The organism is Erwinia sp. 1181_3, assembly GCF_052824965.1.
Window position 1 is genome coordinate 57,672 of the sequence record NZ_VTDE01000012.1, and the last position, 57,515, is coordinate 115,186.

The 57,515-nt window shown below is 55.7% G+C and carries 54 protein-coding genes, 3 tRNA genes and 1 other annotated feature (2 of these 58 cut by a window edge); of the genes, 34 read left to right on the forward strand and 23 right to left on the reverse strand.

Annotation, left to right across the window (positions count from 1 at the left end):
• The 7 genes from FY046_RS20555 to FY046_RS20585 all read left to right on the forward strand — a co-directional run.
• Window positions 1-3,683, forward strand: the 3' end of a protein-coding gene (locus FY046_RS20555) for a two-partner secretion domain-containing protein (protein WP_446186439.1). It extends 4,129 nt beyond the left edge of the window; only the last 3,683 of its 7,812 coding nucleotides appear in the window; its start codon lies off the left edge, out of view; the stop codon is at window positions 3,681-3,683.
• Window positions 3,673-3,960 carry a hypothetical protein gene (locus FY046_RS20560; RefSeq protein ID WP_167863337.1) on the forward strand — a complete coding sequence of 96 codons (288 nt, stop codon included), beginning with the start codon at window positions 3,673-3,675 and terminating at the stop codon, window positions 3,958-3,960. Before FY046_RS20555 ends, FY046_RS20560 begins: the two co-directional genes overlap by 11 nt.
• A 22-nt stretch (window positions 3,961-3,982) precedes the next feature.
• Window positions 3,983-4,564: a hypothetical protein gene (locus tag FY046_RS20565; protein ID WP_446186440.1), complete on the forward strand. Its 582-nt coding sequence runs from the start codon at window positions 3,983-3,985 to the stop codon at window positions 4,562-4,564.
• Window positions 4,561-4,932 (forward strand): DUF596 domain-containing protein, encoded by a 372-nt coding sequence (locus FY046_RS20570; RefSeq protein ID WP_325169034.1) that lies wholly within the window; start codon window positions 4,561-4,563, stop codon window positions 4,930-4,932. Before FY046_RS20565 ends, FY046_RS20570 begins: the two co-directional genes overlap by 4 nt.
• A 17-nt stretch (window positions 4,933-4,949) precedes the next feature.
• On the forward strand, window positions 4,950-5,516 hold the full coding sequence (locus FY046_RS20575) for a hypothetical protein (RefSeq protein WP_446186441.1): 567 nt from the start codon (window positions 4,950-4,952) through the stop codon (window positions 5,514-5,516).
• 142 nt (window positions 5,517-5,658) lie between these two features.
• Window positions 5,659-6,093, forward strand: coding sequence for a VOC family protein (locus FY046_RS20580; protein WP_200641731.1), 435 nt, complete (start codon window positions 5,659-5,661; stop codon window positions 6,091-6,093).
• A 168-nt stretch (window positions 6,094-6,261) separates the two neighbouring features.
• A complete protein-coding gene (locus FY046_RS20585; RefSeq protein WP_200641730.1) occupies window positions 6,262-7,467 on the forward strand; it encodes an MFS transporter in 1,206 nt (401 codons plus the stop codon).
• A 26-nt stretch (window positions 7,468-7,493) separates the two neighbouring features.
• Here the strand turns inward: FY046_RS20585 and FY046_RS20590 are convergent, their stop codons facing one another.
• Window positions 7,494-7,964 (reverse strand): YbaK/EbsC family protein, encoded by a 471-nt coding sequence (locus tag FY046_RS20590; RefSeq protein WP_133842415.1) that lies wholly within the window; start codon window positions 7,962-7,964, stop codon window positions 7,494-7,496.
• A 222-nt stretch (window positions 7,965-8,186) separates the two neighbouring features.
• Window positions 8,187-9,284 carry a GGDEF domain-containing protein gene (locus FY046_RS20595; RefSeq protein ID WP_446186442.1) on the reverse strand — a complete coding sequence of 366 codons (1,098 nt, stop codon included), beginning with the start codon at window positions 9,282-9,284 and terminating at the stop codon, window positions 8,187-8,189.
• A 249-nt stretch (window positions 9,285-9,533) separates the two neighbouring features.
• Between FY046_RS20595 and FY046_RS20600 the strand changes: the two genes are divergently transcribed.
• Window positions 9,534-9,770 (forward strand): DUF1435 domain-containing protein, encoded by a 237-nt coding sequence (locus FY046_RS20600; RefSeq protein WP_133842413.1) that lies wholly within the window; start codon window positions 9,534-9,536, stop codon window positions 9,768-9,770.
• Between the two features lie 137 nt (window positions 9,771-9,907).
• On the opposite strand, the gene FY046_RS20605 is transcribed toward FY046_RS20600, so the two are convergent.
• The 4 genes from FY046_RS20605 to rsmC form a co-directional block, all read right to left on the reverse strand.
• Window positions 9,908-9,994 (reverse strand) — tRNA-Leu (locus tag FY046_RS20605).
• A gap of 34 nt (window positions 9,995-10,028) precedes the next feature.
• Window positions 10,029-10,115, reverse strand: a tRNA-Leu gene (locus FY046_RS20610).
• Window positions 10,116-10,148: 33 nt separating this feature from the next.
• Window positions 10,149-10,235 (reverse strand) — tRNA-Leu (locus FY046_RS20615).
• A gap of 214 nt (window positions 10,236-10,449) precedes the next feature.
• Window positions 10,450-11,478, reverse strand: coding sequence for a 16S rRNA (guanine(1207)-N(2))-methyltransferase RsmC (rsmC, locus tag FY046_RS20620; RefSeq protein WP_446186443.1), 1,029 nt, complete (start codon window positions 11,476-11,478; stop codon window positions 10,450-10,452).
• Between the two features lie 107 nt (window positions 11,479-11,585).
• On the opposite strand from rsmC, the gene FY046_RS20625 reads away from it, so the two are divergent.
• Genes FY046_RS20625 through yjjG form a run of 3 tightly spaced genes read left to right on the forward strand, consistent with a single transcriptional unit; the run spans window position 11,586 to window position 13,101 of the window.
• On the forward strand, window positions 11,586-12,005 hold the full coding sequence (locus FY046_RS20625) for a DNA polymerase III subunit psi (RefSeq protein ID WP_446186444.1): 420 nt from the start codon (window positions 11,586-11,588) through the stop codon (window positions 12,003-12,005).
• On the forward strand, window positions 11,968-12,408 hold the full coding sequence (gene rimI / locus FY046_RS20630; protein WP_446186445.1) for a ribosomal protein S18-alanine N-acetyltransferase: 441 nt from the start codon (window positions 11,968-11,970) through the stop codon (window positions 12,406-12,408). Before FY046_RS20625 ends, rimI begins: the two co-directional genes overlap by 38 nt.
• Window positions 12,409-12,423: 15 nt before the next feature.
• The gene (yjjG, locus tag FY046_RS20635) at window positions 12,424-13,101 is read left to right on the forward strand and encodes a pyrimidine 5'-nucleotidase (RefSeq protein ID WP_167863339.1); all 678 of its coding nucleotides are present in this window, start codon (window positions 12,424-12,426) and stop codon (window positions 13,099-13,101) included.
• A 52-nt stretch (window positions 13,102-13,153) separates the two neighbouring features.
• Here yjjG and yghU read toward each other — a convergent pair whose 3' ends face one another.
• Window positions 13,154-14,005, reverse strand: a complete 852-nt coding sequence (gene yghU / locus FY046_RS20640; RefSeq protein ID WP_200641727.1) for a glutathione-dependent disulfide-bond oxidoreductase — start codon at window positions 14,003-14,005, stop codon at window positions 13,154-13,156.
• A gap of 144 nt (window positions 14,006-14,149) precedes the next feature.
• On the opposite strand from yghU, the gene FY046_RS20645 reads away from it, so the two are divergent.
• The 10 genes from FY046_RS20645 to deoD all read left to right on the forward strand — a co-directional run bounded on the left by FY046_RS20645 (window position 14,150) and on the right by deoD (window position 24,209).
• Entirely contained in the window at window positions 14,150-14,797 is a 648-nt protein-coding gene (locus FY046_RS20645; RefSeq protein WP_446186446.1) for a DNA-3-methyladenine glycosylase I, read from the forward strand.
• Between the two features lie 167 nt (window positions 14,798-14,964).
• A complete protein-coding gene (prfC, locus tag FY046_RS20650; protein WP_133842406.1) occupies window positions 14,965-16,554 on the forward strand; it encodes a peptide chain release factor 3 in 1,590 nt (529 codons plus the stop codon).
• A gap of 283 nt (window positions 16,555-16,837) precedes the next feature.
• Window positions 16,838-17,452 (forward strand): molecular chaperone OsmY, encoded by a 615-nt coding sequence (gene osmY / locus FY046_RS20655; RefSeq protein WP_133842405.1) that lies wholly within the window; start codon window positions 16,838-16,840, stop codon window positions 17,450-17,452.
• Window positions 17,453-17,581: 129 nt separating this feature from the next.
• Complete coding sequence (locus FY046_RS20660) at window positions 17,582-17,743, forward strand: DUF1328 domain-containing protein (protein WP_133842404.1); 162 nt, start codon at window positions 17,582-17,584, stop codon at window positions 17,741-17,743.
• A 95-nt stretch (window positions 17,744-17,838) separates the two neighbouring features.
• Complete coding sequence (locus tag FY046_RS20665) at window positions 17,839-18,888, forward strand: patatin-like phospholipase family protein (RefSeq protein WP_159336854.1); 1,050 nt, start codon at window positions 17,839-17,841, stop codon at window positions 18,886-18,888.
• Window positions 18,885-19,661, forward strand: a complete 777-nt coding sequence (locus FY046_RS20670; protein WP_167863340.1) for a TatD family hydrolase — start codon at window positions 18,885-18,887, stop codon at window positions 19,659-19,661. The genes FY046_RS20665 and FY046_RS20670 overlap by 4 nt, the downstream gene beginning before the upstream one ends.
• A 276-nt stretch (window positions 19,662-19,937) precedes the next feature.
• Window positions 19,938-20,717 carry a deoxyribose-phosphate aldolase gene (gene deoC, locus FY046_RS20675; protein WP_133842401.1) on the forward strand — a complete coding sequence of 260 codons (780 nt, stop codon included), beginning with the start codon at window positions 19,938-19,940 and terminating at the stop codon, window positions 20,715-20,717.
• A gap of 121 nt (window positions 20,718-20,838) precedes the next feature.
• The gene (gene deoA, locus FY046_RS20680) at window positions 20,839-22,158 is read left to right on the forward strand and encodes a thymidine phosphorylase (RefSeq protein ID WP_133842400.1); all 1,320 of its coding nucleotides are present in this window, start codon (window positions 20,839-20,841) and stop codon (window positions 22,156-22,158) included.
• A gap of 66 nt (window positions 22,159-22,224) precedes the next feature.
• Window positions 22,225-23,448 carry a phosphopentomutase gene (deoB, locus tag FY046_RS20685; protein WP_167863341.1) on the forward strand — a complete coding sequence of 408 codons (1,224 nt, stop codon included), beginning with the start codon at window positions 22,225-22,227 and terminating at the stop codon, window positions 23,446-23,448.
• A 41-nt stretch (window positions 23,449-23,489) separates the two neighbouring features.
• On the forward strand, window positions 23,490-24,209 hold the full coding sequence (gene deoD, locus FY046_RS20690) for a purine-nucleoside phosphorylase (protein ID WP_133842398.1): 720 nt from the start codon (window positions 23,490-23,492) through the stop codon (window positions 24,207-24,209).
• A gap of 91 nt (window positions 24,210-24,300) precedes the next feature.
• Here the strand turns inward: deoD and FY046_RS20695 are convergent, their stop codons facing one another.
• The gene (locus FY046_RS20695; RefSeq protein ID WP_159336856.1) at window positions 24,301-24,687 is read right to left on the reverse strand and encodes a DUF4354 family protein; all 387 of its coding nucleotides are present in this window, start codon (window positions 24,685-24,687) and stop codon (window positions 24,301-24,303) included.
• Between the two features lie 115 nt (window positions 24,688-24,802).
• Complete coding sequence (locus FY046_RS20700; protein ID WP_133842396.1) at window positions 24,803-25,519, reverse strand: YtjB family periplasmic protein; 717 nt, start codon at window positions 25,517-25,519, stop codon at window positions 24,803-24,805.
• A 152-nt stretch (window positions 25,520-25,671) separates the two neighbouring features.
• Here FY046_RS20700 and serB point away from each other — a divergent pair, with 152 nt between their 5' ends.
• The 3 genes from serB to nadR are packed head-to-tail and all read left to right on the forward strand — an operon-like array spanning window position 25,672 to window position 29,280.
• Complete coding sequence (gene serB, locus FY046_RS20705) at window positions 25,672-26,649, forward strand: phosphoserine phosphatase (protein WP_133842395.1); 978 nt, start codon at window positions 25,672-25,674, stop codon at window positions 26,647-26,649.
• Between the two features lie 9 nt (window positions 26,650-26,658).
• Window positions 26,659-28,041, forward strand: a complete 1,383-nt coding sequence (gene radA / locus FY046_RS20710; RefSeq protein WP_133842394.1) for a DNA repair protein RadA — start codon at window positions 26,659-26,661, stop codon at window positions 28,039-28,041.
• A 12-nt stretch (window positions 28,042-28,053) separates the two neighbouring features.
• Window positions 28,054-29,280 (forward strand): multifunctional transcriptional regulator/nicotinamide-nucleotide adenylyltransferase/ribosylnicotinamide kinase NadR, encoded by a 1,227-nt coding sequence (gene nadR, locus FY046_RS20715; protein ID WP_133842393.1) that lies wholly within the window; start codon window positions 28,054-28,056, stop codon window positions 29,278-29,280.
• A gap of 60 nt (window positions 29,281-29,340) precedes the next feature.
• Here nadR and FY046_RS20720 read toward each other — a convergent pair whose 3' ends face one another.
• Entirely contained in the window at window positions 29,341-30,342 is a 1,002-nt protein-coding gene (locus tag FY046_RS20720; RefSeq protein WP_167863342.1) for a zinc-binding alcohol dehydrogenase family protein, read from the reverse strand.
• Window positions 30,343-30,446: 104 nt separating this feature from the next.
• Here FY046_RS20720 and FY046_RS20725 point away from each other — a divergent pair, with 104 nt between their 5' ends.
• Window positions 30,447-31,343: a LysR family transcriptional regulator gene (locus tag FY046_RS20725; protein WP_133842391.1), complete on the forward strand. Its 897-nt coding sequence runs from the start codon at window positions 30,447-30,449 to the stop codon at window positions 31,341-31,343.
• Between the two features lie 40 nt (window positions 31,344-31,383).
• Here FY046_RS20725 and ettA read toward each other — a convergent pair whose 3' ends face one another.
• Window positions 31,384-33,051: an energy-dependent translational throttle protein EttA gene (gene ettA / locus FY046_RS20730; RefSeq protein ID WP_133842390.1), complete on the reverse strand. Its 1,668-nt coding sequence runs from the start codon at window positions 33,049-33,051 to the stop codon at window positions 31,384-31,386.
• A 195-nt stretch (window positions 33,052-33,246) separates the two neighbouring features.
• On the opposite strand from ettA, the gene FY046_RS20735 reads away from it, so the two are divergent.
• Window positions 33,247-34,191 carry a 2-hydroxyacid dehydrogenase gene (locus FY046_RS20735; RefSeq protein ID WP_133842389.1) on the forward strand — a complete coding sequence of 315 codons (945 nt, stop codon included), beginning with the start codon at window positions 33,247-33,249 and terminating at the stop codon, window positions 34,189-34,191.
• Between the two features lie 53 nt (window positions 34,192-34,244).
• On the opposite strand, the gene deoR is transcribed toward FY046_RS20735, so the two are convergent.
• The 9 genes from deoR to atzF form a co-directional block, all read right to left on the reverse strand.
• The gene (deoR, locus tag FY046_RS20740) at window positions 34,245-34,988 is read right to left on the reverse strand and encodes a DNA-binding transcriptional repressor DeoR (protein WP_167863343.1); all 744 of its coding nucleotides are present in this window, start codon (window positions 34,986-34,988) and stop codon (window positions 34,245-34,247) included.
• Window positions 34,989-35,155: 167 nt separating this feature from the next.
• Window positions 35,156-35,854, reverse strand: coding sequence for an urea ABC transporter ATP-binding subunit UrtE (gene urtE, locus FY046_RS20745; RefSeq protein ID WP_167863344.1), 699 nt, complete (start codon window positions 35,852-35,854; stop codon window positions 35,156-35,158).
• A gap of 1 nt (window position 35,855) precedes the next feature.
• Window positions 35,856-36,647 carry an urea ABC transporter ATP-binding protein UrtD gene (gene urtD / locus FY046_RS20750; RefSeq protein ID WP_167863345.1) on the reverse strand — a complete coding sequence of 264 codons (792 nt, stop codon included), beginning with the start codon at window positions 36,645-36,647 and terminating at the stop codon, window positions 35,856-35,858.
• Entirely contained in the window at window positions 36,640-37,716 is a 1,077-nt protein-coding gene (urtC, locus tag FY046_RS20755; protein WP_133842384.1) for an urea ABC transporter permease subunit UrtC, read from the reverse strand. Before urtC ends, urtD begins: the two co-directional genes overlap by 8 nt.
• A complete protein-coding gene (gene urtB / locus FY046_RS20760; RefSeq protein ID WP_422718011.1) occupies window positions 37,716-39,275 on the reverse strand; it encodes an urea ABC transporter permease subunit UrtB in 1,560 nt (519 codons plus the stop codon). Before urtB ends, urtC begins: the two co-directional genes overlap by 1 nt.
• A 298-nt stretch (window positions 39,276-39,573) precedes the next feature.
• Window positions 39,574-40,842, reverse strand: a complete 1,269-nt coding sequence (gene urtA / locus FY046_RS20765) for an urea ABC transporter substrate-binding protein (RefSeq protein WP_167863346.1) — start codon at window positions 40,840-40,842, stop codon at window positions 39,574-39,576.
• Between the two features lie 27 nt (window positions 40,843-40,869).
• Window positions 40,870-41,571: a GntR family transcriptional regulator gene (locus FY046_RS20770; protein WP_159336862.1), complete on the reverse strand. Its 702-nt coding sequence runs from the start codon at window positions 41,569-41,571 to the stop codon at window positions 40,870-40,872.
• 2 nt (window positions 41,572-41,573) lie between these two features.
• Window positions 41,574-45,191, reverse strand: coding sequence for an urea carboxylase (uca, locus tag FY046_RS20775; RefSeq protein WP_446186447.1), 3,618 nt, complete (start codon window positions 45,189-45,191; stop codon window positions 41,574-41,576).
• Window positions 45,184-46,983, reverse strand: coding sequence for an allophanate hydrolase (gene atzF / locus FY046_RS20780; protein WP_133842380.1), 1,800 nt, complete (start codon window positions 46,981-46,983; stop codon window positions 45,184-45,186). The genes uca and atzF overlap by 8 nt, the downstream gene beginning before the upstream one ends.
• 405 nt (window positions 46,984-47,388) lie before the next feature.
• Between atzF and sltY the strand changes: the two genes are divergently transcribed.
• Window positions 47,389-49,311, forward strand: a complete 1,923-nt coding sequence (gene sltY / locus FY046_RS20785) for a murein transglycosylase (RefSeq protein ID WP_159336865.1) — start codon at window positions 47,389-47,391, stop codon at window positions 49,309-49,311.
• Window positions 49,312-49,422: 111 nt separating this feature from the next.
• Window positions 49,423-49,755 carry a trp operon repressor gene (gene trpR / locus FY046_RS20790; RefSeq protein WP_133842378.1) on the forward strand — a complete coding sequence of 111 codons (333 nt, stop codon included), beginning with the start codon at window positions 49,423-49,425 and terminating at the stop codon, window positions 49,753-49,755.
• Here the strand turns inward: trpR and yjjX are convergent.
• Entirely contained in the window at window positions 49,741-50,289 is a 549-nt protein-coding gene (yjjX, locus tag FY046_RS20795; protein ID WP_133842377.1) for an inosine/xanthosine triphosphatase, read from the reverse strand. The genes trpR and yjjX overlap by 15 nt on opposite strands.
• A gap of 50 nt (window positions 50,290-50,339) precedes the next feature.
• Between yjjX and gpmB the strand changes: the two genes are divergently transcribed.
• The gene (gpmB, locus tag FY046_RS20800) at window positions 50,340-50,987 is read left to right on the forward strand and encodes a 2,3-diphosphoglycerate-dependent phosphoglycerate mutase GpmB (protein WP_133842376.1); all 648 of its coding nucleotides are present in this window, start codon (window positions 50,340-50,342) and stop codon (window positions 50,985-50,987) included.
• Between the two features lie 48 nt (window positions 50,988-51,035).
• Here the strand turns inward: gpmB and robA are convergent, their stop codons facing one another.
• On the reverse strand, window positions 51,036-51,911 hold the full coding sequence (robA, locus tag FY046_RS20805) for an MDR efflux pump AcrAB transcriptional activator RobA (RefSeq protein ID WP_133842375.1): 876 nt from the start codon (window positions 51,909-51,911) through the stop codon (window positions 51,036-51,038).
• Between the two features lie 204 nt (window positions 51,912-52,115).
• Here robA and creA point away from each other — a divergent pair, with 204 nt between their 5' ends.
• Window positions 52,116-52,592: a protein CreA gene (creA, locus tag FY046_RS20810; protein ID WP_133842374.1), complete on the forward strand. Its 477-nt coding sequence runs from the start codon at window positions 52,116-52,118 to the stop codon at window positions 52,590-52,592.
• A gap of 34 nt (window positions 52,593-52,626) precedes the next feature.
• Here the strand turns inward: creA and arcA are convergent, their stop codons facing one another.
• A complete protein-coding gene (arcA, locus tag FY046_RS20815; RefSeq protein ID WP_133842373.1) occupies window positions 52,627-53,343 on the reverse strand; it encodes a two-component system response regulator ArcA in 717 nt (238 codons plus the stop codon).
• A 649-nt stretch (window positions 53,344-53,992) separates the two neighbouring features.
• On the opposite strand from arcA, the gene FY046_RS20820 reads away from it, so the two are divergent.
• The 4 genes from FY046_RS20820 to thrB form a co-directional block, all read left to right on the forward strand.
• On the forward strand, window positions 53,993-54,673 hold the full coding sequence (locus tag FY046_RS20820) for a tRNA/rRNA methyltransferase (RefSeq protein ID WP_133842729.1): 681 nt from the start codon (window positions 53,993-53,995) through the stop codon (window positions 54,671-54,673).
• Between the two features lie 208 nt (window positions 54,674-54,881).
• The gene (gene thrL, locus FY046_RS20825) at window positions 54,882-54,953 is read left to right on the forward strand and encodes a thr operon leader peptide (protein WP_105594825.1); all 72 of its coding nucleotides are present in this window, start codon (window positions 54,882-54,884) and stop codon (window positions 54,951-54,953) included.
• Window positions 54,889-55,010, forward strand: a sequence feature (Thr leader region). (Overlaps the previous gene by 65 nt.)
• A gap of 25 nt (window positions 55,011-55,035) precedes the next feature.
• Entirely contained in the window at window positions 55,036-57,498 is a 2,463-nt protein-coding gene (gene thrA, locus FY046_RS20830) for a bifunctional aspartate kinase/homoserine dehydrogenase I (RefSeq protein ID WP_133842372.1), read from the forward strand.
• Window positions 57,499-57,500: 2 nt separating this feature from the next.
• Window positions 57,501-57,515: the 5' portion of a homoserine kinase gene (gene thrB / locus FY046_RS20835; RefSeq protein WP_133842371.1), read on the forward strand. Its footprint extends 915 nt past the window's final position; the window shows 15 of its 930 coding nt (coding positions 1-15); its start codon is at window positions 57,501-57,503; the stop codon falls past the right edge of the window.

A 57,515-nucleotide genomic window follows, 5' to 3' on the forward strand; every position in this document is an offset into this window, starting at 1 on the left:
ATGTGCAGCAGGATGACGGCAAACTGGCCTTACAGGCGGTGCGTGACGTCAATCTGCAAGGGGCGAAGGTGGTGAATACGGGCGAAAACAGCCAGACCACCGTGCTGGCCGGGCGTGATGTGAATCTGACAACGGTCAACTCCGGTGCCAGCGACAATGTGGTATGGAATAAAGACAACCACCTGAGCCAGAGCAACACCACGGCGGTGGGCAGTGAAATTACGGGCGCCGGCGATGTGGCGGTGCAGGCGGCAAACAATATTGCAGCGGCAGCGGCCACGCTGAATGCCGGTAGCGGCCTGAGCCTCGCCGCGGGCAATGACATCACCATTGGCACGGCCAGTGAGCAGTCGTCGCTGGATATGGCCTCCAAAGTGAAAGGGTCGGGCTTCCTCTCCAGCAATACCACTACCACGCGAGCCGGATTTGAGGCAGAAAACGCAGCAGCCAGCAGCCTGGGCGGAGAAAATATTACCCTGTCGGCCGGGCACGATCTTGGCATCAGCGGCAGCAATGTGGCTGCCGATAAGAGCCTGACTGCAAAAGCGGGCAACAATCTGACGGTTGATACCGCTGAGGAGAGCCGCGACGGTTGGGCGATGAAGCAGAAAACCAAGTCCGGCCTGATGAGCAGCGGTGGCATTGGCGTCACCATTGGCTCCACCTTCGATAAATCCACCGATGAAACCACCAGTCTGACGGCGCAGGGCAGCCAGCTGGGATCGGTCAACGGCGATACCACGCTGATCGCCGGTAACGATTTGAAAATAAAAGGATCGGAGGTGATCGCCGGTAACGATATTAATCTGATCGGTAAAAACGTTGAAATCGGCTCAGCAGAAAATCGCGCCAGTAAACACAGTACAACAGAGTCGCGTTCCAGCGGGCTGAAGCTGGCATTGTCGGGTGTGGCGGGATCGGCGTTAAATACCGCGAAAACCATTTCTGAGATGGAAACGGATAAGCAGGACAGCCGCATGGCGGAACTGCAAAGGGTTAAAGCCGGGCTGGACGGCTATCAGGCCGCGCAGGCCGTGCGCGGCGCGATCCAGGATCCAACCAACACCGAGTTTGTCGGCATCAGCCTGTCGCTGGGCATGCAGAAATCACGGAGTGAAAGCCAGAGTGATCAGATGACCTCGGCGGGCAGTGCTATTCAGGCAGCCCAGAATCTGAATATCTTTGCTAACGGCACCGACGGTTCAACGCAGGATGGCGATATTCTGGTGCAGGGCAGCAAGGTTCAGGCTGGTAATGAAATGTTGCTGTCAGCGGCGCGCGATATCACGCTGAAATCCGCCGAAAATACGCAGTTGACCAGCAGCAGTAACAGCAGTGGCGGTGGGGAAATTGGCGCCAGCATCGGTGTCGGCAACGATGGAGCGGGTATCAGCATCTTCGCCAATGGCAACAAAGGCAAAGGCAATGAGAAGGGTGATGGCCTGACTCATAACGAAACCACCCTGGATGCCGGTAACAAAGTGACGCTCCTGAGTGGCCGTGATACCACCCTGACTGGTGCGCAAATTAGCGCCGACCGCGTGGTGGCGGATGTCGGGCGTGACCTGACCATCACCAGCGAACAGGACAGTAACCACTACGATTCAAAACAGCAGAACATCAGCGGTGGCCTGAAATTCACCCTGGGCACAATGAATGCCAGCGGCAACTTGTCGATCAGCAAGGATAAGATCGACAGCAACTACGACAGCGTGCAGGAACAAAGCGGCATCTTCGCCGGGGACGGCGGCTACGATGTCACCGTCGGTAATCATACCCAACTTAATGGGGCGGTGATTGGCAGTACCGCTGAGGCGGCGAAAAACCGTCTGGATACCGGCACGTTAGGCTTTAGTAATATTGAGAATAAGGCCGATTACGCGACGTCTGGTGTCAGCGTCGGGCTGTCCAGCCAGTTCAAGCTGGAAAAAGACAGTGGGGCATCTGCTGAAGACAGCAGTAAAGAAAAAAAACCTCTGGCACCGATACTGACTCAGTTGGGCCAGAATGTTGCGCCAACGTCGATGTCAGCGATTCAGGCCTCCGGGGACGACTCCAGCACCACTCACTCGGCGGTCTCTGATGGAACGCTCATCGTGCGTAATGGTGACAGCCAGCAGCAGGATGTCAGCACCCTGAGCCGTGATGTGGAACATGCTAATCAGACGCTCAGCCCGATCTTTGACAAGGCCGCAGAGCAGAAGCGCCTGCAAAAAGTGCAGTTGATCGGGTCTATCGCTGCTTCAACCATGAACACCGTACTCACCGAACGCCAGCTGTATGCTAACCAGCAGGGCATGGATGCGGTAGGTGAAAAACCGGGGGCTAATGCCACATCTCAGGATCGTGCAGATTACTGGACGGCAGTAAAAGAGAGCAGTGCCTATAAAGAAGCGATCAAAGGTTACGAGCCAGATGACACCTGGGTTAAGGCAGGAAATGCGGCTGTCACGGCAGTGGGCGCACTGGCAGGCGGCGACCCGGCGAAAGCGCTGGCGCAGGCCTCGGCGCCTTACCTGGCGGGTGTGATTAAAGATGTCACCTATAAAGATCCTGACCATCCAACGACGCAGGAAATAGCCACTAACGCCTTTGCCCATGCGATCCTCGGCGGTGTCGTCGCCGAAATGAGCGGGCAGAATGCGCTGGCTGGTGCAGTAGGTGCAGGGGGCGGCGAGCTGGCTGCCCGTGCGATCCATCAGGCTCTTTATCCGGATGTCGCGACCGATAAGCTTGATGGTCAGCAAAAAAATACCATTAAAAATCTGGCACTGATCGCGACCAGCCTTACCGGCTCGCTGGTGTCAGGTGATGCGGCGGGGAGCGTTGATGCCTATAAGGCTGGCGATAATGCCATCACCAATAATTACCTGAAACCTGAGCAGATTGATAAGTTTGCTGCGAAAGCTCAGGGATGTAAGGCACGCGGTGACTGCGCCACGGTCAGAAAAGAGATGCAGGAACTCAGCCTGAAACAGCAGGATGAGCTGATTGCGGTCTGTGCCACCGATGCGGCGGCCTGTAAGGCTAACTTTGGCGATGTGACGGCCAATGGCATGCTGGTTCGCGAGGCGATCGATCGTGTGCTGGGCGCCGATGACGTGCCCTGGCAGATGAAGAACGACATGTCGTCACTCTATGCCCAGCAGATTGAGGCGGAAGGGGTGGTGTCCAGCACGGAGTTTGCGAAGCAGTTGCAAAGCCGCTACGGGATGGATTCTGAGCGAGCGCAGCTTCTGGCCGGTGCCGCGCTGGGGGCGTTGAGTGGCGGAATTAAGGGCACACGCACCCCGAGGGTGAGCAGCAGCAAGGGCAGCAGTCCTGTCAGCGGTAGCGGCGGAACGGGCAGCAACGTCACGCCGACGCCGCCGGTAACTGGCAGCGTACGCGAACCGGCACTGCCGCTGGGCAGCAAACAAAACCAGATGAATCAGCCTAAAAACCCGTCTTATCAGCCGGTAAGAAACGAGGTGGGCACGATCAGCAACCGCGAGTATTCAGGTCACGCTTTAGATAGAATGCAGGACCGTGGCATCATGCCGTCGGTGGTGGAAAACACCATTAAAACAGGCAATGCTACCTCAAGCCGGGGTAATACAACGGTCTATTACGATGCCACCAATAATGTCTCGGTGGTCACGAACAGCTCTGGAAAAGTGGTGACGGTCAAATATGGTAAATAAGGCGCAGTTGATTGAACGGGGAGCGCGGGCGTCGGAGGATTTGTTTGCCTGGGCCAGTTTTGTCGCAGAGACCGAGTTTCTGTGGCAGGACAGCGCCCTGGTTAAGGATGCCGATGCCTGGCAGAGCCTGTGGTTTGAGCTGGAAATCGTCAATGGCCTGGCGCTGGCAGAGTGGGAAGAACAGGGGCGCCCCGCTGACTGGTCGGCAGTCTGGTGCGAAAACTACCGCCAGGATGCCCGCGAGCTGGTGGCGGAGCTGCTGGCCCTGACCGCCTGATAGCCCACAAGGAGAAATGCTGATGTTCCGTCAAACCACGCTGTCCCTGCTGCTGGTCGCCGCCAGCGGCTGTAGCCAGTTTCCGCATAATTCGTTCTTTACTCCGCCTGCGCCAGGCCCGGATACGGCATCGGTGCGCATTGTTGGCGGCACCGAGCTGGCGTCAATTCAGCAGGAAAATGAGGGCCAGCTTACGGGGGGGCTGGTGCGCAGTAGTGAATTTATCTTAACTCACACTCAGGACGGCGGGATGCCGGTGGCCAGTGGACAGGATAAAGCGTCCTGGAGCGATTTTTATGAAACCCCGGTGATAGCGGGCAGAAAAACCCGTATTGGCCTGGTGTATCACGGCAGTAATAACCAGTGCAGCAGTTCGATGACGTTTGTACCGCAGAAAGGTCACTACTACCAGTTTGGCCTGCAGGTTGACCTGCGTCTGCGCCAGTGCCGTGGTTTGCCGTATGAGCTGACAAAAAATAACCGGGGAGAGTGGCAGCTTCAGCGTATCAGCGATGTCGTCTGGGGGGGGAAATATGGTCATGAAGATGCAAACTGGCAAAAAATGCCGGATACACAGGTGCCTCCCAAAGTCTTAGCACCTTGAGTGCGCTGAAAAGAGAAGGCATTTATCAGGCCGTGATCGCCAGCGCCCGGGGATTGTCACTCGGCGCCCTCTGGCAGCATCTTGAGGTTGAGTGCCGCAGCATGGCGGATAACAGCGCCGTGAGAAAAGAGCTTTTCTTTGATCTGCTGCAGCAACTGATGAAGAGCGGTCAGGTCCGGCTGGCGTGCGACGGTACCTGGCTGACGGGCACGGTTGAGGAACAGCTTAAGTGTCTGAATGAGGCCTGGCCGCAGCCCGACTCTGACGATGAGTTAGACAATCTTGATGATACCGGCTTCTGGTTTCTGGCAAAAGCGCCCGCCGGGCTGGTGTGGATCACCGCTGACGGGCAGGAAGTCTGGACCTGATAGTGTGGAGTAAGCCGATGCATTGTCAACGGATATTACCGCTGGCGGTGCTGCTGCTCAGCGGCTGTAGCCTGCTGCCACAGCAGGAGTTTTTCACCCCGCCTCCGGCGGGTGCTGAAGTAGCTCAACTGCGCATTATGGGCAGCACGGAAAGTAATGCCCTGTATCAGATAGAGGACGGCAAACTGCGCGGCGGGCTGATCCGTGAAAGTAACTGGGTTCAGCGTAATACGCAGGACCAGGGCATGCCAAAAGTCAGCGGTAAAGAAGCCACTTACACCAGTGATTATTTCGAAACGCCGATTTATGCGGGCCGAAAAACCACGGTATATCACAGCTATACTCGCGGCAGGAACCGCTGCATGAACATCGTCAGTTTTGTTCCAGAAAAGGGCCACTACTATCAGTTGAGCCAGGCGGTTGATCTGAAAATGTATCGGTGCCGTACCTGGCCGAATGAACTGGTCAAAAACGCTGATGGTCAGTGGGTGCTGAAACCTATTGCTAACGTCACTTACGGTAATAAATATCTGCCACAGGATGGTGGCTGGCAGAAGATGGTGCGACTGGTTTCCGAACAGTGATCCTGCCCCCTTGCTGTTGCTTGTTTTCTGCACATATTTAGCGCTTTCCGTGCTCTCCTCGTTTTGTCCCGCACTGACGATCACTTGCTGTGACCGGCACACGCCATGATAACCCATCTGATGATACGAGAAGGAGCGGGCGATGAGTGCTCACGATGTGGGATTCACCCATGTAGCGTTTGAAGTGCAGGACTTACAAAAGAGTATCGATTTCTATCAGCGTTACGCCGGTATGCAGGTGGTGCATCAGCGCCAGCCGGGTGTACCAGAAGCACAAGAGGTTGCCTGGCTTTCTGACCTCTCCCGCCCGTTTGCGTTGGTACTGGTGCAGACGGCGGTCAGAAGAGACACACCACTTGGTCCCTTCGGCCATCTTGGTGTGGCCTGCGCCACGCGTGAAGAGATTGACGCTAAAGTCGTGATGGCGCAGGAAGAAGGGGTACTGCGTAAAGCCCCGGTAGCCTCTCCCGCTCCTGTGGGATACTGGGCGTTTTTTGCCGATCCTGATGGCAACACGCTGGAACTGTCATACGGCCAGCAGGTTGGGCTTCAGGCTATGGTAGCCCGCGATATTTAGTGGAGAAATTCTCGTTAACAGGCTAATTATTAGTCTGTTAACATAATGACATCGCCTTTTACAGTCTGAAGAGAACCCTGACAAAAGCGCCGCAATCTACGTCCTTCTTACATGCTATAAACAAATCATTAACATTGTTTGTGTGCTTTTAAGACAGGACTCTCTCCTATGTTTAACTGGACTTCGACTCAGCGCAACGTGGCGTTCGCCAGCTTTGGCTCTTGGACGCTGGATGCGTTTGACTTCTTTATTCTGGTGTTTGTGCTCAGCGATATTGCGGCGAATTTTCATGTCAGCATTACCGATGTGTCACTGGCGATTATGCTGACGCTGGCCGTGCGGCCTGTGGGGGCGCTACTGTTCGGCCGTCTGGCGGAAAAGTATGGTCGCCGTCCGATTCTGATGGTCAATATCATTGCATTCACTATCTTCGAACTGCTCTCCGCCTGGTCACCTACGCTGGTGTGGTTTCTGGTGTTCCGTGTGGTTTATGGCGTGGCGATGGGCGGCGTGTGGGGCGTGGCTTCCTCGCTGGCGATGGAAACCATTCCTGACCGTTCGCGTGGGCTGATGTCCGGTGTGTTTCAGGCGGGTTATCCCTGCGGGTATTTGCTGGCATCGATCGTCTTTGGATTGTGCTACGGCCTGGTGGGCTGGCGCGGCATGTTTTTGATTGGTGCACTGCCGATTCTGCTGCTGCCGTTTATCTATTTTAAGGTGCCGGAGTCGCCGGTGTGGCTGGCTGCCCGTGAGCGTAAAGAGACGGTGGCGTTGCTGCCGGTGCTGAAAAGTCACTGGAAGCTGTGTATTTATCTGGTGTTACTGATGGCCTGCTTTAACTTTTTCAGCCACGGTACGCAGGACCTCTATCCGACCTACCTGAAAGTGCAGCACGGTTTTGATCCCCACACGGTCAGCATTATTGCCATCTTCTACAACATTGCGGCGATCCTCGGTGGCATTTTATTTGGTTCACTGTCGGAGAAAATTGGCCGTAAGAAAGCCATTATGATCGCGGCCTTCCTTGCACTGCCTGTGCTGCCACTGTGGGCGTTTTCCAGCGGTTCATGGATGGTGGGTATCGGCGCATTTCTGATGCAGTTTATGGTGCAGGGCGCGTGGGGCGTGGTACCGGGTTGGCTCACCGAACTGGTGCCTGCCAGTGCACGAGCGGTGTTGCCGGGGTTTGTCTATCAACTGGGTAATCTGGTGGCGTCGGTGAATGCCACACTGCAATCGAAGATTGCCGTGGCCAACGGCAATGACTACGGAATGGCGATGGCGGTGGTGGCCGGAACGGTAGCGGTGCTGATCTGCGTGATTGTGGCGTTTGGCCGCGAAACGCGTGGGGTTAAGATTTCCAACAGCGCGTAGGGCCAGGCATGCCTGACCCTGCATGCTTACAGGGCAGGAGGCTGGCAAACATCAACCCATTTAGCATCGGTTAGCTGTGCCATATACTCTGGCGAAATGCGTACCGCACTGTGGATAGCGCCTGCGGCGGGCAGGACTTCCTGATAGTCCCTGAGCGAGATATCGCAATACACCGTCAGCGGATTTTCCAGGCCAAACGGGCACACGCCGCCCACCGGGTGCCCGGTGAGGCTTACCACTTCATCGGTGTTCAGCATTCGGGCTTTGGCACCCAGCGCCTCTTTCAGTTTGCGGTTATCCAGCCGGGCATCACCACGGGTCACGATCAATACCACCTGGTCTTTCACTTTGAGTGACAGCGTTTTCGCAATCTGCCCGGGTTCAACCCGGTGAGCGGCGGCGGCGAGGGCGACGGTGGCGGTGCTTTCTGACAGTTCAATGATGTCAATTTCGGGTGCGCGATCGGCAAAAAACTGCCGTACTGACTCCAGACTCATGCTGATCTCCTGCTGTTTAAGGCGATAAAATTGCCATATTGTCAGCGGTCTGTAAAACGGAAAAACACGTCTTCTCCCTTAGAGGATAAACTCAGATATTAATCATTAAAAAACTTAATTCGCGCTAATACCGTAATTCAATGCTGGCTGGCGTGAGTTTGTATTAAAAAAAAGGTTAAGTTTTTAAAATGAATTGGCCCTAAAAAAGGCCAGTTTCATTTTTTAAACAACATCGGCGGGCTGGTTAAGCGGTTTTTTTACCCTATCCTGATGAGAGAGAATGGTATTTCGGCCCTGATTTTTTGCCAGATATAACGCACGGTCAGCATTTGCCAGAGCATTGTCAAAGTCATCTTCAATCAGCGGGGCAATCCCGGCGCTAATGGTGACATGCGTCGCCACCCGATCATTAAAACGATGAGGAATTTCCAGATCCAGTACGTATTGGCGAATACGCTCTGCCAGCTTCATCGCAATCGATTCATTAACATTCGTCAATAATACCAGGAACTCTTCACCGCCGTAGCGTGTGACGATATCGCGTGATCGCACCGCGTCACGGATAGCCACTGAAACGCGAGCCAGCGCCTGATCTCCCATCGCATGGCCATAGTTGTCGTTATAAGCTTTGAAATGATCAATATCCAGCAGCAGGACGAAGTGGCTGCCGGCATGATTATCGAGAATATTTTCCAGACGGTTTTTGAGTCCGCGTCGGTTATACAGCCCGGTGAGCGGGTCCAACATGCTCAGGTCACTGTAGGTCTCTTTCTCTTCATACAACTGGCTGACAAGGCGCCGGGTAAAGTTATCGCGCCGCCGTTGCATCAGATGGTGCAGGGTAAAGCCAAACAGCGGCAGGATGATGGTAAAGAGGATAACCAACGTATTCTGGCCGTGATCCAGCACCAGTACCGCCACAGACGCCGGGAGGGTGTGCAGACAGAAGGCGAACAGGTGATCGCCCAGCGCAATCGCACTGATAAAGAATACGCTGACCAGAGCGATCAGCAGATAGCTGCCATCAAAATAAAAGCTCTGGTGATACTTCAATACGATTTGCCATGCCCAAAGTAATCCTGTCAGCAGTGCGGCAATATTTAATAGCGGAAATTGACCTAAAGGTTTTAAAACCATCCATATTAACAACGTAATGCTCAATATTATGATGGCTGCCGTTGGTACAGTAACCATGGATGTGGCAATGCTATTAACATTAAACAGACAAAAGATGGCGGTAGCTGTGTTTAAAAAAAGAAATAGCATCAGCGATAGCCGATGCTTGCTGTGAAGCAATTCATCGTAGCTTTGTAATTTCATTATAGTTACTCGTGACTGCCCTGAAATATCAAAGTGCTGGCACGCAGACTCGACTGATATCTCGTAATTGGAATAGTTTAGAGCCGTTATTATTAGATTTTTCTGAATGGTAATCGTTGCCAATTTACCACTTAAACCTGGGGCTGTCATCCGCAGGGACAAAGTTTCAACAATGTTGCTGCAAAGTGATAAAAACTATCATATGCTATTGGTAATCATTATCATTTGAGATTGTGTGGGGTTAGCGGGATGATCGGTAAAAGACTGGACAGTGGGTGGGGTGTACTGATTCCTTGCGCCATGATGCCGCTGGTGGCGTTAATGGAGTTGTCATTCAGTGAGTGGCGTGTGCTGATGGTCGTGGCATTTCTGGCAACCGTGGTGATGCTGTTTCACAAGCGTCTGCGCCACTATATGCTGCTGCCTTCCTGCATCGCACTGGCTGGCGGTCTTGCGGCGATTTCAGTGAATTTTACGACGATCTGACCAGCGGAGATCATCCGGGCTGATAAACAAATAGCAAGGAGCGTTTTGGCGTCAGAAGTACGGTATGGATAAAGATAAGGCGGATGAATAATGAAATCAGAAGGGTATCGTGGGAGTCACTGCAGAGGGATTCAACATGGTGCGAAGAGAGGGACTTGAACCCTCACGTCCGTTAAGACACTAACACCTGAAGCTAGCGCGTCTACCAATTCCGCCACCTTCGCGTCCTGTTGAACTTTCTATTCATATCACCGCATTTGGTGCGAAGAGAGGGACTTGAACCCTCACGTCCGTTAAGACACTAACACCTGAAGCTAGCGCGTCTACCAATTCCGCCACCTTCGCGCAGATGCTGCGTAATATGAACAACGTGGTTTTTGGTGCGAAGAGAGGGACTTGAACCCTCACGTCCGTTAGGACACTAACACCTGAAGCTAGCGCGTCTACCAATTCCGCCACCTTCGCATACCCGCAACATAACAACGTTATATCGCAACCACGGAGGCGCATTCTAGAGATTTTATGAAGTACGTCAACAGTTATTTCTTATTGTCGAAACAATCGCCTGGAAAACCAACGGAAGCGGCTCATGCGGCCCTGACCCCTACGGATTCTGAGTTGAAATCCCAGGGGCGAGGCAAGCCTCGCCCGGTGCCATCATCCGACACGTTACAGAGGGTTATTTCTTCGGTGGACGGCCTTTCACGGCACGGTAAACCTTGAAGCGTCCGTTCTGCAACAGCACTTCATGGCTGCCAAAGGTTTCGTCCAGCACCTGCGGGTAAGGCAGGAAGGCGTTCGCCACGATCCTAAGCTCACCGCCGGTGTTAAGGTGAGTGATGGCCCCCCGGATCAGCGTCTGTGCAGCATCCAGACTGGTCTGCACGCCGTCATGGAACGGTGGGTTGGAGAGGATCATGTCAAAGCGGCCCGGGATGTCGGAGTAGACATTACTGGCGAACACTTCCCCTTCCAACTGGTTCGCCGCCAGCGTGGCTTTACTGGCTTCAATCGCCGCCGCATTCACATCGGTCAATGTCAGGCGCACTTTCGGCGAGTGACTGGCCAGCAGGGCAGCAATCACCCCCGCGCCACAGCCCATATCCAGCACTTTGCCTTTGGTGTGCGGCTTGAGGGTGGAGAGCAGCAGCTGGCTGCCAATATCCAGTGCATCGCGGCTGAACACGCCAGGCAACGTTTTAATCGTGAGATCGCCGAGCGGGTATTCATCCCAGAAACTGTCAACGTCGAAGGTCGGTTGCTTGTCCAGGCGGCCATGATAGAGACCACAGCGGCGGGCGCTGTCGATCTTAGTGACCGTTGCCCAGTCTTCCAGCATCTGCTCCGCACTGCGAACGCCGCTGCGGTTTTCGCCGATAACGAAAATATCGCAGCCCACGGGCAGCAGTGACAGCAGATTCTGTAACTGGAACTGTGCTTCTGGTTTGTTCTTTGGCCAGTAATAGACCAGAGTGTCGCAGTCGGCGACCACCTCAGCGGTGGCAACCAGGCCATAATGGGCGCTTTCCCCAAGGGCACGGCTGAGGATCTGCCAGTGATGGTATTGCTGGGTATGTACCCGGCTCAGTGCCGTTTCCAACTGGGCGGGCAGGTCATCCTGCAGGTCACCAGCAAACAGCACGCGGCGTTCAGTAAACTCATCACTATGGCGCAGTATCACTTCACTGGCCGGGGTAAATGCGGACATCGATGGCTCCTTATAAATCAGAGCGGCGATTATAGTCGTTTGTTGGCGCAGTTTCGACGAATTTGCTAGCATGGCGACGCAATCAGGCGACCAGACAGGAAAAAAAGATGTCTTCCAGACGTGACTGGTTATTACAGCAAATGGGCATAACGCAGTATACGCTGCGGCGTCCGCGTGCCTTGCAGGGGGAAATTGCGGTGACCTTGCCCGCAGAAATTCGCCTGGTGATTGTGGCAGAAACGCCCCCGGTGCTGAACGATCCGTTAGTGATGGACGTTCTGCGCGCACTGAACCTGCACGATCCGCAGGTGCAGATATTTACCCCTGACCAACTTATGATGCTGCCGGATGACGCCCGCTGTGCCAGCTGGTGTTTAGGGCTCGATGCTCCGGTGCCACTGGCCGGAACCCAACTGGCTTCGCCTTTGCTGGCGGAGCTTTATCACAATGCCGACGCCAAACGGGCGCTCTGGCTGCAGATTTGCCAACATGAATCAGATTTCTTTACTCACCCCGAACGATCTTGAACAGGCGTTTGCCATTGAGCAGCGCAGCCACGCTTTTCCCTGGTCAGAAAAAACCTTCTCCAGCAATCAGGGCGAACGTTACCTGAACTTCTGCCTGGAGGTAGACGGCGTGCTGGCCGCCTTTGCCATTACGCAGGTCGTGCTGGATGAAGCTACGCTGTTTAACCTGGCCGTTGATCCGGCATTTCAGCGCCGTGGCCTCGGGCGCCAGCTGTTACAGCATCTGATTAGCGCGCTGGAACAGCGCGGCGTACTGACGCTGTGGCTGGAGGTGCGCGCGTCTAACACGGCGGCTATCGCGCTTTATGAGCAGCTGGATTTCAATGAAGTCTCCATACGCCGCAACTATTATCCGACGATAGACGGTAAAGAAGACGCGATCATGATGGCTTTAACTATTTAACAGGGAACCTCACTGATGCTAAAAGACTGGGACTGGATTTTATTCGACGCTGACGACACGTTATTCCACTTCGATGCGTTTGCCGGTTTGCAGCGTCTGTTTCAGCAGTATGACGTGCAGTTTAGCCGTGCCGATTACGATGATTATCAGGCGATTAATAAGCCGCTGTGGGTGGATTATCAGAACGGGGCGATCAGCGCCTTGCAGTTACAGCATCAGCGTTTTGAGAGCTGGGCCGCGAAGCTGGATGTGACCGCTCAGGACCTGAACAGTGGCTTTTTGAGCGCAATGGCTGAGATTTGCACGCCGCTGGTCGGTGCCGTCGACCTGCTGAATGCGCTGAAGGGCAGAGTGAAAATGGGCATCATCACCAACGGCTTTACGGCCCTTCAACAGGCGCGTCTGGAACGTACCGGCTTCCTGGGCGTGTTTGATCTGCTGGTGATTTCTGAGCAGGTGGGCTATGCCAAGCCGCATCCGGCGATCTTTGATTATGCGCTGACCCGCATGGGCAATCCTGCACGTGAGCGGGTGTTGATGGTCGGGGATAACCCGGATTCAGATATTCTGGGGGGGATTAATGCGGGGCTGGCCACCTGCTGGCTGAATGCCGAAGGTCGGGCGCAGCCGGAAGGGATCAACCCGACCTGGCAGGTCACATCGCTGAAAGAACTCCAGGATAAATTAGTGTAACGGGCGGACCGAAAAAGAAGGTCCGCCCCTTCACCTTGCCCGGTCAGGTGTTTTACAGCCCCAGTTTGTCGAAATCTGATGCGTCGTGACGTTCAGGCAACTGCTCTTCCGGCGCGCCCCATGTCCGGTTGACGATGCGGCCACGTTTGACGGCCGGGCGCTGTGCGACTTCTTCGGTCCATCGCACCAGATTTTTGTAAGAGGCGGCATCAATAAACTCTGCGGCTTCATACATCAATCCCTGTACCAGTGCGCCATACCACGGCCAGATCGCGATATCGGCAATGCTGTATTCGTTTCCGGCAATGTAGCGATGCTCTGCCAGTTGCTTATCCAGCAGGTCGAGCTGACGCTTGGCCTCCATCGTGAAGCGGTCAATGGCGTATTCAATTTTGACCGGGGCATAATGATAGAAATGCCCGAAGCCGCCACCAAGATAAGGCGCCGCGCCCTGTAGCCAGAATAACCAGTTCAGCACTTCAGTACGTCCTGCCGCATCCTTGGGCAGGAAATGCCCGAATTTCTCCGCCAGATACAGCAGGATCGCGCCAGATTCAAACACGCGAGTGCCCGGAACCGTGGTGGTGTCGAGCAGCGCCGGGATTTTCGAATTCGGGTTAACCGCAACAAAACCGGACGTGAACTGCTCACTTTCACCAATGCGGATCAGATGCGCGTCATACTCCGCGCCCTGCACGTTCAGCGCCAGCAACTCTTCCAGCAGAATGGTCACTTTCTGGCCGTTTGGTGTGCCCATAGAGTAGAGCTGCAACGGGTGTTTCCCGACGGGCAGGCTGGCTTCAGAACGTGCACCTGCGGTTGGGCGGTTAATGCTGCCCCAGGTGCCACCCAGACCTTTATTCTCGCTCCAGACTTTGGCTGGTTGATAGTCGTTGTTACTCATAGCAGTAATGGTCCTTTCTTAGGGGAACGGGATCGCGATGGTCTGAAAGTATGGACCATGCCGATAAATACAGTTCACATATAGCATTCTCTGCAACCCCAGGTTTATCCTCAATGAGCACTGTTGATCAAAAGGAGAGGAAAAATGGCGGCATCTGACAACGCGTATCTTGAGCAGGAGGGGCTGATAACAACCCAGGATGGACGGCGCTGCTGCGCCTGGCAGGCGACAATGCCTGACTATCATGATCGCGAATGGGGCAGACCTGTAGTGAGCGATCGCCTGCTGTTTGAAAAAGTCTGCCTGGAAAGTTTTCACTCTGGCATGTCGTGGCAGATGATTTATAACAAGCGCGAAAACTTTCGCCGTGCGTTCGACGGTTTCGATTTCTCTCTCGTCGCGCAGTATGACGAGCAGGATGTGACGCGAATGATGGCAGATAAAAGCATTGTCAGAAACCGCGCCAAGATCCTCTCCGCGATTAACAATGCCCGCTGTGCGCAGAGACTGGTGGCAGAAGCCGGGTCACTGGCAGCCTGGTTCTGGCAGTTTGAACCGACAGCAGCCGATCGCCCACAGCGCATTGACCTGCATTACTGGCAAACGCAAAACACCTCACCGGAAGCGACAGCGATGTCGAAAGCATTGAAAAAACGGGGCTGGACGTGGGTGGGACCGGTGACCACTTACTCGCTGATGCAGGCGCTGGGGCTGGTGAACGATCACCTTGAGGGCTGCGGCTGCCGGGCCGAGTGTGAAGCTGAACGTGCGGCATTGCACAGGCCGTACTGAAGAGCAGTAAGCCTGCGCGCACGCTTTCGGTTGAATAAGCGCCGGTCAGTCATTGTGTCTGACGCCGGGATAGGCGAAAATGCCGACCATTATTGATTAATCGGCTGTGAAAACCGTCGCACGCGCTCTGCCGTGCACTGGCACAGCGCCAAACCAGAAGAAGCTTCATGTCAAATGCACCGTTTATGCAAGAGGTGGCTCGTCGCCGCACTTTTGCCATCATTTCTCACCCGGATGCCGGTAAAACCACCATCACTGAAAAAGTGCTGCTGTTCGGACAGGCTATTCAGACCGCCGGTACGGTAAAAGGCCGTGGCTCTAACCAGCATGCAAAATCTGACTGGATGGAGATGGAAAAACAGCGTGGGATCTCGATCACCACCTCGGTGATGCAGTTCCCTTATCGCGGTAGCCTGGTAAACCTGCTGGACACCCCTGGGCACGAAGACTTCTCCGAAGATACCTACCGTACGCTGACGGCGGTTGACTGCTGTCTGATGGTGATTGACACCGCAAAAGGCGTTGAAGATCGTACCCGTAAGCTGATGGAAGTTACCCGTCTGCGTGATACGCCGATCCTGACGTTTATGAACAAACTTGACCGTGACATCCGCGACCCGATGGAAGTGATGGACGAAGTTGAGAGCGAGCTGAAAATCGCCTGTGCGCCAATCACCTGGCCTATCGGCTGTGGCAAACTGTTCAAGGGCGTTTACCACCTGTACAAAGATGAAATCTACCTTTATCAGAGCGGTAAAGGCCATACCATTCAGGAAGTGCGCATCGTCAAAGGGCTGGATAATCCGGAGCTTGACGCGGCGATTGGTGAAGACCTGGCGGCACAGCTGCGTGATGAGCTGGAGCTGGTGCAGGGGGCTTCGCATGAGTTCGACCGCGATGCCTTCCTGGCAGGTAAATTAAGCCCGGTATTCTTTGGTACGGCGCTGGGTAACTTCGGCGTTGACCATATGCTGGACGGGTTGGTGGAGTGGGCACCCTCACCGATGCCGCGTGACACTGACGTACGTACCGTCAGCGCCACGGACGAGAAATTTACCGGCTTCGTGTTTAAGATCCAGGCCAATATGGACCCGAAACACCGTGACCGCGTGGCCTTTATGCGTGTGGTCTCCGGTAAATATGAAAAAGGCATGAAACTGCGTCAGGTCCGTACCGGGAAAGATGTGGTGATCGCCGATGCGCTGACGTTTATGGCGGGTGACCGTTCGCACGTTGAAGAAGCGTATCCGGGCGATATTATCGGCCTGCATAACCACGGTACCATCCAGATTGGCGACACCTTTACCCAGGGTGAGAACATGAAGTTCACCGGTATTCCGAACTTCGCCCCGGAACTTTTCCGTCGTATTCGTCTGCGCGACCCGCTGAAGCAGAAACAGCTGCTGAAAGGGCTGGTACAGCTGTCAGAAGAGGGGGCAGTGCAGGTGTTCCGCCCGGTGCACAACAACGATCTGATCGTTGGCGCTGTTGGGGTGCTGCAGTTCGATGTGGTGGTTGCGCGTCTGAAAAGCGAATACAACGTGGAAGCGATCTACGAAGCGATCAACGTCTCAACCGCCCGCTGGGTGGAGTGCAGTGACGCGAAGAAGTTCGATGAATTCCAGCGTAAAAATGAGGTCAACCTGGCGCTTGATGGCGGTGACAACCTCACTTATATCGCACCGACCATGGTGAACCTGAATATCACCCAGGAGCGTTATCCTGACGTGGTGTTCCGCAAAACCCGCGAGCATTAATCCCGCAGAGGGGCGGACCTTCTTTCCCGGTCCGCCCTGAATCACCTTTACAGACTCCTCCTAAAACCCCTCTTTTTTGCTGCTTTATCCATCAAATCAACCACCATTCCCGGTGAAATCCTCATTACCGACTATATTCATGTCTACAGGACGAAAAATATGCGGCGCGATGGCTGCAACGTTCAATGGCAAAAGCAGCACGAATTGCCGACAACTACAGTCACGCCGTTTGTGACTGAAAAGCTCACCGTTGTGAGTGGTAAAAGACAAAAGGAACGAATCGATGATGAAGACTAAGATGACAAAAACCCTGATGGCGTTAGTGGTAGGTTCTGCTCTGGTAAGCGGTTCTGCTCTGGCAGAAGGCACCTTGATGAACAAAACAGAGTCTACGGCGGATAGCGCGGGTTCGAAAATCGATAGCTCTATGAAAAAAGTCGGTGGCTACATGGATGACAGCGGCGTTACCGCTAAGGTAAAAGCCGCATTGGTGGATAACGATGCGATTAAAAGCACCGATATTTCCGTTGAAACACACAGTGGTGTGGTGACACTTAACGGTTTCGTGACTTCGCAGGAGCAGGCTGAACTGGCCGTGGCCGCTGCGAAGAAAGTGGAAGGTGTGAAATCCGTTAGTGACAAACTGCACGTAAAAGACAGCACAAAACAGACAGTTAGCGGTTATGCCGGTGATGCAGCAACGACCAGCGAAATTAAAGCTAAACTGTTAGCTGATGACATCGTTCCTTCGCGCAATGTGAAAGTGGAAACCACCAATGGTGTGGTACAGCTTTCCGGTACGGTGAAAACCCAGGCGCAGTCTGAACGCGCTGAAGGCATTGCCAAAGCGATTGAAGGTGTTAAGAGCGTTAAAAACGATTTGACCGTTAAATCGTAATAAACCAGCGGCCCTGGTTTACCGGGGCCGCCAGTTGATTCATCTGCACAGAACAAACATTCCCCCTGCCTGGCAGGAGATGTGAATGATAAAAAATAGTTAGACTTCACTACTGGTAAGGAGAGACATATGTTTCGATGGGGTATTATTTTTCTGATTATTGCGCTGATTGCCGCAGTCCTGGGCTTCGGTAATTTAGTGGGTGCGGCTACAGGCGCAGCTAAGATTGTGTTTTTCGTCGGTATTATTATTTTCCTTGTCAGCCTGTTTACCGGGCGTAAAAAACTTTAGTCCCTGGCCTGAGTCGCTGAATAAGCAATAAGCGCCTCACGCACCTGACCAAGAACAGGTATCCTCTTTCTCTTTACCTTGAGAGGATACCTGGCTTGGGCACACGCATTCCGATAACCCTTGGCAATATTGAGCCACTGGCGTTAACACCCTTCCGGCCAGGCAAACTCGCTCTGGTATGCGAAGGCGGTGGGCAGCGCGGTATCTTCACCGCCGGTGTACTGGACGCTTTCCAGCAGGCCCGCTTCAACCCCTTTGATCTGATGCTCGGCACCTCTGCCGGGGCGCAAAATCTCTCTGCTTTTGTCTGCGGCCAACCGGGCTATGCTCGCCGTGTCATCACCCGTTACACCACCCGTAAACAGTTCTTTGATCCGCTGCGTTTTGTGCGTGGAGGGCATTTGATCGATCTCGACTGGCTGATCGATGTGACCCGCAAAGAGTTCCCACTGGCCGTTGATGCCGGGGAGAAACTGTTCTCCAGCGGTCGCGAATTCTATATGTGCGCCTGCAGAAGCGACGATTATACGCCGGATTATTTTTCACCGACCGCCGATACCTGGCATGACATTATCAAGGCTTCCAGCGCCATTCCGGGTTTTTACCGGCCGGGTGTTGATCTCTCCGGCGTCAGCTATCTTGATGGCGGCATCCGCGATGCCATTCCGGTGCGCGAAGCCGCACGGCGCGGCGCGGAAACCATAGTGGTAATCCGCACGGTACCCTCGCAGATGACCTATACTCCTTTGTGGTTGAAACGCGTTGAACGCTGGCTGAGTGAGGGCGCACTGCAACCGCTGATCAACGTTTTGCAGGTGCATGAAGAGAGCTATCGCGAGATCCAGCGCTTTATCGACAACCCGCCGGATTCGCTGCGCATTATTGAAATCTATCCGCCGCGCCCACTGGCCAGCAACGCGCTCGGCAGTCGGATTGCTGCGCTCAATCAGGATTATCACCTTGGCCGCCGCTGTGGGCGTTATTTTCTTGCCACGCTCGGTCAGTGGCTAAACGACGGCAACCGTCTTATCCGGCGGCCGGTGGTGCCATTGCTGCCCGTTGCCAATGAACCGCATCGGCAGGGGATTAACCTGCCATCGTTGCCGGGTAATGATGAAGATTTTGATAAAGGATCGCTGGCATGACGCTGCGCTTTGTAGACACCCACTGCCATTTTGATTTTCCGCCGTTTGTGGGGGATGAAACGGCCAGCCTGCAACGGTCGGCTGCCGCAGGCGTTGAGCGAATTATTGCTGTTGGCGTCTCCGCAGAGCGCTTTGATGGGGTGATTGCGCTGGCTGAGTGCCATGATGCGGTTTATGCCGCGCTCGGCGTGCATCCAATGGCGATTGCAGAGCATCGGCCTGAGGATTTGCAGGTGCTGGAGCAGCATCTGCAACGGCGGCACCCGAAGCTGGTGGCGATTGGGGAAATTGGTCTCGATCTCTACATCGACAATCCGCAGTTCGAACGACAGCAGGCGCTGCTGGATGCGCAGCTTAGGCTGGCGCGTGATTATGACCTGCCGGTGATCCTGCATTCACGCCGCACTCATGACAAGCTGGCGATGCATCTGCGCCGTATCAGCCTGCCACGTTGTGGTGTGGTACATGGTTTTGCCGGCAGCGAACAGCAGGCGCTGGCCTTTATCCGTGCGGGCTATGCGATTGGCGTAGGCGGTACCATTACCTATGAACGCGCCAGTAAAACTCGGCAGACTCTTTCCCGGCTGCCGCTGACTTCGTTGCTGCTGGAAACCGACGCACCCGACATGCCATTACAGGGGTATCAGGGGCAGCCCAACCGTCCGGAGCGGGTCAGGGAAGTCTGGGAAACGTTGTGTGCACTCCGGCCCGAATCCCCGCAACATATTGCTGATACTCTGCGAGAAAACACCCGTACGCTATTTGGCGTGTGAGCTGACTATACTTTTATCCTTCCACATAACGAAAAACAGAATGTTATAATTATAACATTTCCTTATGATGTCGCTGAACGCCGTTATTTGCCTCGGTGGCGCCTTGTTGCGTGATGAACATCAAATTTCTTGCGAAAGTGATGAAACAAGAATCCTTTTATTGTGAAATCACCCACAAAACAGTCTAATGCTGACTGTTATAATTTTAACATTACAGGGCGTCGCGGGTTGAGTATATGTCGACCCCGCCCTCATAAAACCTGTCTGGAGAGAACGATGTCCGATGTGAAAACTCAGGCGCTGCGTGCGCTGCAACTGATGGATTTAACCACGCTCAATGAGGATGATACTGACGCTAAAGTGATCGCGTTATGTCACCAGGCGAAATCTCCGGGTGGTAACACGGCAGCCATCTGTATCTACCCGCGTTTTATTCCGATTGCCCGCAAGACGCTGCGTGAGCAGGGGACCCCAGACATTCGCATCGCTACGGTGACCAACTTCCCGCACGGCAACGATGATATTGATATTGCACTGGCGGAAACCCGTGCAGCGATCGCCTACGGTGCGGATGAAGTGGATGTGGTATTCCCGTATCGCGCATTGATTGCGGGTAACGAAACCGTCGGATTTGAGCTGGTAAAAGCCTGTAAAACTGCGTGTTCAGACGCTAACGTGCTGTTAAAAGTAATTATTGAAACGGGTGAGCTGAAAGAGGAAGCACTGATCCGCAAAGCATCCGAAATTGCCATCGATGCAGGCGCTGACTTTATCAAAACCTCAACGGGCAAAGTGCCGGTTAACGCCACCCCTGCTGTGGCGGAAATCATGATGCGTGTGATTGCCGAAAAAGGGGTCAAGCAGCAGGTCGGCTTTAAGCCTGCCGGTGGCGTGCGCACCGCCGATGATGCTGCACTGTATCTGAAACTGGCAGATGACATTCTGGGCAGCGACTGGGCCGATGCCCGCCATTTCCGTTTTGGCGCTTCCAGCCTGCTGGCCAGTCTGTTAAATGCGGCGGGCTTCTCAGGCGCAACCAGCGACAGCAAATACTAACAGCTGACGGGTCAGGTCTGCCTGACCGCTGTGACGGCGGGTATCACCATCCTGTTTACCCGTAGGGGTAGGGCATGCCCGACCCGTTGAACCATTTTCGCTATTAATACCGGGGGTTACCGTGTTTCTGCCACAAGAAATTATTCGAAAAAAACGTGATGGACAGGCGCTAAGTGAAGAAGAGATCCGTTTCTTTATCAATGGTGTGCGTGATAACACGGTCTCTGAAGGGCAGATTGCTGCACTGGCAATGACGATTTACTTCCACGATATGTCGTTGCCTGAGCGCGTGGCGTTAACCATGGCCATGCGTGACTCCGGTTCGGTACTCAACTGGAAGGCGCTTAATCTCAATGGCCCGGTGGTGGATAAACACTCCACGGGGGGCGTTGGCGATGTGACCTCCCTGATGCTGGGGCCAATGGTCGCGGCCTGCGGCGGCTATGTACCGATGATCTCTGGCCGTGGCCTTGGTCATACCGGCGGCACGCTGGATAAACTTGAGGCGATCCCCGGCTTTGATATTTTTCCGCAGGACGATCGTTTCCGCCAGATCATTAAAGAAGTGGGTGTGGCGATCATTGGCCAGACCAACTCACTGGCACCGGCAGATAAACGTTTCTATGCCACACGTGATATTACCGCCACAGTTGACTCGATTCCGCTGATTACGGCGTCGATCCTCGCCAAAAAACTGGCTGAAGGCCTGGATGCGCTGGTGATGGATGTGAAAGTGGGGTCAGGTGCGTTTATGCCGACGTTTGAAAAATCAGAGGCGCTGGCGCAGGCGATTGTTGGCGTGGCGAACGGCGCGGGATGCAAGACCACCGCGTTGCTGACGGACATGAATCAGGTGCTGGCATCCAGTGCAGGAAATGCGCTGGAAGTGCGCGAAGCGGTGCAGTTCCTCACCGGTGAATACCGCAATCCGCGACTGCTGGAAGTGACGATGGCGCTGTGCAGCGAGATGCTGCTCTCCGGTGGCCTGGCAACGTCGGCAGATGATGCGCGCAGCAAGCTTCAGGCTGTGCTGGATAATGGCCGTGCGGCTGAAATATTTGCCCGTATGGTGGCAGCACAGAAAGGACCGACAGACTTTATTGAACGGATGGACAGTTATTTGCCTGCACCGATGTTGAGCAAAGCGGTGTTTGCCGACAGGCCTGGCATCGTTAATGCCATGGACACGCGTGCACTTGGCATGGCGGTAGTATCGCTGGGTGGCGGCCGTCGTCGCGCCAGTGACAGTATTGATTACAGCGTAGGTTTCAGCGATGTGGCGCAACTGGGTGATGCGGTGGACGGTCAGCGTCCGCTGGCCGTGATCCACGCGTCTGATGAAGCCAGCTGGCAGGAAGCGGCCAGCGCGGTAAAACGCGCCGTTGCCGTTGGGGAGGGCGTACCCGCCTCAACGCCAGTTATTTATCGCAGAATATCCTGAGAAGGAGTATTCTGTTCTGATCGCATTTTTTTAACGCTCATCGCGACTATCGCGCAGGAGATCAGGATGAAACGTGCATTTATCATGGTGCTTGATTCCTTTGGGATCGGGTACAGCAAAGACGCCGACAAGTTTGGCGATAAAGGCTCGGATACCCTCGGACATATTGCTGAGGCGTGCTTCAAGGGTGAAGCAGACAAAGGGCGTAAAGGCCCACTCCATCTGCCCAACCTCACGGCACTGGGTTTAGGTAAAGCGGCGGAAGCCTCTAGCGGTAAATTCCCGCTGGGGCTGGATAAAGACGCCGAGATTATTGGCGCTTACGCATACGCCAGCGAGCTCTCCTCCGGGAAGGACACGCCGTCGGGTCACTGGGAAATCGCCGGTGTACCTGTGCTGTTTGACTGGGGGTACTTCAGCGATCTGGAAAATAGCTTCCCGCAGGAGCTGCTCGATCTGTTGGTGGAAAAAGCCAATTTGCCGGGTTATCTCGGCAACTGCCACTCTTCCGGCACGGTGATCCTCGACCAACTGGGCGAAGAACATATGAAAACCGGTAAGCCGATTTTCTATACCTCTGCCGACTCGGTGTTCCAGATTGCCTGCCACGAAGAGACCTTCGGCCTTGATCGCCTCTACGAACTTTGCGAGATTGCCCGTGAAGCGCTTACCGAAGGGGGGTACAATATTGGCCGCGTGATTGCGCGTCCGTTTATTGGCGACAAAGCAGGAAACTTCGAGCGTACCGGGAATCGTCACGACCTGGCGGTAGAGCCGCCTGCGCCAACCGTCCTTAAAAAACTGGTTGACGAGCAGGGCGGTGAAGTGATTTCAGTGGGTAAAATTGCGGATATCTATGCGCATGTCGGCATCACCAAAAAGGTGAAGGCGACCGGCCTGGATGCGCTGTTTGATGCCACTGTCGCTGAAATGAAAACAGCGCCGGACAACAGTATTGTGTTCACTAACTTTGTTGATTTTGACTCAACCTGGGGACACCGCCGCGATATTCCTGGCTATGCCGGTGGGCTGGAGTTATTCGACCGCCGTTTGCCTGAGCTGATGGCACAGGTGAAAGAAGGGGATATCCTGATCCTCACCGCTGACCACGGCTGTGACCCAAGCTGGCAGGGCACCGAGCATACCCGCGAGCATATTCCTGTGCTGATTTACGGGCCGGGCGTGAAGCCGGGTGATTACGGTTATCGCGATACCTTCGCCGATATCGGTCAGACGGTCGCTCACTATTTTGGTCTTTCACCCATGGAATACGGTAAGCCGTTATTCTGAAGGTTGAAGTAACACTCTATTTTTTGAGATAAGGATGAAACATGGCTACGCCACACATTAACGCTGAGATGGGTGATTTCGCTGACGTTGTGCTGATGCCGGGCGATCCGCTGCGTGCAAAGCACATTGCTGAGACCTTCCTGCAGGACGCCGTGGAAGTGAATAACGTGCGCGGTATGCTGGGCTACACCGGGACTTACAAAGGCCGTAAGATCTCCGTCATGGGTCATGGCATGGGCATCCCGTCTTGCTCTATCTATGCGAAAGAGCTGATCACCGAATTCGGCGTGAAAAAAATCATCCGTGTGGGCTCCTGCGGTGCGGTACGTGCCGATGTGAAACTGCGTGACGTGGTGATTGGTATGGGTGCCTGCACCGATTCCAAAGTGAACCGCATGCGTTTTAAAGACCACGATTTCTCAGCGATTGCTGATTTTGACATGGTCCGTAACGCGGTTGATGCAGCGAAAGCGCTGGGTGTGAAAGCGCGTGTGGGCAACATCTTCTCTGCTGACCTGTTCTATACGCCAGACCCACAGATGTTCGACGTGATGGAAAAGTACGGCATTCTGGGTGTGGAAATGGAAGCTGCAGGCATCTACGGCGTGGCCGCAGAGTTTGGCGCCAAAGCGCTGACCATCTGCACCGTATCTGACCATATCCGTACCCATGAGCAGACCACCGCCGCAGAGCGTCAGACCACCTTCAGCGAGATGATTGAAATCGCGCTGGAATCTGTGTTGCTGGGCGATAAAGAGTAATTTCTCCCGCGAGGCTGGCATTCAGCCAGCCTCCGTTTATCAGCGTTCCTTTCAAAAAATCACGCGAAATGCCGCGCACAGCCGACCTTCATTAACGACATTTGTCCGTAATCTTCACCCGGTTGATATCAAACACACTGTCGTCAGCGGCAGAGAAAATCACCGGCCCTGTGACTTTGCCCTGAGGTTTTAATTTCCCGCGCGCCAGATGCTCATCAACACGGTCAACCGGGAATTCCCGGCCATCACGCGAATACCCTTTCAGGCAAAACATCTGCAAGTCGATATTTTTCGCTGTGGTATTTTTCAGCGTAACGTTAAACGTTTTCCCGTAATTATCCAGGCCATCTGACGACAGGGATTTCAACTCTTTTTGAGTGGAATAAACAGCGATCCCGGATTGATCTGCGGCAACAGCAGCAGCAGAAAAACACAGGCCCACAGTGGTCATCGTGATGATAATAAAGCTCCGTTTCATCGTTGTACTCCTTAGTTTTCAGGCATCAAGAACGCATAAGCGCTCGGGAGTGTTTAAGATGCAGCTGAGGTGAAAAGGAGTACAGAACACGAAAAGCTATTTCAACGGAATAGCTTTATTTGCTGTTAGATAAGGAAGACGTCGCTTTATTTTCTGTATCGGAAGCCGGAGGGCTACCGACTGTTTCAGCGTCTGTTTCACTCTCGTCATCATCCTCTTTCACCGGATTGTTTGCGGTGAGCAGGAACGGCGACTGCTGCCAGCGGGTACGACGATCGCGCAGCAGAGTACGGGAGAGAATAATGCCGATGGCCAACGCCAGGATCATCATTAAGCGCAGTATATTGGTGGTGTTATCCACCTGCTTAGCTTCGGTGACCAGTACATGGGTATCCAGCGTGACGCGCAGAAATCCGCGCGGGCCGTCTTTGCTCGCCAGCGGCTGGACAATCTGATGGTTAAAGTAACTACCGGCACGCTGGCCATCCAGTGCCAGGCGGTCGCGTACGTTAATGCTTTCACCGCTGTGTGCGATCAAACTTCCCTCGCTGTCATACAGTGAAGCATCAAGAATGCGGCTTTCATGGGTCATCTGGTCGAGTGAATCGATAATTTTTTGATGATTATCATCCGGATTGTCCATCAGCGGCGTCAGCGTCCAGGCGACCTGGCGTGTCAGCGTATGGGCCAGTTCTTCAACCTGTTCAGAACGCGCCATCTGGTGCCCCAGACTGAACCACGAGGCGCCCTGCATCAGCACGACCAGGAGTGTCAGGCAAATCAGGACGATCACCGTACGGTGAAGACGAAACTTCAGTTTGGCTTTTGCCATCTCAACCCTTCAATCCTGGAGAAAGAACCGCTTTCCGGTCATTAGCTTTATGTTGCCAGAAGGCGGGCTTACAGGGTAGCCTCTTGCGTGGTTTTAATGCTCTGCCTATGTTGAGCAACAATAGTGATAATTAAGTCCTTACAGGAGCTGTGATGCCAAATAGCCTCACCTGGTGCGACCTGCCTGCCGAAGTCTCTCTCTGGCCGGGGTTACCTCTATCTTTGAGCGGTGATGAAGTGATGCCGTTGGATTACCGTGCTGGCCGTACCGGCTGGTTGCTGTATGGGCGCCAACTCGATAAGGCCCGACTGACAGAATATCAGCGCCAGTTAGGCGCTGCGATGGTGATCGTCAGTGCCTGGGTGGTGGAGGATTATCAGGTGGTACGCCTGGCCGGTTCCCTGACACCGCGTGCGATGAAGCTGGCCCACGATGCGGGCATGGATGTTGCTCCGTTAGGGCGCATTCCCCACCTGAAAACGCCAGGTCTGCTGGTGATGGACATGGACTCCACGGCGATTGAAATCGAATGCATCGACGAGATCGCCAAACTGGCGGGCAGCGGCGAGCTGGTGGCGGAAGTCACCGAGCGTGCGATGCGCGGTGAACTGGACTTCGCCGCCAGCCTGCGTCAGCGTGTGGCCACGTTGAAAGATGCCGATGCCAACATTCTGAAAACCGTGCGTGACCAGCTACCGTTGATGCCGGGCCTGACTTCGCTGGTTGCTAAGCTGCAGGCGCTGGGCTGGCATGTAGCGATTGCTTCCGGCGGCTTCACGTACTTTGCTGAATACCTGCGCGATACGCTGCACCTGTCGGCGATTGCCGCCAACGTGCTGGAAATCCGCGATGGCAAGCTGACCGGCGAAGTGCTGGGCGACATCGTTGATGCACAATATAAGGCAGACACGTTGCGTAAGCTGGCTGCCCGGTTTGAGATTGCTCCAGAGCAGACGGTGGCCGTCGGTGATGGCGCCAATGATCTGCCGATGATCAAAGCCTCAGCGCTGGGCATCGCCTATCATGCCAAACCGAAAGTGAACGAGCAGACCGAAGTGATTATTCGTCATGCTGACCTGATGGGCGTCTTCTGTATTCTCAGCGGCAGCCTGATCCACGAAGAGCGTTAAGGGGTAGATTTGGCCAAAGCGGTAAAGCGCGCCTTTGTCTGTAACGAGTGCGGCGCAGATTATCCTCGCTGGCAGGGCCAATGTAGCGCCTGCCATGCATGGAATACGATTACTGAGGTGCGTCTGGCGGCATCGCCTGTTGTTGCGCGCAATGAGCGCCTGACAGGTTACGCCGGTAGCGCCGGGCCAAGCCGCGTGCAGAAACTGTCGGACATCAGTCTCGACGAACTCCCGCGGTTTTCCACCGGTTTTAAAGAGTTTGACCGTGTGCTGGGCGGTGGTGTGGTCCCGGGCAGTGCGATTCTGATCGGGGGTAACCCCGGCGCGGGGAAAAGTACCCTGCTGTTGCAAACCCTGTGCAAGCTGTCAGAAGGGATGAAAACCCTGTATGTCACCGGGGAAGAGTCGCTGCAACAGGTGGCGATGCGCGCCCATCGTCTGGGATTACCCACTGAAAATCTGAATATGCTGTCGGAAACCAGCATCGAGCAAATCTGCCTGATCGCCGAGCAGGAGCAGCCGAAACTGATGGTGATCGACTCGATACAGGTGATGCATATGGCCGATATCCAGTCCTCTCCCGGTAGTGTCGCGCAGGTGCGTGAAACCGCAGCCTATCTGACCCGTTTCGCCAAAACCAAAGGTGTCGCCATCGTGATGGTGGGCCACGTGACGAAAGACGGTTCCCTGGCAGGGCCGAAGGTGCTGGAACACTGTATTGACTGTTCGGTACTGCTGGATGGTGATGCGGACTCGCGTTTCCGTACCCTGCGCAGCCATAAAAACCGCTTTGGTGCGGTGAATGAGCTGGGCGTGTTTGCCATGACCGAGCAGGGGCTGCGTGAAGTGAGCAACCCATCGGCGATATTCCTAAGCCGTGGCGACGAAGTCACCTCCGGCAGTTCAGTGATGGTGCTGTGGGAAGGAACACGTCCGCTGCTGGTGGAGATTCAGGCGCTGGTGGATCATTCGATGATGGGTAATCCGCGGCGCGTTGCAGTGGGCCTGGAGCAGAACCGTCTGGCGATCCTGCTGGCCGTATTGCACCGCCACGGCGGCCTGCAAATGGCCGATCAGGATGTGTTCGTCAACGTCGTGGGTGGAGTGAAAGTCACGGAAACCAGTGCCGACCTGGCCCTGATGCTGTCGATGGTTTCCAGTCTGCGTGACCGCCCGTTACCGCACGATCTGGTGGTGTTTGGTGAAGTGGGGCTTGCGGGGGAGATCCGCCCGGTGCCAAGTGGTCAGGAGCGTATTTCCGAGGCGGCTAAACATGGTTTCCGCCGCGCCATTGTGCCGATAGCGAATGTGCCGAAGAAGCCACCGGAAAATATGAAAGTGTACGGTGTGAAGAAGCTGGCTGACGCGTTGTCTATACTTGACGAATTATAATGGAGTGAGTCCATGTCATCGTTTGACTACCTTAAAACCGCCATTCGCCAGCAGGGCTGCACCTTACAGCAGGTATCTGATGCCAGCGGTATGACCAAGGGGTACCTCAGTCAGCTGCTGAATGCGAAAATCAAAAGCCCCAGCGCGCAGAAGCTGGAGGCGCTGCACCGTTTTCTCGGGCTGGAGTTTCCGCGTCGCGAGAAAACCATTGGCGTGGTGTTTGGTAAATTCTATCCGCTTCATACCGGCCATATTTATCTGATCCAGCGCGCCTGTAGCCAGGTGGACGAGCTGCATATCATCATGGGTTACGATGAGCCGCGCGATCGTCAGCTGTTTGAAGCCAGCGCCATGTCACAGCAGCCCACGGTCAGCGACCGTCTGCGCTGGCTGCTCCAGACCTTTAAATACCAGAAAAACATCCGTATTCACTCATTCAATGAAGAGGGAATGGAGCCGTATCCGTACGGCTGGGACGTCTGGAGCCACGGCGTGCAGTCGTTTATGGACGATCACGGCATTGTGCCGAACTGTATCTACACCAGTGAAGAGGGGGATGCCGAGCAGTTCAGTACCCACCTCGGTGTCGAGACCATTGTTATCGATCCAAAACGTTCATTTATGAACATTAGCGGCGGGCAGATTCGTCAGGATCCGTTCCGCTACTGGGAATATATTCCCACTGAAGTGAAGCCCTTCTTCGTGCGCACTGTGGCGATACTCGGCGGTGAATCGAGCGGGAAATCCACACTGGTCAATAAGCTGGCGAATATCTTCAATACCACCAGTGCCTGGGAGTTTGGCCGCGATTACGTCTTCTCGCATCTGGGCGGCGACGAGATGGCGTTACAGTATTCTGACTACGATAAGATCGCCCTCGGCCAGGCGCAGTACATCGACTTTGCGGTGAAATACGCCAATAAAGTGGCGTTTATCGACACTGACTTTGTGACCACGCAGGCATTCTGTAAAAAGTATGAAGGCCGTGAGCATCCGTTTGTTCAGGCGCTGATTGACGAGTATCGTTTCGATCTGGTGATCCTGGTGGAAAACAACGTGCCCTGGGTGGCCGATGGGCTGCGCAGCCTGGGCAGCTCGGTGGATCGCAAAGAGTTCCAGTCACTGCTGATCGCCATGCTTGGCGAGAATAACATCAACTATGTTCACGTTGAGCAGGACAACTACGACGAGCGCTTCCTGCGCTGCGTCGAACTGGTGAAAGAGATGCTGGGCGCTTAAACATCGCTGCCCCGCCGCAGGGGCCGATCCTTTTTTCCGATCGGCCCGCCACGGTGAAACTTAATACACCATCACCACTTTGCCACGCATATGGCCGTCCAGCACTAGCTGGTGGGCTTCTGTCAGTGTTTCTACGCTCAGCCCATGCAGGGTTTTGCTCAGTGAACCTGCCAGCTTACCGTCATCCAGCAGCGCGGCAGTGGCATCCAGAATCTCTCCCTGACGGGCGATATCCGGCGTGGTGAACATGCTTCGTGTGTACATAAACTCAAAATGCAGCGCGGCACTTTTCAGCTTCAGGTGATCCATGTTTAACGGTTTCTCGTTTTCAACGATGGTACAGATATGCCCTTGTGGTGCGATCAGTGTGCTCATCGCTTCCCAGTGACCATCGGTATCGTTCAGGCAGAAAATGTAGTCCACCTGTTTGATATCATGCTTCGCGAGCTCTCCAGCCATATCACGGTAGTCGATCACCAGGTCGGCGCCACGATCCTGACACCACTGTGCTGAATCAGGGCGTGATGCCGTGGCGATCACCGTCACTTTGCTGCGCAGTTTGGCCAGAGGGATCGCCAGCGAACCGACGCCGCCTGCGCCGCCTACAATCAGCAGCGTTTTGCCTGCTGTGGCACTTTCGAGTTGCAGACGATCAAACAGGCCTTCCCACGCTGTCAGTGCAGTCAGCGGGATGGCGGCAGATTCTGCCCAATCCAGTGAGCGAGGCTTGTGGCCGGTAATCCGCGCATCAATCAACTGCTGGCTGGCATTGCTACCTGGCCGGGTAATGTCGCCTGCGTAATAGACTTCATCGCCCGTTTTAAAACCACTGACCTTGCTGCCCACGGCCAGCACGATACCGCTGGCATCCCAGCCGAGCACGCGTGGCTGTTGCATGCCATTTTTCTGTGCGCCTTTATGGACTTTGGTATCCACCGGGTTGACTGATGCGGCTTTGACGTCGACCAGCAGATCGTATTCACCCGGCGTTGGCTGGGGTTGCTGGATTTCAATAAACTGCTGCGGGTTTTCCGGGCTGATGGCAATGGCTTTAATGGTCATAGTGTTTCTCCTGAATACCTGAATAATTGTCTCTCAGTGTAGGTAATCAGCAAACGAATGATAAGATGGACAATGATGCACGCAGTGTTCGTTTGAGGTGAACAATCATGTTTAAACAGTTGCAGGATATGGCGCTGTTTGCGCTGGTGGCCGAGTGCGGGAGTTTTACCGCTGCGGCGAATCGTGCGGGTTTACCGAAATCCAGCGTCAGCCAGCGCGTCAGCCAGCTGGAGCAGGCGCTGGGGTTGCGGCTGATTAACCGTACCACGCGCCAGCTCAACCTGACCTTTGCGGGCGAGCGCTATCTGGTGCACTGCCAGGAGATGCTGCAGGCCAGTGAACGCGCCGGTATGGCGATTGAGCGACTGCGCGATAATCCCAGCGGGCGGCTGCGCATTACCTCTCCTGCCGGCATTGGTGCCACGCTGCTGGCGCGTTTCAATACGGCCTTTCAGCAGGAATATCCCGATGTGACGCTGGATGTGTCAGTTTCCGATGAAATCCGCGATTTGGTGCAGGATGGCTTTGATGTGGCGCTGCGCACCGGAAGGCCGCAGGATTCGTCGCTGATTGGCCGCCGTATTGGCTACTGCCAGCGCCTGCTGGTGGCATCGCCAGAGTATCTGGCATCGTTGCCGCCGCTGACCCATCCCGGCCAGCTCTCCGCACACCGCTGCATTGCGCACCGCGCCTGGACCGAATGGGTGCTTAAACGTGATGAGGAATATTATCGCTGGCTGCTGCCGCCCACGCATATGACCGATAATCTGGTGTATGCGCGCGAGTGTGCGCTGGGCAAAGCGGGTATTACGCTGTTGCCGCGTTTTTTAACCGATGAGGTGTTGTCGCAGGGCGATCTGGTGCAGGTGCTGCCGGAGTGGGAAGTGGAGGGGAATGAGCTGTGGCTGGTGTACCCAAGCCGTAAGTTGAACTCGCCTGCGCTGTCGCGGTTTATTGATTTTGCGATGCAGTCGCCGGTGTTTCGGGAGTTTTATACGTAGGGGGGCGACCTTTTTTTGGTCGCCCCGTAAGCCCGGTCGCTTACTTGATCATACGCTTGTACTTAATACGTTTTGGCTCAAGCGCTTCCGCACCCAGCGTACGTTTCTTGTACTCTTCGTATTCAGTAAAGTTACCTTCGAAGAACTCGATCTTGCCTTCATCCTGGTAATCCAGAATGTGGGTGGCAATACGGTCCAGGAACCAACGGTCATGCGAGATCACCATGGCACAGCCCGGGAACTCCAGCAGGGCGTTTTCCAGCGCGCGCAGGGTTTCAATATCCAGGTCGTTGGTTGGTTCATCCAGCAGCAGCATGTTGCCGCCAACCTGTAACAGTTTAGCCAGATGCAGACGACCACGCTCACCACCGGACAGCTCGCCAACGCGTTTACCCTGATCAACCCCTTTAAAGTTAAAGCGGCCAACGTAGGCACGGCTTGGCATCTCGGTGTTGCCGATACGCATGATGTCCTGACCGCCGGACACTTCTTCCCATACGGTTTTAGACCCATCCATGCTGTCGCGGAACTGATCCACTGACGCCAGCTTCACGGTCTCGCCCAGTACGATGCTACCGGAATCAGGCTGTTCCTGACCGGACATCATGCGGAACAGGGTCGATTTACCCGCGCCGTTCGGACCGATGATGCCAACAATCGCACCTTTCGGAACAGAGAAGGAGAGATCGTCAATCAGCAGACGGTCACCGTAAGATTTGCGCAGGTTGTTGACCTCAACCACTTTATCGCCCAGGCGTGCGCCAGGTGGAATAAACAGTTCGTTGGTCTCGTTACGCTTCTGGTATTCGGCGTTGTTCAGCTCTTCAAAGCGGTTCAGACGCGCCTTGCCTTTAGATTGCTGGCCTTTAGCGCCTTTACGCACCCACTCCAGCTCTTTCTCAATCGATTTACGACGAGCCGCTTCGGAGGAGGCTTCCTGCGCCAGACGCGCATCTTTTTGCTCCAGCCATGAAGAGTAGTTACCTTCCCATGGAATCCCTTCACCACGGTCCAGCTCCAGAATCCAACCGGCCACGTTATCGAGGAAGTAACGGTCGTGCGTAATCGCCACAACGGTCCCTTCGAAGTCGTGCAGGAAGCGTTCCAGCCAGGCTACGGATTCCGCATCCAGGTGGTTCGTTGGTTCGTCGAGCAGCAGCATGTCTGGCTTTTCCAGCAGCAGACGGCACAGCGCAACGCGGCGGCGTTCACCCCCGGAAAGAGTGCCAATCTTCGCATCCCAGTCCGGCAGACGCAGCGCATCAGCGGCACGTTCGAGCTGGGTGTTCAGATTGTGGCCGTCGTGCGCCTGGATGATTTCTTCAAACTTGCCCTGTTGCGCGGCAAGTTTGTCGAAGTCTGCATCCGGCTCTGCGTACTTAGCGTACACCTCGTCCAGACCTTTCAGCGCGTTGACCACTTCGGAAACGGCTTCTTCTACCGACTCACGAACGGTGTGTTCCAGGTTAAGCTTCGGTTCCTGCTCCAGATAGCCAATTTTCAGGCCTGGCTGCGGACGCGCTTCCCCTTCGATGTCTTTATCGATGCCCGCCATGATGCGCAGCAGCGTAGATTTACCTGCCCCGTTCAGACCCAGTACGCCGATCTTGGCGCCAGGGAAGAAGCTGAGGGAGATGTTTTTCAAAATATGACGCTTCGGCGGAACGACTTTGCCGACGCGATGCATGCTATAGACGAATTGAGCCACGTTAGTTTGAGCCTCTTAATTAGCAGGGGCATAAGGGTGCCCACTCAGATAGCGGAGTTTAGCTGGTTTCCCCCCTTATTCACAGCCGGAACGCAGAGGATTATCCCGATATCAACGGATCTGCCTGATTTCTGTTTGATTTATGACCGTAGCCGTCTAAGCTCATTTTTTGCCTTATAAATGATGGAGATATCGATGAAAGTTCTGATCGCGGCGGAAGAAAATGCCTGGGGTGGGATGATCCAGCAGTTCCGTCAGAGACTCCCCGATGTCGAATTTGTTGCTTCTGCCGGGCATGCGGCAGAGAGCCTGGCGGGTTTTGATGCGCTGATCCCCGGCATGGCGAAGGTCAATCAACGTCTCTTACAGACAGCCGATCGCCTGAAGCTGATCCAGCAGGCGGGAGCCGGGCTGGAAGGGGTGGATATTGAGACGGCTCGCCAGCGCGGTATTACCGTGGCCAATGTGCCATCGGACCGATCCGGCAATGCAGATTCCGTTGCGGAACTGGGGATCTGGATGATGATCGGCCTGGCACGTAAGGCCAGCGAAGTGCCGCAGATGCTGGCTACCCGTCAGCTGGGCCTGCCGGTCGGCATGGGGCTGAAAGGCAAGACCGTCGGATTGGTGGGGCTGGGCGGCATCGGTAAAGCGCTGGCGCAGCGGCTCGCCGCGTTTGATATGCGCATGATTGGCGTGAAACGTCAGGCGTCTGATGATTTTGCCCGTCAGCATCGCCTGGACTGGGTTGGCGGCATGGAGCGTTTACCGCACCTGCTGCGCGAGGCGGATTTTGTGGTGCTGAGTTTACCGGACAACCCGGAAACGCATCATATTATTGATGAGCCTGCGCTGGCGAAGATGAAGCAGGGCAGCTTCCTGATTAACCTTGGGCGCGGCGGTCTGATTGAGAAACCGGCGCTGCTGGCGGCGCTGGAGAATGGGCCGTTGGCCGGTGCCGGGCTGGATGTCTTCTGGCAGGAACCGCCCGACCCGCAGGATGTGCTGTTCCACCACAATGTGATCGCCACGCCGCACATTGGCGGCGTGACCGATATTTCACTGGAGGGCAATGTGGCGGGAGTGTGTGAGAACCTGCGGCGTCTGCGCGATGGTGAGGCGATTTTGAATCGCTGGTGAGGATGTTTGCGGGTCGGGCATGCCCGACCCCTACGATATCCGGCGCCCGATACTTACGAGGCGATAACCTCAATGCCGATATCTTCACCGGGCGCGGCATCGCTGATCAGGCCGTCGAACGCACTGAGATCGGCAATGCGAGCAGGCAGCACTTTGCCAAATTTGCTGCTGTCTGCCACCAGCAGGCGCGAACGCGCACGCTGTAATGCCAGATGTTTCATCGGCAATTCACTCAGGTTGTAGCAACTGGCACCCTGCCGGATATCGATGCCAGCGGCGGAAATAAAGGCTTTATCGGGACACAGGCTGTCCATCACTGACTGCGTGCCCAGCGGTGTGAAAATGGCGTTGTCTGGATGGAATTCGCCACCGCACAAGATCACCCGGCAGGCGGTTTTTTCTTTCAGGGCCAGAAAAGTGTTCATGGCGCAGCAAACCGCGGTAAACGGAAGGTCTTCGTCGATGGCATCGATGATCCACGGCACCGTGGTGCCGCAATCGAAATACACCGTCTCTTCCGGCTGGATCAACGCGGCGGCACGCTGCCCCAACAGACGTTTGCGATCGACATTCTGCTCCTGCTGATCGGAAACAAAATAATGGTTCTGATGACGCATCGGATCGCTGACGATATATCCCCCCAGCAGAACCACAACGCCCGGACCGCTACTCAGATCGCGACGAATGGTCATCTCAGACACGCCAAGCAGATGAGCCGCTTCTTTCAGATGGATTTTATCGGTGCGTTTCAGCGCCTGGGCCAGCTTATTGATACGCTCGTCGCGCCGGATTTCCATGAGTCTTTTTTCCATTATCGCGGAGAGAAATGAGGGTGAACGAAAACGATTGCCTGCTGCGTTTTACCTGTTTTGCAGTTTACCTTCAATAGGATAGTGCTGCAAACCCTGGGTCAGGCATGCCGGTTTCCGCAAGGAGTAGCCGCTATGCCTGACCAGTAGAAGAGTCAGATCGTTACCAGCCCGCGCACGCCGTCATTTTCCATCTCCCTTCCCAGGCCACGCTGGACGATCTCCCCCCGTGACATCACCAGATAATTGTCGGCCAGCCCGGCGGCGAAATCGTAAAACTGTTCGACCAGCAGGATCGCCATATCCCCGCGTGCGGCCAGCTGGCGGATCACCGCCCCGATCTCTTTGATCACCGAAGGCTGGATCCCTTCGGTGGGTTCATCGAGGATCAGCAGTTGCGGTTTACAGGCCAGCGCCCGGCCGATCGCCAGCTGTTGCTGCTGACCACCGGACAGATCGCCGCCGCGCCGCTGTTTCATCTGCCACAGAACCGGAAAGAGTTGCCAGATCTCCTCCGGCACCTGCGTGGCCTGGCTGCCTGAAAAGCGTGCCAGTCCCATCAGCAAATTCTCTTCCACCGTCAGACGCGGGAAGATCTCCCGACCCTGGGGCACATAGGCGATCCCGGCCTGCACCCGCTGGTGCGGTTTGCGCTGGTTGATCGTTTGCCCCTGCCAGTTGATGCTGCCAGATTTCGCCGGGATCAGCCCCATCAGGCATTTCAGCAACGTAGTTTTCCCCACGCCGTTACGCCCCAGCAGACAAGTGATCTCGCCGGGTTTGGTTTCAAATGACAGTCCACGCAGAATGTGGCTGCCGCCATAATATTGATGTAGTTCAGAGACCTGTAACATATTATCGCCCCAGATAGACTTCAATCACCTGATCGTTTGCCTGCACATCGCGCAGCGATCCTTCGGCCAGCACCTGGCCCTGATGCAGCACCGTCACATGGTCAGCAATGGTTTCAACAAAGCCCATATCGTGTTCCACCACCATCAGCGAATGTTTACCGGCAAGAGTGCGGAACAGTTCGGCGGTGTAGTCGGTTTCTGCATCGGTCATGCCAGCGGCTGGCTCATCCAGTAACAGCAGATGCGGGTCCTGCACCAGTAACATGCCAATCTCCAGAAACTGTTTCTGCCCGTGGGACAGCAGGCCCGCCGGGCGCTGGCGTTCACTGCCAAGGCGCAGCAGTTTCAACACCTCGGTAATGCGATCCTGTTGTTCACTGTTCAGTCTGGCACGCAGACTGGCCCAGACCGATTTATCGGTTTTTAAGGCAATTTCCAGATTTTCAAATACCGTCAGCGCTTCAAACACCGTCGGTTTCTGGAATTTACGCCCAATGCCGATGCGGGCGATTTCCACCGGGGAAAGGGTGGTCAGGTCGATGCTCTGGTCGTAGATCACCCGGCCATTATCCGGGCGGGTTTTGCCAGTGATCACATCCATCAGCGTGGTTTTCCCCGCGCCGTTCGGGCCGATCACGCAGCGCAGTTCGCCAACGCCAATCTGTAAGGAGAGGTCAGTCAGCGCTTTGAAACCGTCAAACGACACATTGATATTCTCCAGCTGTAACACCGGATCCGTCTGTTCACGGTGACGGTCGGCGCGGTGGGGCTGGGTAAACAGGTGCTCAGTCATGTTTCCTCCTGCGCAGCAGGCCAATCACGCCGCGCGGCAGGAACAGCGTGACGAGGATAAACATCAGGCCTAAGAAAAACAGCCAGTATTCGGGGAAGGCAACGGTGAACCAGCTTTTGGCGCCGTTAACGATCCCGGCACCGAGCAGCGGGCCAATCAGCGTGCCGCGCCCGCCAAGCGCGACCCAGATAGCCGCCTCAATCGAGTTAGTGGGCGACATTTCACCAGGGTTGATAATGCCCACCTGCGGCACATACAGCGCCCCGGCCAGCCCGCACAGCACGGCAGACAGCGTCCAGACAAACAGCTTAAATCCCCGGGGATCATAGCCGCAGAACATCAGGCGGTTTTCCGCATCGCGCACCGCCGTCAGCACCCGGCCAAATTTGCTGCGTGCCAGCAGCAGGCCCACCGCCAGACTGGCCGCCAGCAGCAGCACCGTGGCCATAAACAACCCAATGCGTGTGCCGGTCGCCGTCACCGGGAAGCCGAGCAGGGTGGTGAATCCGGTAAAGCCGTTGTTACCGCCAAAGCCGGTTTCATTGCGAAAGAACAGTAACATCCCGGCATAGGTCAGCGCCTGGGTCATAATCGAGAAGTAGACGCCTTTGATTTTTGAACGGAAGGCGAACCAGCCAAAGACCAGCGCCAGCAGGCCTGGCACCAGCACAATCAGGCACAGTGCCCAGGCGAAATGCTGCGTGCCTGCCCAGAACCATGGCATCTCGGTCCAGGACAGGAACGACATGAATGCAGGCAGCCCCTCACCGGAGGCCTGGCGCATCAGGTACATGCCCATGGCATAGCCGCCGAGAGCGAAGAACAGTCCGTGCCCGAGGGATAGCAGCCCGGCGTAGCCCCACACCAGGTCCAGCGCCACCGCCACAATGGCGTAGCAGAGGATTTTCCCCACCAGCGTCAGGGTGTAAGTCGACATAAATAGCGGGTGGTCGGCGGGCAGCAGCGCGAGGAACGGCAATAGCAGCAAGAGCAGCAGTACCACCGCACCCAGCGCGGTCGTCAGGCGCGGGGCTTTTCGTGCCAGGGTCAGCGTTATGGGTTGCGTCATCAGTCAATCACCCTCCCTTTAAAGGCGAACAGTCCCTGCGGTCGTTTCTGAATAAACAGCACGATCAACACCAGGATCAGGATCTTACCGAGCACCGCGCCGATCTGCGGCTCCAGCACTTTGTTCAGGATGCCGAGGCCGAGTGCGGCCACCACCGTGCCTGCCAACTGCCCAACGCCACCGGTCACCACCACCAGGAAGGAGTCGATGATGTAGCCCTGGCCCAGCTCCGGGCCGACATTGCCCAGCTGCGACAGCGCCACGCCGCCCAGCCCGGCAATGCCGGAACCGAGGCCAAACGCCAGCATGTCGACGCGCCCGGTAGGCACACCGCAGCAGTCGGCCATCGCCCGGTTTTGTGTCACCGCACGCACGTTCATGCCAAGGCGGGTTTTATTCAGCAGCAGCCAGGTGAGAACCAGCACGCCGATGACAAACAGGATCACCGCCAGGCGGTTGTACGGCAGCACGAGATTAGGCAGCACCTGCAAACCACCGGACAGCCACGGCGGGTTCGCCACTTCCAGGTTTTGCGCGCCAAACAGGATGCGCACCAGTTGGATCAGCATCAGGCTGATGCCCCAGGTGGCAAGCAGGGTTTCCAGCGGGCGGCCGTACAGATGGCGGATGATGGTGCGTTCCAGCGCCATGCCGATGGCGGCGGTGATAAAGAAGGCGGCCGGCAGGGCCAGCAGCGGATAAAAGGCCAGCCACTCCGGGGCGAAGCGCTGGAACAGGTTTTGCACAATCCAGGTGGCATAAGCGCCGATCATCAGCATTTCACCGTGGGCCATATTGATGACCCCCAGCAGGCCGTAGGTGATCGCCAGTCCAAGGGCGGCCAGCAGCAGCACCGAGCCCAGCGACAGGCCGGTAAAAGCCTGACCTAAAATATCGCCGGGCAGCAGGCGATAACGAATCTGTTTCAGGCTATCGGCTGCCGCCGCACGCACGCGGGCATCGGCTTCATTCTGGGGTTGCAGCAGGTGTTCCAGGCTGGCCTGCGTTTGCGGATCGCTGGTTTCTCCCAGCCGTTTTACCGCGTCCAGACGCACCAGCGGGTTAGGATCCGCCAGCTGTAATCCGGCAACAGCCTGGGCCAGCACCGCATGAACGGTAGCATCTTCCTCGGCGGCCAGACGCTGTTTCAGCAGCGGTAGCTGGTCGATATTGGCTTCATTCTGCAAGGCGCGCGCGGCGTGCAGGCGAATGGGGGTAATCGGGCTGACCAACTGGTGTGCGGCGAGCGCAGAGGTAATCATCACGCGCAGTCGGTTGTTCACAAATAATTTTTTGGTTGCCCCCACGGGCGCCGCGTTGCCTTCCAGCGGGACCAGTTGGTCTTTGGTTCGGGTAAAGGGCTGTTTGTGTTCATCCAGCACCACGTTTTCGCTGTGCAGCGCCTGCAATAAAGGCAGGCGGTTGGCATTCGGTGCGGCGGCCCACTGCTGTAAGAGTGTCAGTTGATCGCTGCGGCTGGCGGCGGCAAAGTCGGCGGCCGGGCCTGCCTGGGCCAGAAGCGGCAGGCTGAACAGCAGTAACACCAGGAATCGCATCATTATGGCTCCGGAGAAATAACGGGTCGGGCATGCCCGACCCCTACAACATTGTTAGGCGTAGGGGCCAGGCATGCCGACCCGTACAGCATTGTTCGGCGTAGGGGCCAGGCATGCCCGACCCGTACAACATTGTTCGGCGTAGGGGCCAGGCTGCCCGACCCGTACAACATTGTTCGGCGTAGGGGCCAGGCGTGCCCGACCCGTACAACATTGTTCGGCGTAGGGGCCAGACGTGCCGACCCGTACAGCATTGTTCGGCGTAGGGGCCAGGCATGCCTGGCCCTGGGGTTACACGGGATTAATTGCTGGTTTTCACCGGATGATCGGGCTTCTTGTCGTTGCCGGCGATATATGGGCTCCATGGCTGGGCACGCACCGGTTTGTCGGTCTGCCAGACGACGTTGAACTGACCGTTATCTTCGATTTCGCCAATCATTACCGGCTTGTGCAGATGGTGGTTGGTCTGGTCCATCGTCAGGGTAAAACCATCCGGCGCGGCAAAGGTCTGTCCGGCCATCGCTGCACGCACTTTATCCACATCGGTGGAGCCGGCTTTCTCTACCGCCTGCGCCCACATATGGATGCCGACATAGGTGGCTTCCATCGGGTCGTTGGTCACCACGGTATCGGCGTTCGGCAATTTGTGGGCTTTGGCATAGGCGCGATAAGCTGCCACGAACTTAGCATTGGTCGGGTTATCCACTGATTCGAAGTAGTTCCACGCCGCCAGGTTACCCACCAGCGGTTTGGTGTCGATGCCGCGCAACTCTTCTTCACCGACCGAGAAGGCCACTACCGGGACGTCGGTGGCTTTCAGCCCCTGGTTCGCCAGCTCTTTATAGAAAGGAACGTTGGAATCGCCGTTGATGGTTGAGACCACGGCCGTTTTGCCCCCGGCAGAGAATTTTTTGATATTAGAAACAATGGTCTGGTAATCGCTGTAGCCAAACGGCGTATAGACCTCTTCGATGTCGCTGTCTTTCACCCCTTTTGAGTGCAGGAAGGCGCGCAGGATCTTATTGGTGGTACGCGGATAGACATAGTCGGTGCCCAGCAGGAAGAAGCGTTTGGCGCTGCCGCCGTCTTCACTCATGAGGTATTCCACCGCCGGAATCGCCTGCTGATTTGGTGCTGCCCCGGTGTAGAAGACGTTTGGAGACATCTCCTCGCCTTCATACTGCACCGGGTAGAACAGCAGTCCGTTCAGCTCCTCGAAAACCGGCAGCACGGATTTACGCGAAACCGAGGTCCAGCAGCCAAATACCACGGCGGCTTTATCCTGAGTCAGCAGCTGACGGGCTTTTTCCGCAAACAGCGGCCAGTTGGAGGCCGGGTCAACCACCACTGGTTCCAGCTTTTTACCCAGCACGCCGCCTTTGGCATTGATCTCTTCAATGGTCATCAGTGCCACGTCTTTCAGTGGTGTTTCAGAAATCGCCATCGTACCGGACAGCGAATGCATGATGCCCACTTTGATGGTATCGGCGGCCTGAGCGCTCCAGGACAATCCCATGCTGACTACGGTGGCAGAAAGCGCGAAGGCCTTGAGCAGTGAACGTCTCTTCATCAGTAAACCCCTAAATGTATTGAAAGATTAGTTGGATGAAACGGTGTGTAACCTTGCCTGCTGGAGCATATGAATGGTGATTTTCCTGACTTCGGCGCGACTGACGGCAATATGGTCGGTCAGAATGCGCTGGGCCTCCTCACTGTGCTGATGCAATACCGCACGCAGAATGCGGGCGTGTTCGTTATAGGTCGCGCTGATCCGGTCTTCGCGGGTGAAGTCGAGACGGCGGATAATGCGGATTTTCTCGGTTAATTCGCTGTGGATGCGGGCGATTTCGCTGTTGCCTGCCGCGGCGACCAGGGCGATATGGAAGGCTTCATCGTGTAGCGAAACGGCTATGCCATCTTCCAGACGCGGCTCATCGATCCAGAAGCAGGTCAGGCGCGTCAGCAGTGCCGCACAATCATCTGCGGGCAGGCGACACAGGCGTTTGACTGCCTCGCACTCCAGCACGGTGCGCAGGTCATACAGCTCTTCGAAATATTCGAAGTCAAACTGACGCACCTGCCAGCCGCTGCGAAACCACACTTCGACATAGCCCTCACGCTCAAGACGAAACAGGGCCTGACGCACCGGGGTGCGGCTGACGTCCATACGTTCCGCGACTTCGCTTTCGCTGAAGCGGTCGCCCGGCATCAGACGAAAATCAAAGATGTCATTTTTTAGCTGGTGGTAGACGCGATCGGCCAGGGCTTCCGGCCGATCTTTGCTGCGTTTGCTGTCCATGTTTATTCCAGCCATAGCAGGGCATCGCCAGGGCTGACCGGGCGGCCTGGCTGGCAACCGATACGTTTGACGCGTCCTGCCTGTGGGGCGTTGATCGCCAGCTCCATTTTCATCGCCTCGACGATAATCAGCGGCTGACCGGCTTCCACCTCGTCACCGGGCTGCACCAGCACTTTCCAGATATTGCCGTTCATATCGGCGCTGACCTGCAACGCACCGTCATCCTCTTCGGGGGGCCGCAGCGTCTCTTCGCTGGTCAGCGGTGCACCTTCGTCTTCCTGCGCCCACAGCGCCACTTCGGCATCAAAGGCGCTGGCCTGCTTCTGGCGGAAGTCAGCGATAGAGGCTGCGTGATCGCTGAGGAACTGCGTATGTTCGGCAAAATCAAACACTGACTGCTCAATGCGAACGGTGGCGCGGCCTTCACGGAAGTCGTCACGCAGCACGTCCAGTTCGGCTTCGCTTACCGGGTAGAAACGCACCTGGTCAAAGAAGTGCAGCAGCCAGGGTTCGTTTGCCGCGAACTGGTCGTTTTTCAGGAATTTGTTCCAGATGGGCAGCGTACGCCCCACCAGTTGGTACCCGCCGGGGGAGTCCATGCCGTAAATGCACATGTACATGCCGCCAATGCCGACGGTACCTTCCGCGGTGAAGGTACGTGCCGGGTTGTATTTAGAACTGAGCAGGCGGTGGCGCGGGTCGATCGGCACTGCACAAGGCGCGCCGAGATAGACATCACCCAGACCGAGGATCAGGTAGCTGGCATCAAACAGCGTCTGGCTGACGGCTTCACGGCTGCTGAGTCCGTTAATGCGCTGGATAAAATCGACGTTATTCGGCAGCCAGGGGGCGCTGGTGCGCACGGTTTCGGCATAGCGTTCTACGGCACTGAGGGTGGCGCTGTCTTCAAAGGCCATCGGCAGGTGGACAATGCGCGATGGCACGGTCATGCGCGTGACATCGCCGAGATTCTTCTCCAGCTGTAGCAGCAGGGTCATCAGCTGTTTCTGGCTGAGGATCTGGCTGTCGTAGCGGATTTGCAGGGAGCGCACACCCGGTGACAGCTCCTCCACGCCCGGCTGGCCGCTCTCATGCAGGGCGGTCATCAGCAGGTGGACGCGCAGGCGCAGCGCCAGATCCAGCACGTTGTCGCCGTACTCCAGCAGGATGTAGTTATCCCCGGCTTGACGATAAATAGCGGTCGGCGTGGTGCTGGTGGCTTTGATGGCGGCCAGTACCGTTGCGGAACCGTGATCGGTTTCGGCCAGCGAAGGCACGGTAAATTCCGTGGTATGCAAGGCGTTGAGACGCGTCACGCTGTGCGTCTGCGCCTGTTCCAGCGCGTGGGCTTCTTCGAAGCTGATCGGATGAAAACGAATGCGGTCGCCGGGTTTCACCTGACCGACTTTCCACAGTTCCGCTTTGGCGATGGTCACCGGGCAGACGAACCCGCCGAGGCTGGGTCCATCGCGGGTGAGGATTACCGGGAAATCGCCGGTGAAATTAACGGCACCAATGGCGTATTCGCAATCATGGACGTTGGACGGGTGCAGCCCCGCTTCACCGCCGTTGGCGCGTGTCCAGCCGGGTTTTGGCCCTACGAGGCGTACGCCGAGGCGGTTAGAGTTGTAATGCACCTGCCACTCGCTGGCAAAAAACTCATCGATAGACTGCTGGGTAAAGAAATCCGGGGCGCCGTGCGGGCCGTACAGCACGCCGATGCGCCATTCGTCAGCGTATACGGGCTGCGCGGCGACAGGTAAGGCAGCGGGTTCGCAGACCGGAGCAGGAGTGGTACAGGCGGCGAGTGCGGGCTGCGATATCGCCAGCATATCGGCCACGCGCAGGGTGCGCCCGGCGTGACCGCCAAACTGCCCCAGAGCGAAGGTAGAACGGCTGCCGAGATATTCCGGTACGTCAAAACCGTTGCGTACCGCCAGATAGGTGCGGCAGCCCTGTTGGGCGCGACCGAGGGTCAACGTCTGTCCGGCTTTCACTGCCAGCGGCTGCCAGTACGCTACCGCTTCGCCATCCAGTGTGGCCGGGCAGGCGGCTCCAGTCAGCGCGATCAGGGCATCGCTGTGAAAACGCAGGGTGGGCCCTTGCAGGGTAAATTCCAGCCCGGCGGCTTCTTCCGCGTTGCCGACAATGCGGTTAGCGAGGCGGAAGGCATAATCATCCATCGGACCGGACGGCGGTACGCCAATATCCCAGTAGCCGAGGCGGCCCGGATAATCCTGAATGCTGCTCCAGGTGCCGGGCTGGAGAACCTCCACCACCGGAGAAAGCGGGGTGAAGCTGTCGAGCAGTCGCGTCCACACCTGGCCGCTGCGGAATGCCTCAGTGGCGACAATCTGACGCAGGTAATCGAGGTTGGTAGCGATGCCGTGCAGACGGGTTTCATTTAGCGCCGTCTGCATTTTTTCCAGCGCATCCGCACGGTTTTTGCCCTGTACGATGAGCTTGGCGATCATCGGATCGTAGAATGCGGAGACTTCTGTGCCGGTGCTGATCCCACTGTCGATGCGCACGCCTTCCGGGAAACAGACTTCGGTCAGTACGCCAGGGCTGGGCTGGAAGTTTTTCAGCGGATCTTCGGCGTAAATACGCACTTCGATGGAGGCGCCCTGCGGTGCCTGTGCCATACGCGCCCAGTCCGGCTGCTCTCCGGCGGCGACCAGCAGCATACATTCCACCAGATCCAGCCCGGTGACGCACTCGGTGACCGGATGCTCTACCTGTAAACGGGTATTCACTTCGAGGAAGAAGAACTCATCGCGTGCGGCATCGTAGATATATTCCACGGTGCCCGCGCTGCGATAGTTGACCAGTTCACCGAGTTTCACCGCCGAGTCGAGCAGGGCGGTGCGGGTGGCGGCAGGGAGGTTCGGTGCCGGCGTCTCTTCCACCACTTTCTGATTGCGGCGTTGCAGTGAACAATCGCGCTCGCCGAGGGCCACGACCTTGCCCTGGCCATCGCCGAAGATTTGCACTTCTACATGGCGGGCCTGGTCGATACAACGCTCCAGGAATACCCCGGCATCGCTGAAGAACTGTTCGCCGAGGCGGCGTACGCTCTCCCAGGCGGCGATCAGCGTGGTCTCGTCGGCACAGCGCGTCAGGCCGATCCCGCCCCCCCCGGCGGTGCTTTTCAGCATCACCGGGTAGCCGATTCGGCCTGCGGCGCTTAATGCCTCTTCCAGTGAATCCAGTAAGGGTGTGCCCGGTGTCATCGGCACGCCTGCGGCAGCGGCCAGTTCACGGGCGCGGTGCTTGAGGCCAAATTCACCGATTTGGTGTGCCGTTGGGCCGATAAAGACGATCCCGGCCGCTTCGCAGGCGGCGGCAAACGGCAGGCTTTCTGACAGGAAGCCGTAGCCTGGCCAGATGGCTTGCGCACCGCTCTCGCGGGCGGCGTTAAGGATCTTATCGATGACCAGGTAGCTGTCGCTGGCTTTATCGCCGCCGAGGGCGAGAGCGATATCAGCATCTTTGACATGCTGCGCGTTTTTGTCGGCTTCGGAGTAAACCGCCACGCTGGTGATCCCCAGTCGTTTCAGAGTACGGATGGCGCGACAGGCGATTTCGCCCCGGTTAGCGATGAGTACGGTATTAAACATGTGAAGATACCTCGCGGGTCAGCCAGCGGCGCCAGCCGCCAAATTCGGTGATGTCGGTAGCCTGCGCCAGGGCGGCAGGTTCACAGATAAACCCTTTCACACTGCGACCGTCGGCCAGTTCCAGGGTGCCAATCCCCAGCGGGGCGGGGATCTCCGCCACGAACTCGCCAAAACGTGCCAGTGGGATATCCCACAGTTCGACGATGATGGCGGCGCCCGTCGCATCTCTAACCAGCCCCGGTTTGGCGGGGACGGTGTTAGCCAGCGCATACAGGCGATAGCTGGCGGCGGTCTGCGTCTCTTCTACCAGTACGGCATCGCGGCGCGTGAGCTGGTGGTTGAGCGGCATGCCGGTCAGGTGCGCACCGACCACCGCCACACGCACGTGCAGCGGTGAGGCGGGCAGGGAGGCGGGGACAGGCTGAGGTTTGCCGGTGGCACCAAGACTCAGGGCTTGCTGCTGTTGCCAGCGGGTGCCAAAGGTCGCCAGCGCACGGTCATACCAGGCCGGGGCGATCAGAGTGATCCCGGCAGGCAGGCCATCGGCGCGGAACGGGGCCGGAAGGGCCAGGGCGGCCAGGTCGGCGAGGTTAGTGAAGTTGGTGTAAGTGCCGAACTGCGAATTGTAACGCACCGGTTCCTGTTTCATTTCTTCCAGCGTATGAATGGTCGGAGAGGTGGGGACCACCAGCGCATCGAACTGGCTGAGGGTCTGCTGGATCTGGCGCGTCAGTTCGGCGCGCAGATATTCCGCTTTGTAAGCGTCCACGGCGCTGTAGTGGTTGCCACTGGCGACGATGCCATACACCACCGGGTCCATCTCTTCCGGGCGGCTCAGCATGTCACCCACGGCAACGGTACGCTCCGCGACCCAGGGACCGTAATAGAGCTGCTCAGCCAGCTGTGAGAACGGGGTAAAGTCGATGGGTTGTAAGCTGGCGCCTCCCGCAATCAGGTCGGTACAGGCCGCTTCCCAGGCCGCCTGTGCTTGTGTATCGCCAAAGAACGCCGGGCTGGCAGGGATGGCAAATCGTGGTGAGGTGGGCATCGCTGCCGGGGCGAGGCCCGGATTTGCGCGAGAGTAAGCATCCAGGCTGTCGTAGCCTGCGGCACAGTGTGCGACGAGGAAGGCATCTTCCACCGTCAGCGCAAACACGGAAATGGTGTCGTTCAGGCGACAGGCAGGGACAACGCCAGTGGCAGAGAGCCAGCCTTTGGTCGGCTTGAGGCCGACGATATTGTTAAATCCTGCCGGCACGCGACCGGAACCGGCGGTATCCGTGCCGAGGGCAAAGCAGACCAGGCCGCGAGCGGTGACGGAGGCAGAACCGGAGCTGGAGCCGCCGCTGACATACTCAGGATTAAAGGTGTTGCAGACCGCGCCGAACGGCGAGCGGGTGCCGACCAGCCCGGTGGCGTACTGGTCAAGGTTGGTTTTGCCAATAACAATCGCCCCTTTGCCCTTCAGGTTGGCGACAGCGACGGCATCGCTTTCAGCCGTGTAGGTAAAGGCCGGGCAGGCCGCGCTGGTGGGCCAGCCCGCGATGTCAATATTGTCTTTTACCGCAAAGGGAACGCCAAACAGCGGCAGCGATGCCGGGTCCTGCTGCCAGGCGGCCAGTAACGGTTCCACCTGAGCACGCAGCTGGGCGGGCGTGGCGAGATACAGCCACGCATTATCGTCGGTGGAGAGATCCGCCAGCAGGGCGTCCAGCGTGGACAGTACGTCCTGCGGATGCTGCTGATAATGGTGCTGCCAGTCCTGTAACGTAAACCCTGTGGTAAAAGCCATAAGTTGAATTCCATCTGGTATACAAGATGGAATTCAATAGAGCAAACAGCGTGCCAGATTTTATTTTGTTGATTTTAAAGATGTTATGTAAAGAGGTGCACAGAGGGTGCACAATCAGCGAGCAGGGTTTGTACAATTGTGGGGCACGGAAGACAGGTCTGAGGCCAGTTTGAGCACGTCGGACCGGCAAAAGACGCATCCATGCGGGCCTCGACTCGCGCCATCCCTGGTGCGTGACGTCCGGCTTACCTCAAACTGGCCCCATCCCCTTCATGACGGTGGTTGCGGTGTGGGTATTCCGTAAATATTTGTTGAGTACATGGCATGAAGGGCTGCTCCTGGTTAGCATGAAGGGGGAATATTTCGCAGTTCAGGATAAGACGAGGCAATAACGTGGGGAAAGTCATGGTGGACAAGTGGCAGTGGTGGGTGGTGGCAGCCTGTTTAACAGCGGTAACCGGCAGTGCCCGTGCAGACTCATTGGATGAACAGCGTACCCGTTATCTGCAAATCAAGCAGGCGTGGGATAATAAACAGATGGATATCGTGGGGCAGTTGATGCCCACGCTGCGTGACTACCCACTCTATCCCTATCTGGAGTATCGCCAGCTTGCGCAGAGCCTGGATCAGGAAACCGGGCTGGCAGTGAAAGACTTTATCCAGCGTTATCCTACGCTGCCGCCGGTGCGCTCGCTCTCTTCGCGTTTTGTGAATGAGCTGGCCCGGCGTGAAGACTGGCGTGGGTTGCTGGTTTTCAGCCCTGACGCGCCGAAGCCGGTTGCGGCTCGCTGTAACTGGTATTACGCCAAATGGGCTACCGGCCAGGAGCAGGTGGCATGGGAAGGGGCGAAATCTATCTGGCTGACCGGAAGTTCCCTGCCGGGCACCTGCGATAAACTGTTCAGCGCCTGGCAAATGGCCGGACAGCAGAATCCGATTACCACGCTGGAACGTATACGTCTGGCGATGAAAGCGGGTAACACCAATCTGGTGAACTTCCTGGCGAAGCAACTCCCGCAGGATTACCAGACCATTGCCAATGCGGTGATGGATTTACAGAACAATCCCGGCACGGTAGAAAACTTTGCACGTAATGTCGGGGCAACCGACTTTACCCGCCAGGCCACGGCAATTGCCTTTGCCAGCCTGGCGCGCACGGATGTGGAACGCGCACGCCAGCTGATACCCACGCTGGTGCAGCTGCAAAAAATGGACGATCAGCAGACGCAGGAACTGAAAGATGCGGTTGCCTGGCGTCTGATGGGCAATGATACCACCAGTGAGCAGGCACGCTGGCGCGACGATGTGGTGATGCGCAGTGATTCAACCTCGCTGATTGAGCGCCGGGTGCGGATGGCGCTGGGGAACAACGATCGCCGGGGTATGAATACCTGGATTGCGCGTTTGCCGGTCGAAGACAAGGCAAAAGATGAGTGGCAGTACTGGCAGGCTGACCTGCTGATGGAGCAGGGGCGCAAAGAAGAGGCGGAAGGCATTCTGCGTAAGTTGATGCGTGAGCGTGGCTTCTATCCAATGGTCGCCGCCCAGAAACTGGGGGTGGAGTATCCGTTGCAGGTCGACAAAGCCCCGGCGGTGGACGGCAGCCTGACCCGCGGCCCTGAAATTGCCCGTGTTCGCGAACTGATGTACTGGGGAATGGATAATCTGGCGCGCAGCGAATGGAGCTATCTGGTGTCCAGCCGCACCACTTCGCAGCAGCAGATGCTGGCCAGCTACGCACGTCAGCAAAACTGGTGGGATCTCAGCGTGCAGGCAACGATTACCGGTAAACTGTGGAACAGTTTGCAGGAGCGCTTCCCACTGGCGTGGCAGCCGCAGTTTGAACGCAATATCAGCGGTAAGAGCATCCCGATCAGCTATGCGATGGCGATTGCCCGGCAGGAGAGTGCGTGGAACCCGAAAGCACGCTCCCCGGTTGGCGCATCCGGTCTGATGCAGGTGATGCCCGCCACGGCACAGCATACTGTGACCAAATTCAGCATTCCGGGCTACAGCAACAGCAGCCAGCTGCTGGATGCAGAAACCAATATCCAGATTGGTACGCAGTATCTGGAGTCGGTTTACCAACAGTTCGGTCAGAACCGCATTTTTGCCTCGGCTGCGTATAATGCCGGGCCGTCGCGCGTGCGCACCTGGCAGGGTAACAGCGCAGGGAAACTGGATGCGGTGGCGTTTATCGAAACCATTCCCTTCTCGGAAACCCGCGGCTATGTGAAGAACGTACTGGCTTATGATGCCTACTACCGCTACTTCCTTAACCAGTCGGATAAACTGTTTGCCGACAGCGAGTGGCAGCAGCGTTATTGATTGCGTGTCATCGCCGGAATACGTGAAGAGACAGCCAACACCGCTGTGGCTTCTCGTATGACGGCGATGATGATATGCTACTGTACTAGTTAAATAGTATGGCGGAATATCATGACCAACCCAACTCCTGTTCCCATCACGACTGACCCGGCGAGCGAAGACTGGCTGCGTTTTGTCACGCTGCTGCAACGTGCCTATCAGGGCGAACTGCACCTTCCGCTATTACAATTGATGCTGACGCCGGACGAGCGTGAGGCGTTGGGTACCCGACTGCGTATTGTTGAAGAGTTGATGCGCGGGACAATGAGCCAGCGGGAGCTGAAAAACGAGTTGGGAGCCGGGATTGCGACGATTACGCGGGGGTCAAACAGCCTGAAAAGTGCGCCTCCTGCCCTGAAAACATGGCTGGAGACACAGCTTCTCAGTGGATCAGATAAGGTCTGAGCTCTCTTCGTCGTCTTTGCGTTGATAGATGTCGTTATGAAACGGGCACAGTGCGAGGATGAGCGCCTGGTGATAAACGCTGGTACGCGTCAGTCGACCGGCAGTAAAAGCACCAATTGCACCGCCTTTATGTTTGATATCGTTAACGCCGGTCAGGCGGGCCATCTCTTCGCCCAGTTCACGTCCGGCATGGATACCTTTCATCACGATGGCAGGCAGAGTGAAGCTGGCAGAACGCGATTCGCCGCGTAGTTTGTGATTCTCCACCACCATCCATGCGAAGGCAGTGTTATCTTCAATACCGGCTTCAATGGCCACCCAAAAATTGGCTTCCGGTCTGACCTGGCGAGCATTCATCACGCGCTGACGTGCGCCAGTTCGCGTTTCTGTGTTTGTGATCGGTTGTGCAGCAACGCCGCTGTCGACCTCGACACCCTCAATATGGCAGGATCCTTCCCCGAAGATATCGCTGAACGCTTGAGAAATTGCCTTAATTTTGGCTGGATTGATGGTAGCAGCGACAACATGGTACATAATTGTTTGAACCCTCTACGCAAATTTGTCGCAGTATAACGGAAAATCGCATGTTACAGGTCTATCTTGTTCGCCACGGAGAAACGCTATGGAATGCGGCACGTCGCATTCAGGGGCAGTCAGACAGCGCGCTGACTGAGAAAGGAGAGCAGCAGGCTCATCAGGTAGGAGATCGCGTCAAAAAGCTGGGCATTACCCATGTCATTGCCAGCGATCTGGGCCGTACCCGCCGTACCGCCGAGATCATTGCCGATGCCTGTGGTTGTTCGGTCGTGCTGGACTCTCGTTTGCGTGAATTGAATATGGGGGTGCTGGAAGAGCGCCTGCTGGATTCACTGAATGCTGAAGAAGAGGGCTGGCGTAAGACGCTGGTGGATGGCACGGAGAACGGCCGCATCCCGCAGGGTGAGTCTATGAGTGAAATGGCGCAGCGCATGCATCAGGCGCTGGATGCCTGCCTGGCATTGCCTGAGGGTAGCCGTCCACTGATTGTCAGCCACGGGATGGCGTTGGGGGTACTGCTCAGTACGATCCTGGGTTTACCGGCGAATGCGGAACGCCGCCTGCGCTTGCGTAATTGCTCAATTTCCCGCGTGGATCACCAACACAGCGCCTGGCTGGCTTCTGGCTGGGTGGTGGAGACTGCAGGCGATATTGCGCATCTGGAGGATACTTCCCTCGACGAACTGCAGCGCTAACCCTGAAAAAGGGCCGATATTCTCGGCCCTTTTTGTATCATCTGCTGACTACGACTGGCGTCGTATCGGGATCAGATATTCACAATGGATGTCGACCGGTGGCTCTGGACGTTTCTTACCGCCGTGGGTATAGAAACGCTCAATGTCATGACCGTGACGACGTGTCAGATTCAGTGTTGGCATACAGGTGCCGTAAATCTGTAAGACAAAGTTCTGAAGTCCGTTACGCGGCCCTTCATAGGTGAACTGCACATAATCGCCTCCTTCCAGCACGACCGTCTGCGTTGAATGCAACTGGCTGGAAATGGACTCAGCGGTGACCGCTGTGGTGTAAAGAATCTCCTGCTCATCGTCTTTTTCCATGCTGGGGCGCGACTGGTGCAGACCATACAGCACTGGCGGAACGGTATCCGTCTCCGTCAGGAACTGGCGCCAGAAATGCATACGCATCTCATCACGGAAGCGTGAAATCTGCTCCAGTGTGCAGGTATAAGATTGGGTTTGCCCAATCAGCACGATTTCCGGCAGACTTACCCAGGTCGGTTCGGGTAATCTGACGTCGTCGAGGCGAATCGGTGGGCGCAGCCCATAGGCATTCCAGTCTGATGACCGGCGATACCAGGCTGGCGTCTGGGCAAATTGTTTCTTAAAGGCTCTGGTGAAAGTTTGTTGAGAGTCAAAACGATACTGCAAAGCAATATCGAGAATCGGGCGACTCGTCAAACGTAATGCTACGGCAGCTTTCGACAGACGGCGGGCGCGAATATAAGCGCCAATCGCATGACTTGTGACGTCTTTGAACATTCTTTGCAAATGCCATTTTGAATAACCTGCCTTCGCCGCGACATTATCCAGTGATAAAGGTTGGTCCAGGTGGCTCTCCAGCCAGACAAGCAAATCTCGAATGATACCGGCTTGGTCCATAAATCGTCCTCATGTTACTCATAATTGGTGCAAGGTAAGCAAAGTCGACGAATAGTAGCATTAATTGCTAATTGTTAGGTTGTAACTGAAAAATGTACCCATATCCGCGCTGATTTAAACAACATCGCGTGATAAATCGTAAAGGCATGAACTGTTGCTCATGTACCTTACAATGTCATCTATTTTCTTTGAAATGGTCACGTCATGACAATTAAAAAAGTGTTAATAGTCACTTCAATAGCGCTCTGCTCCGGCACGCTTCAGGCAGAACAGGTCGGTTCTGTAGATACTGTCTTTAAGATGTTCGGTCCCGATCATAAGATCGTGGTGGAAGCATTTGACGATCCGGACGTGAAAAATGTCACCTGTTATTTGAGCCGGGCGAAAACGGGAGGAATCAAAGGGGGCTTAGGTTTGGCAGAAGATACCTCGGATGCCGCTATTTCGTGTCAGCAGGTGGGGCCGGTAGAACTCAGTGAGAAAATTAAGCAGGGTAAAGCCGAAGGGGAAGTGGTGTTTCGTAAACGGACATCGCTGGTGTTCAAGAAACTCCAGGTGGTACGTTTCTACGACAAAAATCGTAATGCGTTAATTTATTTGAGCTATTCCGATAAGGTCGTCGATGGTTCGCCGAAAAATGCGCTGAGTGCGGTGCCGATAATCCCCTGGGGCAAGGGATAATAAGTTGGGGCGAGGCATACCTCGCCCTCAAAACTTAATCCTGCAGATCGCCGCAGAAGCGGTAACCTTCGCCGTGGATCGTGGCGATGATTTCTGGTGTATCCGGTGTGGATTCAAAATGCTTACGGATGCGGCGAATGGTCACGTCGACGGTGCGATCGTGTGGTTTCAGTTCACGTCCGGTCATTTTTTTCAGCAAATCAGCACGGGTCTGAATCTTGCCTGGATTCTCACAGAAGTGCAGCATGGCGCGGAATTCGCTGCGCGGCAGCTTATACTGTTCGCCCTGCGGGCTGACCAGTGAACGACTGTTGATGTCCAGTTCCCAGCCGTTAAAGCGGTAGGATTCAACCAGCTTACGCTCTTCGCTGACCGCGGCCAGATTCATGGTGCGGGACAGCAGATTGCGTGCGCGAATGGTCAGCTCACGCGGATTAAACGGTTTGGTTATGTAGTCATCGGCGCCGATTTCAAGACCGAGGATCTTATCGACCTCGTTATCACGGCCGGTGAGGAACATCAGTGCCACGTTTGCCTGCTCACGCAGTTCACGTGCCAGTAACAGGCCATTTTTGCCTGGCAGATTGATGTCCATAATGACCAGATTGACGTCATTTTCCGTCAGTATCTGGTGCATTTCAGCGCCGTCTGTAGCTTCATAAACCATGTAGCCTTCGGCTTCAAAAATACTTTTGAGCGTATTACGAGTAACTAATTCGTCTTCAACGATAAGTATGTGCGGGGTCTGCATGTGTTCGCTACCTAAAATTGCCAACAAAATCGAAAACAGGACATACGGCTGTTGGCGCTGGCTACACCTGGTGTTCAGAGCCAGTAGCAAAACAACAGCAGTACAGAATGATGTTCTTGATACACAATCCATGTACCGTCAACAACGCGGCCAACCCTTAATGATTTTTGGGTTTTGCGCAGCCATTAGGATGTATCCTGCATGCCCCGGCAGTGCCAAAACGGCGTATATCCTAACTGTATTAACAGCAACATAACAGCACAGGCAACAACCATCACGCAATAAAACAACGCTTAGTTGACTTATATCAAACCAATTGTAGCACGTTAACACTTTTGTGAAAAACTCTTCCCAGATTGGCAGGTTAGCTCACAAATACCTCCTAAAAAGCGCTATTTAATGCAGAGGGTTAACAGTCTGGTTACGGCACACATTAATAAATGTTAATTAGTTGATAATATGGGTGTTATTGTAATGAAGCCTGCTTTTCGGTGGGTTATCAAGAAAAAATAGGTTTATCATTCGATTACGGCGATTTAAATCAACCCACCAGGGTGTTGATAATATGTTAAATATTGCCGGATGTTTTTTCCACTGTGGGGAAGGCATCATCAACATTGTGAATTTCTCTCTCTATATGAAGGTGGTTATGCGTTTTCCTTTTATCCTTGTCTCTCCTGCGCGTGCTGAAAATGTCGGTGCGGCGGCCCGTGCCATGAAAACCATGGGATTTAGCGAACTGCGTATTGTTGACAGCCAGGCGCACCTTGATCCGGCAGCGAGACGCGTTGCACACGGGGCGGGTGACATTCTGGATAATGCCAGCCACTGGGCATCACTTGAGGCAGCATTAGCCGATATTGATTTTAGTATTGCCACCACGGCACGTTCTCGCGCGAAATTCCGTTACTATGCCACGCCGCAGGAGGTGCAGCAGGTACTGGAAGAGAAGCAACGCTGGACAGGCAGTGTGGCGATGATCTTTGGGCGCGAAGACAGCGGCTTAACGAATGAAGAACTGGCGCAGGCCGATTTGTTGACGGGGATTCCGATGGCGGGTGATTATCCGTCGCTGAACCTGGGGCAGGCGGTGATGGTCTATTGCTATCAACTCTCGGCATTGCGCCAGGTGAGCGCGCAGACGGAACCTGCTGCGGACGTTGAACAACTTGCGGCGCTCCGCCTGCGTGCGCAATTTTTGTTGCAGCGGCTGGACGTCGCCGGGGATGAAAAGCTGGCAGACTGGTTGCAGCAACGTATCGGTTTGCTTCAGCAGCGAGATACCGCCATGTTGCATCGACTGCTGCATGACATAGAAAAAAAGCTGTAGAGAAAAACGCTGGATGAAGCATGAAAAATGGTGTGATTTACTGCCATTTTTTCATAGCGTAACAGAACAGATCGGCAAGGAAGACGAAAAGGGTCTGACGACATCGCCGGGAAAAAGAGGCCATTCGATAAAAAAATTGACTTGGCTGGCACTTTGCTTTAATTCTGAAAGCCGACAGATTTAACAGACAGATAAAAGATAAATCTCAATGCGTAAAAACAGCCTGATTACCACAATCATTATTACCACCACCATTACCACAGGTAACGGTGCGGGCTGACGCATACAGGAAAAATCAAAAAAAAGCCCGCACCTCAACAGTGCGGGCTTTTTTTTCGGCAAAAATTCAGGAGAGCTTGAACATGCGAGTGCTGAAATTCGGTGGAACCTCGGTAGCCAATGCGGAACGTTTTCTGCGTGTGGCTGACATTCTGGAAAGTAATGCAAAGCAGGGACAGGTTGCTACCGTATTGTCCGCGCCAGCGAAGATTACCAATCACCTGGTGGCGATGATTGAAAAAACCATCAGCGGGCAGGATGCATTGCCTAACATCAGTGACGCTGAGCGAATCTTCGCCGAGCTGTTGCAGGGGCTGGCTGAAGCACAGCCTGGCTTTGCTTTTGACAAGCTTAAAGGCGTCGTTGATCAGGAGTTCGCTCAACTGAAGCAGGTATTGCACGGTATTGCACTACTGGGGCAGTGCCCGGATAGCGTCAATGCCGCCATCATTTGCCGGGGGGAAAAGCTCTCTATCGCCATTATGGAAGGGCTGCTCCAGGCACGCGGCTATGGCGTCAGCGTGATCAACCCGGTGGAACAGCTACTGGCCGTAGGTCATTATCTCGAATCCACTGTCGATATTCCTGAGTCTACTCGCCGCATTGCCGCCAGCCAGATTCCCGCAGACAACATGGTGCTGATGGCAGGCTTCACCGCCGGCAACGAACGGGGTGAGCTGGTGGTGTTGGGCCGTAATGGTTCCGACTACTCAGCGGCCGTGCTGGCTGCCTGCCTGCGCGCTGATTGTTGTGAAATCTGGACTGACGTCGATGGCGTATATACCTGCGACCCGCGCCAGGTGCCGGACGCGCGACTGCTGAAGTCGATGTCCTATCAGGAAGCGATGGAGCTTTCTTACTTCGGCGCCAAAGTGCTTCATCCGCGTACCATTGCCCCGATTGCCCAGTTCCAAATCCCTTGCCTGATTAAAAATACCGCCAACCCACAAGCACCCGGCACCCTGATTGGTGGCGATGGCAGCGATGAGGACAACCCGGTGAAAGGCATCACCAACCTGAATAATATGGCGATGTTTAACGTCTCTGGCCCGGGAATGAAAGGCATGGTGGGCATGGCCGCCCGCGTGTTTGCTGCCATGTCACGCAGCGGTATCTCTGTCGTGCTGATCACCCAGTCCTCTTCGGAATACAGCATCAGCTTCTGTGTGTCACAGAACGATCTGGCCCGTGCGCGCCGCGTGCTGGAAGATGAATTCCATCTGGAATTGAAAGACGGCCTGCTGGAGCCGCTGGACGTGATGGAGCATCTGGCTGTGATCTCCGTCGTGGGTGACGGCATGCGCACATTGCGTGGTATCTCTGCGAAATTCTTCTCTGCACTGGCGCGCGCTAACATCAATATTGTGGCGATTGCCCAGGGGTCGTCCGAACGTTCGATCTCTGTGGTGGTGGATAACGATGAAGCGACCACCGGCGTGCGCGTGGTACATCAGATGCTGTTTGCCACTGACCAGGTGATCGAAGTTTTTGTCATCGGTGTTGGTGGCGTGGGGGCGGCATTGATCGAGCAGTTGCATCGTCAGCAAACCTGGCTGAAGAACAAACATATTGATCTGCGGGTATGCGGCATTGCCAACTCGCGCGCATTGCTGACCAACGTCCACGGCATTCCGCTGGGCAACTGGCAGGATCAGCTAAAAGCTGCGAAAGAGCCGTTTGATCTGGGTCGTCTGAATCGTCTGGTGAAAGAGTATCATCTGCTGAACCCGGTGATCGTTGACTGTACGTCAAGCCAGCAGGTCGCCGATCAATATGCCGATTTCCTGGCTGACGGTTTCCACGTTGTGACGCCGAACAAAAAGGCCAATACCTCGTCTTACAACTATTACCAGCAAATGCGTGCCGCCGCGGCGAAATCGCGTCGTAAGTTCCTCTACGATACCAACGTCGGGGCCGGTTTACCGGTGATCGAGAACTTGCAAAATCTGCTTAACGCCGGCGATGAGCTGATTAGCTTCTCCGGTATTCTGTCCGGTTCACTGTCGTTTATCTTCGGCAAACTGGATGAGGGGGTGTCACTGTCCGATGCCACCCACATGGCGCGTGAGATGGGCTTTACCGAGCCGGATCCGCGTGAAGACCTTTCCGGGCTGGACGTGGCACGTAAGCTGCTGATCCTGGCGCGTGAAGCGGGCTATCAGCTGGAGCTGAGCGATATTGAGATCGAAGCCGTATTGCCACCAGAGCTGACGGCGATTGCGGATGTGGAAACGTTTATGGCACGCCTGCCGGAACTGGATGCGGAGTTTGCCGCGCGTGTTGCCAGCGCCCGTGAGGCGGGTAAAGTATTACGCTTCGTGGGAGCGATTGAAGAGGGCGGAGCGTGTAAAGTGAAAATCGATGCCGTTGACGGTAACGATCCGCTGTATAAAGTGAAAAATGGTGAGAATGCGCTGGCGTTCTACAGCCGCTATTACCAGCCGATTCCGCTGGTGTTGCGCGGTTACGGTGCCGGTAATGATGTGACCGCGGCGGGCGTGTTTGCCGATCTGTTACGTACTCTGTCGTGGAAGTTGGGAGTTTAATCATGGTTAAAATTCAT

Bases quoted from the DNA above. Each gene is read 5' to 3' on its own strand.
- FY046_RS20560 (WP_167863337.1), top strand. From the start codon at position 3,673: ATGGTAAATAAGGCGCAGTTGATTGAACGGGGAGCGCGGGCGTCGGAG.
- FY046_RS20565 (WP_446186440.1), top strand. From the start codon at position 3,983: ATGTTCCGTCAAACCACGCTGTCCCTGCTGCTGGTCGCCGCCAGCGGC.
- FY046_RS20575 (WP_446186441.1), top strand. From the start codon at position 4,950: ATGCATTGTCAACGGATATTACCGCTGGCGGTGCTGCTGCTCAGCGGC.
- FY046_RS20580 (WP_200641731.1), top strand. From the start codon at position 5,659: ATGAGTGCTCACGATGTGGGATTCACCCATGTAGCGTTTGAAGTGCAG.
- FY046_RS20585 (WP_200641730.1), top strand. From the start codon at position 6,262: ATGTTTAACTGGACTTCGACTCAGCGCAACGTGGCGTTCGCCAGCTTT.
- FY046_RS20590 (WP_133842415.1), bottom strand. From the start codon at position 7,964: ATGAGTCTGGAGTCAGTACGGCAGTTTTTTGCCGATCGCGCACCCGAA.
- FY046_RS20595 (WP_446186442.1), bottom strand. From the start codon at position 9,284: ATGAAATTACAAAGCTACGATGAATTGCTTCACAGCAAGCATCGGCTA.
- FY046_RS20600 (WP_133842413.1), top strand. From the start codon at position 9,534: ATGATCGGTAAAAGACTGGACAGTGGGTGGGGTGTACTGATTCCTTGC.
- rsmC (WP_446186443.1), bottom strand. From the start codon at position 11,478: ATGTCCGCATTTACCCCGGCCAGTGAAGTGATACTGCGCCATAGTGAT.
- FY046_RS20625 (WP_446186444.1), top strand. From the start codon at position 11,586: ATGTCTTCCAGACGTGACTGGTTATTACAGCAAATGGGCATAACGCAG.
- rimI (WP_446186445.1), top strand. From the start codon at position 11,968: ATGAATCAGATTTCTTTACTCACCCCGAACGATCTTGAACAGGCGTTT.
- yjjG (WP_167863339.1), top strand. From the start codon at position 12,424: ATGCTAAAAGACTGGGACTGGATTTTATTCGACGCTGACGACACGTTA.
- yghU (WP_200641727.1), bottom strand. From the start codon at position 14,005: ATGAGTAACAACGACTATCAACCAGCCAAAGTCTGGAGCGAGAATAAA.
- FY046_RS20645 (WP_446186446.1), top strand. From the start codon at position 14,150: ATGGCGGCATCTGACAACGCGTATCTTGAGCAGGAGGGGCTGATAACA.
- prfC (WP_133842406.1), top strand. From the start codon at position 14,965: ATGTCAAATGCACCGTTTATGCAAGAGGTGGCTCGTCGCCGCACTTTT.
- osmY (WP_133842405.1), top strand. From the start codon at position 16,838: ATGATGAAGACTAAGATGACAAAAACCCTGATGGCGTTAGTGGTAGGT.
- FY046_RS20660 (WP_133842404.1), top strand. From the start codon at position 17,582: ATGTTTCGATGGGGTATTATTTTTCTGATTATTGCGCTGATTGCCGCA.
- FY046_RS20670 (WP_167863340.1), top strand. From the start codon at position 18,885: ATGACGCTGCGCTTTGTAGACACCCACTGCCATTTTGATTTTCCGCCG.
- deoC (WP_133842401.1), top strand. From the start codon at position 19,938: ATGTCCGATGTGAAAACTCAGGCGCTGCGTGCGCTGCAACTGATGGAT.
- deoB (WP_167863341.1), top strand. From the start codon at position 22,225: ATGAAACGTGCATTTATCATGGTGCTTGATTCCTTTGGGATCGGGTAC.
- deoD (WP_133842398.1), top strand. From the start codon at position 23,490: ATGGCTACGCCACACATTAACGCTGAGATGGGTGATTTCGCTGACGTT.
- FY046_RS20695 (WP_159336856.1), bottom strand. From the start codon at position 24,687: ATGAAACGGAGCTTTATTATCATCACGATGACCACTGTGGGCCTGTGT.
- FY046_RS20700 (WP_133842396.1), bottom strand. From the start codon at position 25,519: ATGGCAAAAGCCAAACTGAAGTTTCGTCTTCACCGTACGGTGATCGTC.
- serB (WP_133842395.1), top strand. From the start codon at position 25,672: ATGCCAAATAGCCTCACCTGGTGCGACCTGCCTGCCGAAGTCTCTCTC.
- nadR (WP_133842393.1), top strand. From the start codon at position 28,054: ATGTCATCGTTTGACTACCTTAAAACCGCCATTCGCCAGCAGGGCTGC.
- FY046_RS20720 (WP_167863342.1), bottom strand. From the start codon at position 30,342: ATGACCATTAAAGCCATTGCCATCAGCCCGGAAAACCCGCAGCAGTTT.
- FY046_RS20735 (WP_133842389.1), top strand. From the start codon at position 33,247: ATGAAAGTTCTGATCGCGGCGGAAGAAAATGCCTGGGGTGGGATGATC.
- deoR (WP_167863343.1), bottom strand. From the start codon at position 34,988: ATGGAAATCCGGCGCGACGAGCGTATCAATAAGCTGGCCCAGGCGCTG.
- urtE (WP_167863344.1), bottom strand. From the start codon at position 35,854: ATGTTACAGGTCTCTGAACTACATCAATATTATGGCGGCAGCCACATT.
- urtD (WP_167863345.1), bottom strand. From the start codon at position 36,647: ATGACTGAGCACCTGTTTACCCAGCCCCACCGCGCCGACCGTCACCGT.
- urtC (WP_133842384.1), bottom strand. From the start codon at position 37,716: ATGACGCAACCCATAACGCTGACCCTGGCACGAAAAGCCCCGCGCCTG.
- urtB (WP_422718011.1), bottom strand. From the start codon at position 39,275: ATGATGCGATTCCTGGTGTTACTGCTGTTCAGCCTGCCGCTTCTGGCC.
- urtA (WP_167863346.1), bottom strand. From the start codon at position 40,842: ATGAAGAGACGTTCACTGCTCAAGGCCTTCGCGCTTTCTGCCACCGTA.
- FY046_RS20770 (WP_159336862.1), bottom strand. From the start codon at position 41,571: ATGGACAGCAAACGCAGCAAAGATCGGCCGGAAGCCCTGGCCGATCGC.
- uca (WP_446186447.1), bottom strand. From the start codon at position 45,191: ATGTTTAATACCGTACTCATCGCTAACCGGGGCGAAATCGCCTGTCGC.
- atzF (WP_133842380.1), bottom strand. From the start codon at position 46,983: ATGGCTTTTACCACAGGGTTTACGTTACAGGACTGGCAGCACCATTAT.
- sltY (WP_159336865.1), top strand. From the start codon at position 47,389: ATGGTGGACAAGTGGCAGTGGTGGGTGGTGGCAGCCTGTTTAACAGCG.
- trpR (WP_133842378.1), top strand. From the start codon at position 49,423: ATGACCAACCCAACTCCTGTTCCCATCACGACTGACCCGGCGAGCGAA.
- yjjX (WP_133842377.1), bottom strand. From the start codon at position 50,289: ATGTACCATGTTGTCGCTGCTACCATCAATCCAGCCAAAATTAAGGCA.
- gpmB (WP_133842376.1), top strand. From the start codon at position 50,340: ATGTTACAGGTCTATCTTGTTCGCCACGGAGAAACGCTATGGAATGCG.
- robA (WP_133842375.1), bottom strand. From the start codon at position 51,911: ATGGACCAAGCCGGTATCATTCGAGATTTGCTTGTCTGGCTGGAGAGC.
- creA (WP_133842374.1), top strand. From the start codon at position 52,116: ATGACAATTAAAAAAGTGTTAATAGTCACTTCAATAGCGCTCTGCTCC.
- arcA (WP_133842373.1), bottom strand. From the start codon at position 53,343: ATGCAGACCCCGCACATACTTATCGTTGAAGACGAATTAGTTACTCGT.
- FY046_RS20820 (WP_133842729.1), top strand. From the start codon at position 53,993: ATGCGTTTTCCTTTTATCCTTGTCTCTCCTGCGCGTGCTGAAAATGTC.
- thrA (WP_133842372.1), top strand. From the start codon at position 55,036: ATGCGAGTGCTGAAATTCGGTGGAACCTCGGTAGCCAATGCGGAACGT.